Genomic DNA, 51128 nt, shown 5'->3' on the forward strand with positions numbered 1-51128 from the left:
CCAGCAGGGTGAGAGACCCTGGAAATGGCTGGCACCAGTTCCCAGCAGACCATCTTTTGAATCTCCTCTGACCATTGAAACAACAGGATGTCTCCCCCCTCCGAAAGGAGTCGGTTTCCCCGAACGTCTGGAGGTTGCGCAAGCCATGCGGAGTCAAGGGGAAACTTCTGAAATCATGTCGCCGGAACGGGTCAAAAAGGCTTTTAACGAACCTGATGCCCTGGTGATCGATGTTGATTTGTTATCCATCATTTTTAAAGAATATCTGGACACATTGGACTGGGGTCTTTTTCTCTGTGAGTGTAAGAGAATATACCCCAAATATGTCGTTGGGGAATAACTATCACTCGATAGCGCAGTTTTTAATAGTTGACGCAGATGAGAGGTTTGTCTGCTGAAACGCATGGCCCCAGCGTTCTTGGGCATGCTCTTTTTCTTCAAATGTCCGCACAACGGATCGTTTGAATGTCATAACTCTTCACACTGCTTTTGGGGGCAGTGCAAAGAATCATCATAATCAGGTGCGATGTTTAAGAGGACGCCTCCACCACGTCAAAATAAGACGCTCGTACCGGCAGAAGTAAAATTTGTCATTTGTGATCAGACCATTGATGGATACTTTGCCGGATAGTAATAGCGACCAGAGCTGGCGATCCATCACTTCACCATCTGTACATTTTGCCGGGTTTACTGTGCTTAAGTACCTGATCAATGTTCGCAAAGCGCAATTCAGGGCAGGTCTTTGTACTTTGAATATCAGTAGAAACCGCCGCTTTAAGTGGATGCCGATAATAAAATAGAATAGCCACCTATACGACAGTTACATAATACCTGCCATTTTAGATAATACCCAGACAGCAATGATTAAAAGTTTTACAGTAGAGAGGCTCACCCCCTCCGCCATCGAAGAAACCGCAGCCGTGATCTCTGAAGCTTTCCATGGCAGGGAGCCTCTGGCTATGCAGGATGAATCCGACTCCGGTGAGTTCAAGGAGTATCTTATTTATTCCGGTTTGAAAAGTGCGGAACAGGGCCTGGGATTTATTGCCCGGCACACAACCTCTGGCAAAATTGCTGGTGCATTGATTGCCTGTGATCTGGCGGATACCCTGAACTCCAGGGAATACTTTGAAGAATCCAAAACTGACTCCGTTATATCACTGCTTTACCAGTTGAACAAAAAAGTCTTTAACGAGGAAACCATTGAGCGTGGCAAATACTGCAATATAAAATTTATTGCAGCGTCAGACCGTTTCAAAGGTCAGGGGATTGTGAGTGATATTATGAACACAGCCCTGCAAAATGCTTCTGAGAAAGGGTTCGCCTTCGCCCACACCGAGGCAACGGGCAATATCTCCCAGCATATTTTCCAAAAGAAGTTCGGGTTCAGTGAAAGGAGCACTATTGCCTACAGTGAGTTCACCTTTCAGGGAGGCAAACCCTTTTCAGCGATTCAGGAGCATAAGGCTATCAAGCTTCTTATGAAACCTCTGTAGATACAGAAAACCACCCCACACGGGGTGGTTCTCAAGTATTAGAATAAAAACATTGACTTAAACAACCTCAAACCCTCCATTCCCCTCCCACTCAGGAAGTGCGTCGTATACCTTTTTCACGGCATCCGTCACCATCTCCGTCATAGGGAAAGAGAACGCCACAATCGCAGGCTGGATGCCTACAAAAATCACATCCGGCACAAAGGTCTTCAGTTCATCAATCACAAAATTCAATGGTAATGAGTGGGTGGACATAATAAACATTTCCGCAATGGAGTCCGGGTCTATCACGCGGATAGAACCAGCTTCCAGAGCGATCTCTGCCGCATCCACTACCAGTACACGTTCCGGCTGATACTGTCGTACAGTGTGAACGGCATTCTCCGGAGCAGAGCCACCGTCCACGGCCACCCAGCCATCGATGGGGTTTTGCTCGAGCATTTCTGCCAGCAGCGGGCCTGCACCGTCGTCACCCATCATGGTGTTACCCACCGCCAGAATCAGATTGCGGGCTTTTGGTGTGGTGTCAGTGGGTGTAGTGGCAGCAGATGTCATTACAGAATCACTCATTCGCTTTGCGGGGACTTTTGATCATCATGTACATGGTGGGCTCACGGTGAATCGCCGCCATCAGCTCAACCATTTTCTCAGTCATCGCCACTTCTTTTTCCGTCATTGGCTCGCGGTCGAGCTTATCGAAGGCGGAGGCGAGCATTGTGGTGTGCTCTTCCAGAACGGTGACTTCGCCGTACACAAAGAAACGATCCATCTTATAACGGGCATCGCTACCCTCTTCCAGATGGTTGATCCACTGTCGGTACTCCTTCAGCGTACACTGGAGGGCGACTTTCATGCAGTCCACAATACCCACGTGGTGGCCAATGGCGAGGGTGTAATACATCACCTCTTTGGCTTCCTCGGGGATACCGTAGCTCTCGTCGAGAAACTTTTTATACAGGGTGTAGAACAACACCTGATCGGATTGGCTTTCTAAAGTTCCGGCCATTGTCGTTAATCTTCCGCCCTGGCATCGGCAGGCTGACTGCGACCACACAGTTCAGCCAGAGAGACGCGATAAAGGTTGTCGAAAATCTCACGCAAACGTGGATCGTCCTTTTCATCAAGGTAAGCCTTGATATTGGTGTCCACAGTCTCGGTGGTGCTCTCAACCAGAATATTCATAAAGTCGTCAGCAATCAGGCCACCGTGGCGATAACCCGCCAGGCGGCGAGCTTCACGCTCAATAATCACCTTCATTTCCAGAGGAATACCCGTGTGTTTCAGAGTGGCCTTCTCACCCTCCTCTTCCTTCACGCTGGACCCCTTGAGCTTCTGATCCAGAATACCCAGCGCCACAGCCAGACCATAAATCGTCGCGGCAGGGGTAGGAGGGCAACCGGGAATATAGACGTCCACCGGTACGATTTTATCGGTTCCACCCCATACGCAGTACAGGTCGTGGAAGATACCGCCGTCACAGCCACAGGCACCGTAAGAGACAACAATCTTGGGATCAGGAGCCGCTTCGTAAGCACGCAGGGCGGGCATACGCATGGCACGGGTCACGGCGCCGGTGAACAGAAGAATGTCCGCATGGCGGGGAGAAGCCACCACTTTAATACCGAAACGCTCGGCATCAAAAACAGGTGTTGTCGCTGCGAAGATTTCAATTTCACAGCCGTTGCAGCCACCGCAGTCAACCCGGTAAACATAGGCGGAGCGCTGAATATCCTCCAGCAACACTGACTTCAGCTTAATGGTGTTTTCATCCTGGGGAACAGGAACGGTCGCGGTGTGGTCTTTACCAACAATCTCGCGAATGCCTTTCATCTCGCTCATTACACGCGCTCCTCTTGTTTCAGATGCACGTTATTCAGATGCTTGCCGTGGAAGACGTTGTCATAATCCAGCATGCTCTGCTTGCGCAGGCATTCAGGGCAGGTTTCCACTTGTTCATGACGCTTGGCCTGCTGCTCTTCGCTGATGCCGGACTGCACCAGCAGGTCCATCGCATAGTCCACCGCTTTGCGAGGTGCGAACGGTGTTTCACATTCACGACAGTGGGCCAGTGTGAAGGTAGCGTCTTCGTACAGGTCAGCTTTGTTGGTTACCGCCAGTTCAAACTCTTTGGAGAGCTTGATAGCACCAGTGGGGCAAACCTCTTCACAGCGACCACAGAAAATGCAGCGCGCCATAGAAAGTTCCCAGCGGCGGGAGTTCTCGTCCGCCTTGGTTTCCATAATCAGTGCGTTGGCTGGGCAGGCGCGGGTACAGGCGGCACAGGCAATACAGTCTTTGGCGTTGTACTCAGGCTTGCCCCGGAAGTCATCGCTGACGTCCAGAGGGGCAAACGGGTACTTAACAATGCTGTCGCCGGCTTTGGTAATGGATTTGAATAACTTAAACATACGACACTCCCTTACTTAAGCGGCGAGTTCTTACGCTCGATGCTGTAGCGTTCCATTTCTTTATAAGGAACGGTTTTGCTCTTGCCCTTTTTGGTGTCAACGATGGTGACACGGTCGGTACAGGAGTAGCAGGGATCCAGACTGCCGATAATCAACGGCGCGTCAGACACTGTATTGCCACGGAGCATATAACGCAGAGACGGCCAGTTCGCATAAGTGGCCGCACGGGCACGCCAGCGGAACAGCTTCTGGTTATCGCCAGTCATACTCCAGTGCACATTTTCGCCGCGAGGTGCTTCGGTAAAGCCCAAAGCGAACTTGTGAGGCACGTAGTTAAAGCCTTCCACCAGAATGTCACCTTCTGGCAGGTTATCCAGACCGAACTCGACAATGTTCAGGGCATCCAGAACTTCACGGACACGCACCAGCACACGGCCATACACGTCGCCAGTCGTTTCAAACTGGAGATCCATTGGCACAGAATCGTAAGCTTCAAAGGCGCTGGCGTGGGTGACACGCACATCACGCTGGTGACCGGAAGCACGCACCATAGGGCCAACCACACTGAAGTCTCGGGCGACCTTGTGATCCAGAACACCAACACCGGATACGCGGGATTCCATGTTGGGGGTACCCAGCAGCACGTCCACCAGCTCTTTGAACTCCTTGCGCACTTCGCGAACCAGCTTAATGCCTTTCACACGCTGCTCTTTCAGGATGTCACGACGTACACCGCCAATCAGGTTCAGGCCGTAAGTCTTACGGGCACCTGCCAGAATTTCCGCCAGTACCATGGTTTTCTCACGTACGCGGAAGAACTGCATGAAGCCGGTATCAAAACCGGTGAAATGAGACGACAGACCGATGTTCAGCATGTTGGAGTGCAGACGTTCCACTTCCAGCAGAATGGTACGGATCATCCTGGCACGCTCAGGCACAGGAATATCCAGAGCGTTTTCAATGGAGTTGCTGTAGGCGACACTGTGAGTAAAGCCACAGATACCGCACACACGGTCCGCCAGGAAGCCAATTTCCTGATAACCCATACGGGTTTCCGCCAGCTTCTCCATGCCACGGTGTACGTAGAACATACGGTAGTCGGCGTCTACGATGTTTTCACCGTCTACGAACAGGCGGAAGTGACCGGGTTCATCAGAGGTGATATGCAGCGGGCCGAGGGGCACAATGCCGTTTTTGTCGTCACCCAGCTGGTTATCGAACTCGTAGGTTTCGGTATCGGTCGTAGGCGCTGGACGCTGACGGTAATCCATCGCATCTTTCTGCATGGGGTGAATGTCTTCGGGGAAGTCATCCGGCAGAACCAGACGACGCTTGTCTGGCAGTCCGATAGCCCGCAGGCCGAACATATCGAAGGCTTCACGCTCGCCCCACACACCCGCAGGGATGTAAGGGGTGATGGAAGGGAATTCCATTTCCTGTGGGTCGATCAGAATCTTCACCACAACCCAGCTTTTCACAATGCCTTCCATGCTCAGGGCATGGTAGAACGCATAGTTGCCGTTCAGGGTACGTTCGTCGTTACCCCAGGACACGGACAACCAGCCGTTTTCGCCGTAGTACAGGTGCTGCATCACCTCGATCAGGGAGGTTTTCTTAACGGTGATGGTCACCTGGTTCCAGGTGGACCATTCTTCGTCAATGATCGCACCGGGGAATTTTTCGTTTACGCCTGCAACGTAGTTGCTGCCGGCGCGAACATTATTGCTTTCAGTCATATCAGTCATTTCTTAATCTCTGTTCTCGCTCTTAATGAGCCACTGGCTCAGCCTGGATTTCGCTTTGCCAGGGAAGATGCGTATCGTTTAAGACCTGCGCGAGAACGGAGTCTTGCTTGCTGTCCAGAATCACCAGAGCAGCTTTATCAACGCTGTTTTTTGCAAAGTCAGGGATGTATACGCCCATAGCCAGAACGCCCACCAGCAACAGAGCCAGCGGTGCAACGGTCATGGTGCTGATTTCACCCTTGGTGATGCCTTCCGGGGTGTCCCCCAGAACGCACTCGGCAACCACTTTCACCAGACCCGCCAAAACAACGGTCAGCAGAAGCAGCAGAATCACGGTAAACAGAACATGGCCGGAGCTGATGCCTGCAGTGATAATCATGAATTCACTGAGGAACATGCTGAACGGAGGCACACCACTCAGGGCAAGGATGCCAGCGCCCACTATCAGGCCGGTCACAGGTGCGGTGCGGAACAGGCCTTTGACAGTGCCCATATCACGGGAACCGTACTTCAGTACAATGTTGCCGGAGCCACAGAACATCAGAGCTTTCACCATGCTGTGGTTAATCATATGGAACATGGCTGCGATGGCACCGACAGGGCCAAGGCCCACAGCCAGGGTCATCAGACCCATGTTTTCCATGGAGGAGTACGCCAGCTTCCGTTTGATATCACGCTGACTGAAAATAAAGAACGCCGCCACACCTACAGACAGAATGCCGAAAGCCAGCATCAGATATTGTGGGAACTGAGGACCGAGCACCTTCACGGTCAGAATGTAGTAACGCAGGATCACCAGCAGCGCACAGTTCAGCAGACCTGCAGACAGCAGTGCAGACACCGGGCTTGGCGCCTCGGAGTGGGCATCCGGCAGCCACGCGTGCATGGGGAACAGGCCGGTCTTGGTACCAAAGCCGATCAGTGCGAAGACAAAGGCCAGACGCATCAGGGTGGGATCAAGCAAGCCTGCGTTATTGCGGATTTCGGTCCACAGAATCGCGTTAGCAGGGTGAGCCATCACTTCCGTAGCGTTGGCGAAGGTCAGGATGGAACCAAACAGACCAAAGGCCACGCCCACGCTGCAGATAATGATGTACTTCCAGGCGCCTTCCAGAGACGAACGCTTGCAGTAGAAACCCACCAGGAACACGGAGCTGAGAGTGGTCGCTTCAATACCCACCCACATCATGATGACGTTGTTGGACAAGATCGCCAGCGCCATGGTGGACACGAACAAGTTGAACAGACCGTAGTACAGCGCAACCTGACGGCCAGACAGATGGCCATCCCTATGTTCCTTGCCAATGTAGCCGATGGAGTAAAAGCCAGTCACCAGAGCTACAAGACTCAGGACACCTAAAACCAGCGCACCCAGACCATCCAGATAGAGCCACTTCTCAGCGCCAAACAGAGGCTGGCCATTGATAACCCAGAGACCAAGGCTCCAGGTCAGTTTGAGGAAGACAATCAGCCCGATGCGATGCAACAAGCTAACCAATTTACCGCCCCTGCCCTGAGGACACAGAGCGGAAGCAAAAGCAATCAGAGCGACCACAAAGGGGACGCCGATGACTGCAAAGAGATATTGAGTTGTCGACATAGTTGAATTAACCCTTCATCGTCGTCAGCTGTCTGACATCCAGAGTGTTAAGCTTGCTGTAAATCAGACGGGCCAGCACAATCATGATGATCACTGCGAATACCGCATCAGTGGTCACGCCAATTTCCATCAGGCCGGGAGCCTTGTTGGCCAGCAGAGCCAGAGTCAGGGAGGAACCGTTTTCCATCAGGCAGTAGCCAAAGGCCTGCTTGAGAATGTTGCGCTGGGACACGATGCACAGCAGGCCCATAAAGAAGTGGCCGAGGGACACCGCCAGTGCAGGCTTCAGGCCAGCCACCAGAGGCAGCTCAACAGACTTCACCGCTTCAAAGCTGGCAATCACAATCGCCACGGCTGCAACCGCTATCCATACGAACTTGATTTCAGGCTTTTCGGAGACAGGGTCTTCCATCTTGCCGAAGGCCCAATATAACAGGCCGGGCAGCAGCACAACTTTGGTAATAAACGCAGACACCGCCCACTCATTCAGGGAATGAGCGTGGGCCACATCGGCAATCACCAGAAAAATACCCACCAGCACTAACGACTGCAGGGAATAGAGAACCGCAGCCGCTTTCGGCTTGCGCACTCCGATAACCAGCAGCGAGGTTACAACCAGTAATCCCGCGAGGTTATTGATTAAAAGGTCACCATTCATATTTGATTCCTCTCCTTACGCCAGCCAGCCAGCGGCAATCGCACTTGAGAAGAGCGACATGATGATCAGAACAACCAGCACAAACTTCATGGACGCAGGCAGAGGCTGCGCAGTTGCAACAGGCTCGGAAGGCTCACCCAGAACGGTTTTGCCAAACCAGTACATAATCCAGCCAAAGCTGGCTACGGATTCAATCAGGGCAATCACCAGCACCGGCGTCAGCCATGGGTACTGATCGGACATGGCGAAACCGGCCTGCATCAGGGAGAACTTGCTGAAGAAGATGTTGAAAGGAGGCACACCAGTAATAGCCAGCGCTGCCACACAAAAACCCACCGCAAGCAGCGGAGAACCTTTCACAATACCCTGTAGCTGAGGCAGCATGCGGGTACCGGCGGTGTAGCTCAGGGAACCGGCCACCAAGAAGAACAGGCTCTTGGCAAACGCATGGTTAAACAGGTAAGTCACACCACTGTCCAGCGCCAGTCTGGAACCCAGAGCACCGATGGACAGCGCCAGAAACATATAAGCCAGCTGGGCAATAGTGGAGTAAGCCAGCAGACGCTTCATATCCTTCTGGGGCAGGTACATGATAAAGCCGTAGATCATGGTGATGATGGCACCCGCTACACCCACCATGCCGACGATTTCAGGCACATTACCGGCAGACATCAGCGCACGGGCAAAGATGTAAACACCTACTTTCACCATGGATGCCGCGTGCAAATAGGCAGATACAGGGGTCGGCGCGTTCATCGCATCGGGCAGCCACACATGCATAGGCAGCTGGGCAGACTTACCCCAGGCCGCCATCAGCACACCGCACAGCACGATTGTCTTGGTGGTGTCATCCAGTTGCGCCAGCGCTTCGATAGAGAAAGTGCCAGTGGCCTTGAACAGGAACGCCGCCGCCACAAACAGGCCGAGGGACGCGATGTGGGTGACGATCAGCGCCTTCAGGCCCGCCTTAAAGGAAGACTCCTTCTGGTAGTAACCAATCAGGGACCAGGAGCAGGCACCGGTGATCTCGAAGAACAAAAGCTGACCCAGCACAGTAGACGACAGCACCATACCTGCCATCGCGCCGATAAATACCAGCAGGAAAGCGTAGTAACGTGGGTCGCCGGTTTGTGCGTGCTCACGGTTCGCCGGGCTCATATAACCCAGTGAGTAAAAGCTCACCAGGAAGCCGAGGGACACAACCGCCACAGCGATCAGGGTAGAGACTTTATCAACGGTAAAGCCAAACAGTTCGATCTGACCAACAGACAGCAGGTTAAAGTGGGTGCTCTGGGCACCGGCACTGAAGAAGCTGTAAGCGAGCGCCAACGTGCCGAGAGTTGCCAGCAGCGAGAACAGCTGGGCTGTCCACTTGCACTGCTTCGGCACCAGTACCGCCAGCAGGGCTCCGATAAACGGAACCACAAGGGTGAATAAAGCTATAGATTCCATAAAATGCATGTCCTCCTTACAGTCCGGTCAGATAGAAAGCGAATCCGAGGACTGCCACACCAAAACCAGACCAGGTCAGGTGGTGAGTCTTGAGAAAGCGCGTCCGGGCCACACTGTTTTCCACCAGACCGGCGATCAGGAAGACAATAAACAGCTTGATAAACAGCACCACAAAGCCCATCAGAACGTGGGGCAGTGTGAAGTCTGCGGCTTTGCCGAAAGGAATAAACAGCGCCAGAAACAGCTGGGCAACCACCAGTTGCTTTAAGCCCAGACCAATCTTCATCAGCGCGAGGCCCGCACCGGCGTATTCAGTCACCGGGCCTTCCTGCAGTTCCTGCTCAGCTTCGGCGGAGTCAAACGGCAGCTTGCCCATTTCGATAAATACCGCGAAGGCGCAGGCCGCACCGGCCATCAGCGTTGCCATAGGGGCAGACCAGGTTTCTGTCGCCATATGCTTGCTGATAAAGCCAAGGTCCGTAGTACCGGCAATCAGCGCCATAATCACGATGGACAGCATCAGGATGGGTTCCACCAGCACACCCAGAGTCAGCTCACGACTGGCACCGATACCGGCAAACATACTGCCGGAGTCCAGACCAGACAGGGAGAAGAAAAAGCGGAAAATGGCGAACAGGTAGATGTCAGTAATGATGTCGCCGGCAATGGGGAACGGAGACTCATTGGTGACAGCCGGCAGAGCCATACCCACCAGCAACATAGTCACAATCAGGATATAAGGTGTGACAGTAAAAATGGTGCCGGAGTTGATCGGTGAAATTTCCTGCCGACGGAGCAGCTTAAAAATATCACGGTAATCCTGCAGCACACCGGGGCCACGACGGGAATGCATCTTGGCGCGGATGACACGGGAGAAACCCGTAGCCAGCGGCGCCAGTGCAAGCATCAGCAGTGCCTGAACAATGGCGAGTGTCACCATTGAGGCGGTTGGCATTTCAAGTCCCTGCATTACATGCCTCCAAATTCAACGGGAACAAACAGCAGCACCAGCAGGGCGATCACCATGTACAGGCAGTAAATCCTGAAGTCACCGTGCTGCATCACCTTGATCTTGTCCGCCAAACGGATAATCAGGCGGGACACAGGCATAATGATGTAATCATCAAACACAGGCTCGGTTTTGCGGGCAGCGTTGGTGGTTGCAGTAAGAACAGCGTTCATCGCAGGTGCGGGATCAAGGATCTTACGCAGGGTATAAAGAGGGGCGAACATGGAACGCAGCGCCTGGGTGAAACCACCAGCAGACACGGTCATGCGACCTTCGTAACCATAACCACAGGCCCAGGGCAGATCGCGTTTGGTGCGACGTTTCAGGGCAGGGCCACGGAATACGGACACCAGCAGTACAGGCACCAGAATCAGGGCAGAGAGAGCAATGATAATGATGGGCGTGGAGAGAATCGCACGGGTACCGTCTGCAGGAATCAGAGCCGCACCCTGAACCACATTCACTGTGTCCATGGAAATCACGCTGGTAGCGACAGAAGAAATCACCGGCGCAATCCAGGGAGAACCCAGACCGAGAACCACACACAGAATCGCCAGAATCCACGCACCCATCACCATAGGTGCAGGCACTTCCTTCGCGTTGGCAGCATTCTCAGTGCGAGGGGCACCGCAGAAGCTGACACCAAACACCTTCACGAAACACATGCACGCCAGAGCACCGGTAATCGCCAACATAATAATGGCCACAGGGCCACCGACCTGAACCGCCATGGAAGAACCGTGGCTCAGAGACAGCAGAGACTGGTAAATAAACCACTCAGAGACAAAACCGTTCAGAGGAGGCAGCGCGGAGATAGCCATGGTGCCGATCAAAAAGGCCAGCGCCGTGTAAGGCATCACCTTCGCCAGACCGCCCATCTTCTCCATATCCTTGGTGTGGGTACGGAAGATAATGGAGCCAGCACCGAGGAACAGCAGACCTTTGAACACTGCGTGGTTGAGCAGGTGATACAGACCACCCAGCAGACCCAATGCCGCAATCACAGGATGACCAGTAGTCATACCGATCATGCCAACACCTACGCCCATCAGAATGATGCCGACGTTTTCTACGGTGTGGTAAGCCAGCAGACGTTTGATGTCGTGTTCCGCCAGTGCGTAAAGCACACCCAGCACAGACGATACACAGCCGAAAGCGAGAACTACAAAGCCCCACCACAGCACCTGAGCACCCAGAAACACGATGCCGACCTTGATGATACCGAAGACACCAATCTTCACCATCACGCCAGACATCAACGCAGAACCGTTAGAAGGCGCAGCCGGGTGGGCTTTAGGCAGCCAGCCGTGCAGGGCAATCATGCCCGCCTTGGCACCAAAGCCGAAGAACGCCAGCAGGAAGATAACGGAAGATTCCCACACAGGTAGGGCGTGAGCTGTGTCCCGCAGGGTTTCGAAGCTGGCAAAGTTCATGCTGCCGGTTGCGCGATACATCATGTAGAACGCAATCAGAATCAGCACAGAACCGGCGTGGGCAATCAGAAAGTATTGCAGGCCCGCATCAACAGCTTTCTTATCCTGTTCCGCAATAACCAGAAAGTAAGACGCCAGAGACATCATTTCGAAGAAGACAATAAAGTAGAAGGCGTTGTCAGAAACAACCAGAGCCACCATGGACGCGATAAAGGTGTTCATAAAGAACCCCATCGCCCAGGCGCCCTTGCCTTTGTACTCTTCCATATATGAGATGGAGTAAATGGAAGCTGCCACCACCAGCACAGAAATCACCATCACCATAAACGCGGCGAGGGGATCGAGGCGGATCATAAAGTCGGCAAAGTAAAACGGGCTGTAAATCTGTTTTACGACAGTGGTGCCATTGAGCAGAGTAGGCACAGAAGCGAACAGGCCCGCAACACCACCAAGAGCGCCGAGAATACCGGAGAGCTTGATAGCGGTATTTTCAGCTTTATTCAGAGCGAGAGAGGCAAGAGCACCTGCGATATAAAGCAGGATTGAAACGGATAGAGCTGTCATTATTGCTTCGCCTCCATCAGTTTGGTGGTGACGGTAGCAACATCATCCGCTGCATCGTTCTTACGGGCTTTTTTTGCGTGAGACATGGCCTCTTCGTCCACCAGAACGATGGCCTGCGTTGGGCACACATCCACACAGGCGGGGCCTTCTTCACGGGTGCGGCACAGATCACACTTGATAGCGATACTTTTTACACCCGGTTCCCAGGCCAGCAGGTCCTTACCAAACACAGAGGGTGTGGAGGTAGACGGATTGCTGGAACGTACATCCGATGGAATGTAAGTGTCGTAAGAATTGGCGTATTCGAGAGGGCGACTGCCAGAGAAACCGATAGCTCCAAAGGGGCAGACAACCGCACACAGGGTACACCCTACGCAGGCGGTTTCGTCGAGTTCGACGCGACCATCCACAGGGGTAATCGCCTTCACCGGGCAGACCTTGGCACAGGGGGCATCATCACAGTGACGACAGGCAACCGGAGCGGTTGCGTCGCCATGTTTCATAACGGTCAGGCGGGGGTGACTTTGCAGACCCACCTTTTTGTGAGCGACAGAACATGCTGACATGCATGTCCCGCACCCGATACATAGCTGTGAGTCTGCAATAATAAAGCGGTTCATATCACTCCTAGAGGTATTGCAGGTACTGATGCCCCTCTAAGAGCAATATCCAGGCCAAAGACACAATACGAACCACGAAAACTCGCATTGCGCAGAGTTGTGAGTAATCCTCCGTAACCTGATTCAGCCTTTCAGTCTACTGACGAAATATTGAAATAAGAATTACACAACAACGCGTAAACGACACAGAGCAATAAATACGTGTGTGACGAAGTGGTGACGACACTTTGTCGAACAGGTGACGAGCAAGTGTCGCCACCTTTCGCTGACCAGCCTTATTCAATCACCCACACGTTTGCTCTGCGCACACCATCCCTCACGAACCCACTGCCCACGTTCGCTGAAGGCACTTTAAGCTCACTCCTCTTTTGGGAAGGGTGATGAGACAATGCTTCCAAAGCTGACTCATTTCGCTCAAGGCTCATGTCTTGCAGTTTTTCTGATAATAAAGCTGCTGGCGGCCTGCCTGACATCGACCATTCGTCATTGCCACTGCCATTATATTTACCATACTCATTACATGAGTCCCGTGGATCATCGCCTAGGCAGTCATACTCGACCCACCCCCTTCTCTCACCCCGGTAATCTATTTTATCTTTCCTATCATGCTTATAGATAATTTTCGGAAGAGGAGGAGCCAGGCTTACTGGAAAATAAAGTCCAAAATTCCTAAAATCCTCGGACTCCCTTATTATCTGAAAAGCCTCCCGATCTGAACGCACCAAAACCTCAGCCAGGGCGTGTAGCAAAGTTATTTCTTTGGGATAAGTTTTATAGGCTTCATAAGCCGCTTTATACTTTTTGATGACATCATAGAGGCTTTGAATTTCCTTCTGTTCAGGATCATGTACAATTTGCAGCCAGTTCTGGAGCAGCTGTGCATGTAAGCCAGGCTGTCGGCTGAAGATATCCTCCCCTTTATCTAAAGTACCTTCTGCAAGCGCGCCCAGTTCCGCAATGCATGTTTTATACAAGCTATTGTCATCATCGTTATAGGCTTGTACAGCTTCAGAGAACCAGAAAATCGACCTCATCCCTCTCGACAGTTTCTTTACATCCAACTCAACCTGTCGAACCTCATCAAGAAGCAGCCCTGGGGTTGTCTCATCCACCACTAACAAAGCCCTGCCAAAGGCAAACTGGTCCTCCTCAGACCAACCGCCTCTCCTCAGGTACATCATGGTATGCAAATTTAAAATATCTCGAGGTAACACAAAAGACTGCCCCTCCTCTCCCGAATTTTCATGTTTCATAATACCCACAAGGCGGATATTTTTACGCCTCCCTTTCCGCCTCCATACCTTTTTCTCGGGCTGATTGCTCCGCTGCACACCCAATGAACTGACACGCACTGTTTGCATTGTTTGCACTGGCTCATGAACCACTTCTGGAAATCTCGCTTCTCGCTCGGTCGCCGCCAGCATCATTCCCAGTCGAAAATTGCTTGCAGTCGGCTTATAACCCCTCCTCTCTTTGTCGCGATGAGGCCTGCTATAGGGTTTCGCCCTTGCCTTGACTTGCTTTCTCTTTTCAACAACCCCTCGCACACGCCATTCTGGATCTCTCTCCTCTTCCCCTATATACCGGGGCAAGTAACTGGCAGTTGACGGCCTTCCTGGAGAGAACTCCGTCATATCCGTTTTGCTTTTTTCCATTGCTGCAAGCACTCCCTCAGATAAAACACTCATAAAACAAGCACTCAAAAAGACAAGAACCCACCAGCTGAAGTGAGAAACACCCATTTTTATTCACCATCTGAACGACAGTGATTGAGTATAGGCAGTGAAAAATGCACTAAGGGACGACAGAAAGTTGTTTTTTGAACATAAGCCTGCGCTGCAAAAAAAACAGATACAAACAAATGCGAACACCCTACCGGTTGACCACAAGAAGAGATACGGAATATCACAATCACATTTTTCTTGAACCCATGGCATGTTGATGATGATTTTTCACATCTCTTAATAAATGCTGACAAATGCTTTTTCCTGGGTCTCCCTCACCTTTCGCATTTGACCTTCAGCATTCGACAGGATTATAAAGTTTATGGACTCCTATAACGCTCTCTATGAGCAAGGTGTCGCTCGGTTAAAACAACTGCAGCAACTGACACCCCGCATGGGCGAATCCCTCCAGGATAAAATGGAAGCCAAAGGTATTTCTCGCCGGGATTTCATGAAATGGAGTGCCACAGTCACTTCCCTTCTTGCCTTGCCGCTGTCGTTTCAACCTCTTGTTGCACAAGCTGCAGAAGTCTCTGACCGTGTACCACTGATCTGGCTGCATATGGCTGAATGCACCGGCTGCTCTGAATCCCTGATTCGTACCGACAGCCCCAGCCTGGACACTTTGATCTTTGATCATGTGTCTGTGGAGTATCACGAAACCCTGATGGCTGCCTCCGGCATGCAGGCCGAAGAGAACCTTGAAGAGGCTATGGAAACCTTCAAAGGTAACTACCTGCTGTGCGTAGAAGGTGCGGTGCCAACGGCAAATAATGGTGCCTTCCTGAGAATCGGGCCGAAGAGTGAGACCGGTCTTCAGGTAGTTACCAATGCTGCCAGGAACGCAGCAGCCATTGTCTCTGTGGGCACCTGTGCCTCTTTCGGTGGTGTACAGGCCGCAGCGCCGAACCCCACCGGAGCCAAAGGTGTTCATGAGGTGGTTGACCGTACCGTGATTAACCTCGGCGGTTGCCCGCCCAGCGCCAAGAATATTGTCGGCACCCTGATGTACTTCATCATGTTTGGTAAGCTCCCTGCTCTGGACATGTTTAACCGTCCGAAGTGGGCCTATGGCAAGCGTGTACACGACAACTGCGAACGTCGCGGTCACTTTGATGCCGGAGAGTTTGTCGAAACCTTTGGCGATGAGAACGCCAAAGACGGCTTCTGTCTGTACAAGATGGGATGCAAAGGCCCGTACACCTACAACAACTGCCCCACCGAGCGTTTCAACGCTCACACCAGCTGGCCGGTGCTGGCCGGACATGGTTGCATTGGCTGTTCTGAGCCTGATTTCTGGGACGAGATGGCTGACTTTGAAAAGCCTTTAGGCCGCCAGATTGTTAAAGGTCTGGATGCCTCCACTGATACTGTAGGTGCCGTGATTCTCGGAGCCTCTGTTCTGGGTATTGGTGCACACGCCGTTACCTCTATTTTTGCGAAATCCGAGGAAGCCTGATCATGGGTAAACGTCTCGTTATTGATCCGATTACCCGGATCGAAGGTCACCTGCGTATTGAGGTGGAAGTGGATGACAACAATGTCATTCAGAAAGCATGGTCGTCATCTACCCTGTGGCGCGGTATTGAAGTCATTCTGAAAGGTCGCAGCCCGTATGATGTGGGCCTGATCGCCCAGCGTATCTGTGGCGTGTGCACATACTCCCACTACCGTTGCAGCACTGAAGCGGTGGAAAACGCCCTCGGCATTCAGATTCCTTACAACGCCAGACTGCTACGCTCCCTGATGCACAGCGCCCTGATTGTGCATGACCATATTGTACACTTCTACCATCTGCATGGCCTGGACTGGGTGGATGTTGTATCCGCTCTCAGTGCTGATCCAGCCAAGGCTGCAAAGGTTGCTCTGAAGTACACCGACAAACCCATCGCAGCCGGTGAAGGTGACTTGCGTGCGGTGCAGGAACGCGCCAAAGGGTTGGTCGATTCTGGTCGCCTTGGCCCGTTTGCCAATGCTTACTGGGGCAACAAGACATACAGGTTCACGCCAGAACAGAACCTGATTGCACTGTCCCATTACCTGAAGGCACTGGAAGTTCAACGAACGGCTGCAGAAATGCTGGCCATCTTTGGTGGTAAATCTCCTCACCCCCAATCCATCGTCGTCGGTGGTGTGACATCTGTGCGCGACATGCTGAGCCCGGCCCGCTTACAGGAGTGGAAACAGAAGCACGATGAAGTGAAAGACTTTATCGTGCGCGCTTATCAGGCCGATATCCTGATGGCTGCTGAAGCCTTCGGGCAAGAACCCAGTGTACTGGGCGGTGTGAACGTGAAGAGCTTCATGAGCACTGCCGAGTTCGATATCGGTGATGGCAACGTGCTGTTCAAGGGCGGTGTGATTATGAACGGAGACTTCAGCAAGGTGGAGGATATTGACCCTTCCCAGATTGCTGAAGATGTGACCCACGCATGGTACAAGGCTGATGGCCCACAGCATCCTTTCGATGGCACTACTATTCCCAAACAGACAGATATGGTTGAGCGTGACACCCTCAACGGCAAGTTGCCAACCCTGGATCAGGATGGCAAATACAGCTGGGTGAAGTCTCCCCGTTATAAGGGCGAGCCTGTAGAAGTAGGCCCACTGTCGTCCATTCTGGTGAACTACGTCCACGGCAACAAGCGCGTTGTTGATGCCGTTGATGGTTTCCTCAAGCGCAGCGGCCTGCCATTTGAAGCGCTGCTGACCACCCTTGGACGCACCGCTGGTCGCTTACTGCAAACCATTCTGGTGAGTGAATTTGAAGAGGAGACCTTTCAGGCGCTGCTGACCAACCTGAAGTCTGACGAAACCACCTATGTAAAGCCAGAATTTGATGAGACCAAAGAATTCAAGGGGCATGCCATGGTTGAGGCCCCCCGTGGCACATTGAGTCACTGGATTCGTATTAAGGATGGCAAGGTTCAGAACTATCAGGCCGTTGTTCCCACCACCTGGAACGCTGGCCCCGTAGATGCAAACGGTAAGGTTGGCCCTTACGAAGCCTCTCTGGTTGGCCTGAAACTGGAAGAACCCACCAAACCTTTGGAAGTGATTCGCATCATCCACTCTTTTGACCCCTGCATGGCCTGCTCTGTGCACGTGATGGATTACAAAAAGAAGAGTCTGGGTGAGTTCCGTATCGATCCTTACGGCTTTGCATAAGGAGACGACAGTGGCTCAACATTCAACGGTTGAAAAAGAGCTGGTCACCTATGAACGGGAAATGATATTCCCGATCAGTGTGCGCATTCTGCATTGGCTCAGGGCCTTGGCTATCGTAGCTCTGGCATTAACCGGCGCCTACATCGCCTGGCCGATGTTTGAACGCCCTGATGATACCAACACGCTGGTGCAGGGTTGGGTTCGGTACCTGCACCTGCTGACTGGTTTTGTGTTTATTGGCGTAACACTGGTGCGCGGCTACCTGTTCCTGTTCACCAAAGAGACCCGGGAACGGGCCTCTTTCAGGGATGTGTTCAGCCTTAAAAGCTGGATTATCCAGATAAAGTCTTATTTCTGGAGAGGACATCTGGATAAAGCGGGCATTTATGGCCCACTGCAGCTGACGGTCTACTTTGGTATTACTGTGCTGGCCATTCTGGCGTCTATCAGTGGTCTGGTATTATATGCCTATGTATACCACCACGGTTTAGGCGGTGCTCTTCGTCCAATGGCCGATATGGTTGTCCACTTTATGGGGGGGCTGGCTCGCGTACGCTACTGGCACCATGTGTTTGCCTGGGCGTTTGTTATTTTTATTCCTATCCACATCTATATGGTTGTATGGACGGGCATTCGCTTCAAACACAATTCTGTGGAAGTGATCATTACCGGTTACGACTACCATAAACAGCCAGTAAAGAAAGGCTGATTTCCGATTCTATGAAAACCCTTCTCTTAGGGATTGGTAACGTTCTGTTCGCCGACGAAGGTGTCGGCGTTCATTTCGTTAACTATATCCAGGAAAACTATTCCATTATCCCGCCCGCTCAGCAAACACTTGATATGCTTGACGGTGGTACACTGGCTCAGGGTCTCACCCCCATCATCTGCAATTACGATCAGTTGATTGTGGTTGACACAGTGAATGCCGGTGATGCCTCACCAGGCGAGGTGTACTTCTTCGATTTTGACAATGCGCCACCAGAGATTGACTGGCAGGGCAGCGCCCATGAAGTGGAGATGCTACAAACCCTGACCATGATGGAGATGGTGGGCGATCGCCCGAAAACGTGGATTCTCGGTGTGGTTCCTACGGTTCTTGAACCCATGACACTGGGCTTAACCGAACAGATTCTCGCAGCCATTCCTTTAATGGAAACAGCTCTGATTAAACAACTGGAAAGCCTTGGCTTTAGCTGTGAGCGAGTCAATAACATATCCATCGAATCCCTGATTCCTGATTCTTACAAACGTGGCGTGACGGCACAATGAAAACCATCCGCTTTACCTTTTCCTGCACACAGCCAGTACCGTTTTATGCCCGTTTGTGCAATCACTACCTTAAACAGTATAACGACACGCTGGCTCTAAAAGTTGCTGAAAAAGACGATAGCTACATTCTGGAAGCAAACGGCGAGCAGCATGAGCTGGAAGCTCTGGCAGACTCCGTATCCAAAGACTTTATACTCTCCTGCTGGCTTACAGATGCCCGGGTGCAAGACATTACAGAAAGTACAGAACGGCTGGGAGCTGATACACCTCTCAAAGCTGAGAGTGTCGGCACTCCCTTCTGCCATCAGTGCCTTGACAGCTTCAGCAACCCTGAATCTGCACAGTTCGGAAATATTGCTGTTGCCTGCTCCTGCTGTCACGGTGAAATCAATACCGAAGCTTTAACGCTTGCCGATATTCAGCACTTTGTCACGACTCTGAACAGTGAAGGGCAAATATCATTGTCTTCTTCACTCACTCTTAGCCTGACCCCCTTTGAGGGAGAGGTAAGGCAACATTTACTGATCTGTTCACCAGAGAAAACCCAGGAACGCTTTCAGGTTTCCCCGGTGCAACTGCAAGCTCTATCCAGTCTTGAGAAACCTCTTCTGAGTGTGAGTGATGAGGGCACTCTCTATGAAATTGCTTTTGCCAATACACGACTATTGACGGTTCTTTGCAAGCTGCTCAGTGACGCTGGTATCGATCAGGTGTATATGCAGGGCGGTACTCACCCCCGCATGCTGCGTTTGAAAGGCCAATGGATTGCACAGGCGCAACAGGCTGGTTCTCTGGCATCAGATATTAACGATCAGACAGCAGGCTCATTTGCTCTATTAGGCAGCACACTGAATCTCTCTGACAACCGCAATACTGCTGTGATCTACCTCAGCCAGCAATTCAACAGCCAGATTGTGGCACTGGATAGTGATAAGCGCCCTTCTCTGTTTTTTGAGATGCCAACATTACCTGACAGTGGCCGTGATGTGATTGAGCAGCTGCAAAACTCCTCGCAGAAAACTATTTTGGCGAAATTCCAGCAGGCTTTCCCTGAAGAGTATGCTCGACTGATGACGCTGGAGTTTGCTGCCCCCACCGGCAACCTGGAAACTCTTTGGGCCTACTCTGCAGCCCTTATCGGATTGGCGGACCAAAGTCTTCGTTCCCGCAACAAAACATTTCTGGCTGATCGGCTGCAGGCTACGGCTCTGTCCAATAGGGGACAAAACGCTCCCCGCATCGATTATGAAACACAGAAAATTGATAGCCACTGGTCGTATGATTGGAAGCAGACACTTGGCTCCCTGTTAAGCTTTCGTTTGGCAGGCGCTCCTGTGGAGAAGCTGGCTTACGGTTTAATGGATTCTCTGGCGGATGCTATCAGTACATGGATAGAACACCTGGATAAACAGGTGGGGACTCCGACTGTAGCTCTGGCGGGCAGCGCATTTACGAATGAGTTATTGGGACAGCGCGTATGTTTGCGTCTGGAGAAAAACTTTACCCTCCATGTTAACCCACAGCAGGCTATCGATGGCCCCCTTCTGGAAGCCGGTGTCACCGCTTTAGAAGAGCATTTTTCTCAAAAATAAGGTTTAAAGGATGTGTTTATCCATTCCTTCCGAAGTGGTGGAGATTCACCCTGAGGACAACACTCTGACGGTTATGACCATGGGTGTACAGCGGCGTATCAGCCGTCACTTAATACTTGATGAGCTAAAAGCAGGCGATTACGTACTGGTGCATGCCGGTTTTGCCATGGGCACCATTGATGTGGAAAGCGCCAGGGCCAGTCTGGAGCTTTATCAGGACATTATTGCTTCGATTGAGGCAGAAGAGGCTAATCAGGTAACCGCGTAAATGTACAGAAACCGACATCCTCAGGTGTCGGTTTCTTTAGCGTTGTTATTCAAGCTGGTGTCTCCAGCGCCGACAGTTTTTATCTGAGAACTTAGCCTGAAGATCTTCCCTTGCCCGATACCACTTATCCATATCTTTGGCTTTGCCGCCTTTTCGGCGAAGCTCGTCGTATTTTTTTATCTTATCCTTCCACTTTTGGCATTGTTTAATTTGTTTCTCGGCCTTGGTTGCAGCATAAGTGTGTGAACTCACAAAGGTCAGTGCTGCAATAGTGACAAGCATCGTTAGTATTTTCATCCATGTTCACCTGTCTATTTTCTAAGCTGCTCTCTCCAGCATAGCGTTTCTGTTCAGTGGTCATACGTCTTAGAACTGCCTCGCCAGACTATTGAATCCCTGGGATCTCCCTCCGGTAAATTTTTCTATAAGTGGAGCCTTTCCAGTGGGAAAAGACTTTCTCTGACTCTGTAAGTGCGTTAGTATGTTGGGAAACCTGTATGGAGTTTGCCAATGCCTCGCACAGCACTGCCCTGGGACCTGCCTAATCCGTTCATCTCGCGAATGTCCTGTGGCATGGAGCATCTGGATCGGCTCGGCCACGTCAACAACGTTCAGTATATCCACTGGCTGGAAGATGTCGGCTGGCAGCATATCACCCAGCTGGGCGCCCCCTGGGAAGCGTGGAAGAAACACGGAGCGGGTATGGCTGTGACCGAAACGCATATTCAGTATCTGGCCGCAGCCAAAGCCAACGACCTGATTTATATTGGCACCTGGCTCACCGGCGGCGACCGCCTGCGTATGACTCGTCACTTTCAGATCATCCGGGTGGCGGATAAGCGCACTCTGCTTCGGGCTGATATGGAATACGTTTGCATAGACCTGAACACAGGCAAACCCCGCCGCAAGCCCCCCTTTTTAGAGCAGGCCCATCAGGCAGGAATCTCAGCCTCAGGGCATTGTGCTTAACAGTTCTCCTTTCTTCGATTTGTCACAGGTGCTTTCAGGGTGTGTGGCGGTTATGATGGCCGCCACCCTCTTCTCTATACACTCTTTACGCTGACAGGTAACCAAGCCAGTGGAAGCATTCTCCCCTGACATTCTTCTAATGATGTTTTTTGTAGCCACTGTGGCTGGCTGTATTGATGCTATGGCAGGTGGTGGTGGTCTGATAACAATTCCGGTCATGCTCTCTATTGGCGTACCTCCCGTCAGCGCCCTGGCCACTAATAAGCTGCAATCTTCTGCAGGCAGTTTCAGTGCCAGTTTTTATTTTGTCCGGGCAGGGATGGTTAACCTTCGGGAAATGGTGATTCCCATGGCCTTCACATTCTTTGGCAGTATGTGTGGCACCTTGCTTGTACAGCATATTGATGCAGGCTTTCTGGTGACAGCTGTGCCGGTGATGCTGGTTTTGATCGCCACTTATTTTCTATTTTCAAAAAATCTCGAAGGTGGTGAACAGAAGATCTCCTTAAAAACCTTTGCTATGACTTGCGGTCTGTGTATTGGTTTTTACGATGGTTTCTTTGGCCCCGGCACTGGTTCATTCTTTGCCATGGCCTTTGTCTCCCTGCTGGGCATGTCACTAGCGAAGGCCACCGCTCACACGAAAGTCTTGAACTGCACGTCTAACCTCGCAGCGCTAGCCTTCTTTATCCTGGGTGGCCATATTTTGTGGACCCTGGGTTTTGCCATGATGGGAGGGCAGTTTATTGGTGCACGTATTGGCTCACGCATGGTTCTTACTAAAGGGCAGAGATTAATTCGCCCCGTTATTGTGATGGTTTGTTTAATAATGTCTATTCGCCTGATCATTCAACAAATGTCGTAAATATTGCGAAATCAGAACAGCACAACTACCTACAAAAAATGTACAACTATTGACATTTGTAAAATAGCGAATTCTATCGGCAGTGAGACCTTTCAAAGAAAAAAAACATGATGGCAATACATCTCCCTATTAAAAATACTCTTCGAACCCCTGCAAGAATGTCTTCTCACGCATGACAACCTTATAAAAACACTGCAAAAATCAGTAAAAACACCTGCTTTTTTGAACGAAAGCATGCTCTGGGACAGCATTTTTAACGATAGTTTTTGGTATAAACCTTCCTGCATTATTCACTGACCAAATTGTATTCGACAGAGAGTTTTTTTCTGTTCGTGAAACCTGACTCTCAGCAGACCTCACGCACTCTTTACAGTGGCAAGCATTTGCGTCTTATCGCTTAGCAATATAAACGGAGCCTTTATGTGGAATAGACTGAATAAGTCAATGATGTTCTGCCAAATGATGTTTGGCTTATCTTTCTATGGTGTCATGGTTACCCTGACACGTTTCTTCCTGGAAAAACTGCACTACAGCGAAGCCGACACCATGATGGTTGTGGGCGCATTCTCTTCCATCGGCCCCCTGTTCGCTATTGCCGGTGGTTTTATCTCCGATAAGTTCCTGGGCGCCAAGCGCTCCCTGACTCTGGCCTATATAAGCTTCGCAAGCGGTTACGCTCTGCTGGTTCTGGGTGCCTCCGCAGTCAACGTGCCAATGTCTCTGCTGGGTATCGCTCTGGCATCCTATGCCCGTGGCCTGATGTCTCCTTCTTACCCAACGCTGTACAGAAGAACCTTCAAGTCTCAGGAAGACTTTGAAAACTGTTACCCCATTAACTACTCCGTAAACAACGTGGGCGCACTGCTGGGTCAGTACCTGTACCCCATGTTTGTACTGGTTATCGGTTTTAACGGTGGTTTTGCGCTGTCTGGCGTTATGGCGGGCCTGGCTGCTGCTGCGCTGTTCATCTTCCACAAGCCTATGGTTGAAATCGGTGAAGAGATCGACAAGAAACCAGTGAGCGCTAAGAACATAGGTATTTTCCTGGTTCTGTCTGTAGCGATGCTGGGCATGGTGTTCTTCATGTTCTCTGACATGGAAACCGGTCAGTACGTTGTATACGCCATCGGTGCTGCAGCCGTTCTGTACTTTATCACCCTGATGATGAAATCCAGTAAAGCGGAATCCCTGCGCATGGGCACCATCCTGATCATGACCGTGCTGACCACTGCATTCTTCGTATACTATGGTCAGATGATGACCTCCATGACGCTGGTATCTATTAACACCATGCGTGGCGACCTGTTCGGCTTCATCCCTCTGGCTCCTGAAGCGTCCATGGCTCTGAACCCACTGTGGTGCATCGTAGCAGGCCCGGCCCTGACAACCTTGTTCACCATGCTGGAGAAGCGCGGTATCAACCTGTCTACCGCAACCAAAATTGCCGGTTCCTTCGTTCTGACGGCTGCAGCTTTCGGCATCCTGACCATGGCTGTACGCGGCATAGGCACAGACGTTGTCATCCGTCCTCAAGTGTTCTTCTGGATCCACGCCTTCCTGGCCTTCGGTGAAGTTATCGTAGGTTCTCTGGTTGTTGCCTTCATCCTGTCTGTAACACCTAAGCACATCGAAGGTTTCTCTGTATCTCTGTTCTCCGTCGCTATGGCACTGTCTGGTATCATCGGTGCTGTTATTTCTGGCTCCATCGCGGTAGAAAAGGGTCAGGAAATCACTCAACAGTTCGTTCAGACTGTATACGGTGATTATTTCTTCGTGCTGTCTGCTGCTGCGGTTGTCATGGTAGGTGTGGCTCTGGCCTCCTCCGCTATCATCCGCAAGATGCTGGCTAAAGCTGACGCCCTGGACAAGACCGAAGGTCTGGTTGCAGAAACCGCTTAATCCTTAAGCAAGCTCAGCATTAAAAAGCCCCGGGCAGCATAAGCTGTTCGGGGCTTTTTAATGGGCACTGTCAAATACTATTCTTTGAGTCTCTCAATCAGCAGACACTCCCGTTCCCGAAGGGTGCCTAAGCAGAATCGCTTGCGGTTGGAAAGAGTATCCAGCCATTGTCGCCGAATACGAAGATTGGGCTGCTGCTCTTTGGCATCGGGCAAATATTCCACCTGCCCGGTTACAATACTGCGCTGCTTTCTTCGGCAGGGGTCAAAGCAGTAAAACCACTCACCATCCATGGACAGAGCCAGTACGTAGTGCCAAAGATTTTTTCCGGTATGCAAACGCACCAGTGCTGTGCCCTTGCGACTAAGACAGTCAGACAGCGGGCTCTTATCAATCACTGAAAAATGATCCCGCTCCAGATAGCTTGTAGTCAGGGAGAAGGCATCATCTCGATACTTTTGCAGCCAGTTGCCCAGCAATGCAACAGCCAGACCTGTTGTACCATGACCCAGCTCGCCCTGATTAGTCACAGTATCCAGGCAGTAAAGGTAGATTTTCTGAATCACCAGCGGAGGAATATCGTCTCTGTCGAACAGATATGCCAGTGCATTAATAAAAGAGATGGGGACACAATCGTAGGCGGATACCTGATAACTAAAAGGCGTATGCACAGCCATCAGATCCCTCCCTGGATCGTATCAAAATAGACTTAATCTATTGATACTAAGCTATGTCCAGAAGATTGGCGAACCCAGGGCATGGCCGCCATGCAGGATCAGGCAGCAGGAACAATACCCTTTTCTTTCAGGAAAGCATCCAGCTCGGTGTAACCACCAATGTACTCCTGACCGTGGAAAATTTGTGGCAGAGTTTCTACTTTCTTACCAACAGTCTTTTCCAGATCAGCCTGGCTGATGCCTGCTTCGTGTTTGTTTTCGCACACTTCCTTGGCACGGGTGCAGAAACCACAACCAGAACGACCAAAAATGGTAATCCTTTTCATTGGTAAACCCTGATGATAGAAATGAACCCAACCAGTTTGTACCACACTTTAAAATCCCGCCATTGATCCATGTCAGAAATCAGGATTAATACCATTAATGATGCTTCTGCTATGAACGACACCTTCCCCCTGATAGCCCTGTCTGGTTCTGCAGAAGAGCGGGGCGCCGCCCATGGTCATCAACTGGCTGACAGCATTGCCAGCACTATCGCTTTTTATGCCGGACTGCTGAAAATGAGCGAAACCGATGTGCAGGAAACCGGCCGCTATTTTCAAGATCAGATTGCCCGGTTCCATCCGGAATATTGCGATGAAATCAATGCCCTTGCCGACGCTGCTCACCAGCCGCCAGAGTGGATTTATGTGCTGAATGCCCGCTCTGAGCTTATCAGCCAGCAAATGGAGTGCAGTTCAATTACCTTTCGGGATAGCGGACTGATTGGGCAGAACTGGGATTTCAGCAAGCCTTTACTGGATCTGGTCGCTTTACTGCATATCACGATTAACAGCGAACTGCAGATTCTCACCGTGACAGAGCCGGGTATTATCGGAAAAATTGGCCTGAACAGCTGTGGCCTCGGTTTATGTATGAATCTGCTGCGCCTCAAGCGCCGCTGCGAAGGCGTTCCTCTCCATATTGTGATGCGCGCCCTTCTGGAGGCCAGTACACTGGATCAGGCTCAGAGTATCGCCCGCTCAGCCCCCGGATCACGCCTTGGCTGTCTGGTAATGGCCAACCAGACTGGCAAGGAATTCACCATTGAGTATGCGGGGAAAAACCACTGGCTGCTTTCTCCGCCGGGCCGTATCAGCCTGCATACCAATCATTATCTTGGCAGGCGCATGACCCCGGAGGGGGGGGCTTTTGCCGGCACCCATGAACGTCTGAAAACGCTGGCGGAGCTGACAACAATCCTGCGCCAGCAAAATGTGAATACCATGCAGAGGCTACTCTCCGACCGTTCACACTCTACATGGCCTGTGCTACAGAACTGGCATACATCCCTGATTCCCGGATACGGCGATACCGGCACCATTGCCACTGTGATTATGGAGCTTCCCCAGCGAATACTTCATATTCGAAAAGGGAACGCCCCCGACGGGGCATTCCTGAGCTACCCTGTTCAACGCCCTGAGCAGCCAACCTGAGTTTTCTGTATACACCATCGGTTAGCCTGAGGGCACTTGGATCCTTTTAGGTCTGGCGTACTCATAAACTGATATGACATCAAAAAAACAGGTCTACGATTTTATCATCATCGGAACAGGTGCATCCGGAAGCGTACTGGCGCATTACCTCAGCAGTGCAGGAGCGGATGTCTGCCTGCTTGAGGCTGGCAAGCATTACCAGGCCCACGAGTTCCCATCTGATGAACTCCATGCCAATACCCAGCTTATGTGGAATGGCGGTATGGACCCCAGCAAAGATGCCCGCACGGTTTTCCTGCGGGCCAGGGTAGCCGGTGGCGGAACCATCATTAATAACTGCCTGCTGGATCGGTTTGATGATATCGCTCTCGATGATTTCCGCACGAAGTCCGGTGCTGCGTTCTATAACCGAGCCACAATGGACACCCACTACAGTGAAGTCGAAAGCCACCTGAATCTGGAATATATTTCAGAATCTGACTGGAATGGCAACGCCAGACTGTATGCCGAAGGCTTCGATAAGCTGGGCTTACAGAGAGCCCCACTGCGCCGAGGCCAAAACAACTGCAACAATGCCAACAATGACTGTGTCGTATGCTTAGGCGGCTGCCCCCGTGAATCCAAGCAGAGTATGGCAGTCTCCTTTCTACCATCCGCCCTTGCCAGGGGGGCACAGCTGAAAGAACAGTTCCATGTTCAACAGATCATCCACGGCCCACAGCAGGTTGCCGTTTACGGCTCCCATAAAGGCCACCAGCAGGTGCTTTATAGCCGCAAGTGCATTCTTGCGGCAGGGAGCCTTGGCTCCACAGAGCTACTGTTAAAGTCTGGTTTTGGTGTAGAGCTTCCCGCACTTGGACAAGGCTTCCACTGCCACCCGCAGTTTATGACTATTGCCTTAATGGATGAGATCGTGGACGCCCATAAAGGAGCATTTCAGGCTCTGAAATCCGATGACATACGCTTCCGCAAACAGGGCTTCAAACTGGAGAACGTGTTTGCAGGCCCTGCCGCTATCGCCATGCTGAAAACCGGCTTTGGCCTCGAGCATCAGGATTTTATGGCAGAGTATCGGAAAATGGCCTGCATTGAGGTAGCGATAAGGGATGAGATTCCAGGCACGATACAACTCAACAACCAGGGTCGTTTGGTGCTGGATAAGCCCTTATCCGATATCGACCACCAGCGAGCCGAGGCGGGCAAACAGCAGATTCGGGATATCTTTGCAGCGGTGAGAGCCAGAAGCATTATGGAATCGCCGCTGTGTATCGCTCTTCACCTTATGGGAGGCTGTAATATCGGGCAAAAGGCGGCTGACTCTGTTGTGAATGATGGCTTTGAGGTGCATGGTTTCAAAAACCTGGTTATAGCCGATGGCTCCATTTACCCCATGGCACCGGGTATTAACCCATCCCTGACTATCATGGCCCAAAGCCATAGGGCGAGCCAGGTGCTGCTTGCAGAGTGCGGGTACACTGATACCTCGAATCAGCCCGAATACTCTCTCCACAAGGTGGTGAGTCTGTGAACGCAACATCCCGCTACCTGAACCAGCGCCAGCTTTGCACAATCAATCGCATAGGTAACCTCTTCGTTCCTGCAGGAAATAACTTTCCTTCTTTCTCGGAGTCTGGCTGTCTGTACAATATTGATGATGTTTTAGCGCTAACTCCTGAATGGGATCGCCAATCCCTCAAACGTGTTCTTTCCATACTGAGCATCTGCCCGAATGCTGCTCTGAGCTGGCTCCTCAAGACATTGCAGTCTGCTGACTCCATGCCCACCTGGAGCGATGTATTGACTTCACAGCTTCGCCTTTTGCTCTTTGGCCTGAGAGGCATGATCTTTACCCTTTACTATTCCGGTCAGGGGAATCCTTATCAACCAAACCGTGTTTACGAGGCGATGGATTACCACGTGTCCTGCACACCCGACAACCCCGTTAATAAAGAAGAACAGGGAGTCTGACCCGTGAGTGAAAATATTGTTGTAAAATCGGCTGTCACCGGACAGCCCATTTACCGGTTACAGGAAGCCGGTCAGGATGGGGTACACCGCTTTTTTGATAAAGCTCGCACTATGGCCGAAGAGCTGCGACAAGTGCCCCTCCAGCAACGGCAACACGCTGTTGAGCAGGTAATGGATTACATTCGGGATAATAAGGAATATATAGTCGACCGTATTTGTGAAGAAACCGGTAAAACCCGCACTGATGCACTTGTCTCAGAAGTGCTTGGCGTGTTGGATAATCTAAAATGGAACATTCATAACGCCCCCAGGATACTGAAAGATGAAAAAGTATCTACGCCCATCACTCTGCTGGGTACAAAATCTCGCATCTACCACGAGCCTTATGGCGTTATTCTGAAAATTGCTCCGTGGAACTATCCCTTCCATATAGCTATGACATTTTCCCTCGGTGCCTTTCTGGCTGGTAATGCTGTCATTCTCAAACCCTCCGAACTCACACCTTTGCAGGGATTACTGGAAGAGGTATTCAGTGCCTCACCACTGATCAAGCGTGCTGTGCAGCTTGCCTACGGTACGGGTATCACTGCTCAACAACTGATCACTGCAAGGCCCGACAAAATTTTCTTTACTGGCTCTTCCCGCACAGGCAAACGCATTCTCAAGCAGGTATCTGATCTGTTGATTCCAGCTGAGATGGAGTTAGGCGGCAAAGACCAGATGATCGTCTTTGAGGACGTCAACCTGAAGCGCACTGTGGCCGGCGCACTCTGGGGCGCATTGACTAATGCCGGACAGTCCTGCACCTCAGTAGAGCGGCTCTACATTCATGACTCGATTTATGATGAGTTCGTTAAACAACTCGTTATGGAGACCGAAAAACTGGTGGTGAATACCGGCGACCGGGGAGACTCTGACATTGGCGCCATCACAACAGATTTCCAGTTGGATATTATTGAGCAGCATGTGGAAGATGCCCGCAGCAAAGGGGCGAAGATTCTCACCGGTGGTCACCGTCTGGGGGATAATTTTTATCTGCCTACAGTGATTACAGATATTACACCCGATATGACATTGCACACCGAAGAAACCTTTGGGCCGTTGATTCCCGTTTACCGCTTCAGCAGTGAGAACGAGGTGATTCGGGAAACGAATCGTTTCTGTTACGGATTAACCGCCAGCATCTGGAGTAAAGACCTGAAGCGAGCGGAACGAGTGGCAAGAGCATTGGAGGCGGGGGCTGTCAGTATCAATAATGTTATGCTCACAGAAGGGAATCCGGCTTTGCCTTTTGGGGGGGTGAAAGAGAGCGGCTTTGGCCGAGCCAAAGGGGCAGAGGGTCTGCTTGGATTTACCCGCTCAAAATCGATTTTGATTGATAAACAGAGCAATACTATCGAGCCGAACTGGTACCCCTGCACCATGAAGAAATACCGGAAATTTAGCCAGCTGATTGAGGTGTTGTTTACCAAAAATCCAGCCAGGCTGTTAAAGCTGGCGTTAACCGGTATGAAGCTCGAGTCAGAGGCTAAAAAAGCCAGAGGCTGAGCTGGGGTAATGGTGCTCCACTGAGGCCTCTGCAACAAATCCGTATTTGTACATTTCCTGCTGATCAGCATTCCGTTGCAACAGAATATTTTTGCATTCTGCTGCACGGGGCTTCATAAAACCATCCGCCAGATACGTTTTATAAAAGGCTTTTTCTGGAGGAAGGGGGCCACAATAATTTTCCTGCCGGGTAAGGTCTTCATATTTGTCGTAAGCCTCTTTAAAGCCTTTCAACAATCTGTTTTCCGGGCTCCTGCACAAATACCGACAGGATGATACGCACCACCACAGGGTTCCCACAACAGAGAGAGTCACAAGCCCCAATCCCCCTCCTGCAGCCATACCTGCACTGGATGCAGCGGCTCCCGCCATCACATTAGGCAGCATCGTTTGCAGCGATAATCCATTCGTCAGCAGGCTCATGGAAATAACAGCACCACCTGCGAGAACAGCCGCCCCTCCTATCCCTGAAATAAACAGTGCACGAGTATTGCACGCCCTCTGAATACGATTAATAAGAGTGTGACAACAGACAAGAGCACAGGACCGACAACGACTTTTGCGGGTCATTGGATTCCCCTCCCGTGAATAGCCCAGTTCACACTGAGCCGGAGTCACGTCCACCGATTTATCAAGAAAGTGCACATACTCGCTATTATGTTTGTCAAACTCTGGTGACACGGCTCCCATATATTGCATTTCCTGACAAGAGCTTGTCGGGGTTATTGCTGCTACACAACTCGGCGTTTCCATCATTATTTTCCTCTCGTTCTTTATTGAAGTTTGGCTTTCGCTGTAACCGTCCAGCTAAGTTCGCTCTGCAACACGGCTTGCCCCCAATAATCCCTTATCCCCGGCGAAATGATGATTTTGTATTGGTGGCCCGGCGTCAGTGGCATGTCCGGGACAAAGCTGATCAGGTAGCCATTACGACGCCGGATGAGAAGAGACACTAAACCTCCCGTTGTCAGATCAATGGCATCGTACTCCCCGATAAAACTTTCGTTATCTATTGGGCGATCGGAAAGAAAGTGGAACTCACTCCAGGGGTCATCCTCGTCAACTGCGATCTCCCCCCCATCGCTCGGGAATATTGTGGGCTCTGCGGGCCTGTTGATTTGATGCAGACGATCCCAATAGAAGTTCCACAGTTTTGCTAAAGCCGCAGAGGTAAACTCCACCCCACCGGGTGCAGTTTCATAATTATTTCGTAGCCACGGATACAGTTCACTGTCCTGAAGGTCTGACCAGTAGTTGGTTATCACCCTTTTCAGCACGGCTCCCGCCAGAATGTTCTGCTCCCCTACAGCCAGGTGCTGATATGTCACATCGGTGTTCCCCATACCCTGGAAAACCTTATACAGGTCATCAAGGGGAGAAACACCGATCGGTATCAGATCAACCAGATACATATGATCATGCAACAGATATTTATCGATAAGGGTGTCCCGGCCGGTGAGAAAGGTATTGCTCTGGATAGCTGTATCTTTGTACTTTCTCGAGCGTCTGTCCATCAAGGTGTCGTAGGACTCATCTTCAAAACCATGGGCAATCATGCCCATCATATGGGCAATAAGAGGCTCGCAGAGCTCTGAGTCGAGCTGCCCCTGACACAGCTCTTGCACATACTGAAAATAAGCCACATGAAAATCGGGCCAGTGGGAAATCTCCGAGTAGTAGAAACCATTAACATACCCTCCATCGGGTAAGGCAGCACCCGCTCTCAGGTCATGGGGCCTGTCCTTCAGCAGTTTTTTCAGGTTTTCATCGCTTACCTGATCAACGGCCTTACTGGTCGTAAAAATATGAAACGTATAACCGGCGGCCTCTCCTGTGATGGGCAGCCCCCCTGCCACTGTACAAACCACCCATACCAGCAATAGCCGAAAGAGGCTTTGGGTGAAACCTTTTTTGTAGAAACCGCTCAACAAGACACCTCCTCCCTCTGTTTTTGTTACGTGAGGGCGTATAGAGCGCCTACAGAAAGAACAAGTTCACTACTTCTGACCAGGTTGTCACCATTTCTCTTTGGAAAGCGCCGGTGATACCTTTGTTTTTCCAAGGAAACAATGGCATTATCCAGCCCAATCTATTCATTATGCTGGTCACGGAATCTGCTATGCCTCTGCAGAAAAGCCTGAAAAAACTAATCACCTGCGCTTGCCTTCTTGCTGTTTCAGCGTTCAGTTACGCAAACAGCTGGCAGGAGACGCTGCAGGAAGCAAGAGGTCAGACCGTTTACATGAATGCCTGGGGAGGCAGTGAGTCTGTCAACGATTACCTGTTCTGGGCTTCCCACCAGTTAAAAGACCGTTACGGCATCATTTTGCGCCATGTGAAAGTGGATAATATTTCCACAGTCGTCAGCCGTATTCTGGCAGAGAAAACCGCTGGCCGTGATACCAATGGCTCCGTTGATCTTGTCTGGATCAACGGTGAAAACTTCCGTGCCATGAAAAGCAATAACCTGCTGTTTGGGCCTTTTGCCAACGATCTGCCCAACTGGCGCTTTATTGACCCTCAAGACAAACCCACCACCGTGATGGACTTCGGGGAACCCACCGATGGTCTGGAAGCCCCATGGGGTATGGCACAACTGGTATTTATTAACGACACAGAAACCGTTCCGAACCCACCCGACAGTGTGCAGGAGCTTCTGGCCTTTAGCCAAAAGAACCCCGGGCTGTTCACCTATCCTGCGCCCCCTGACTTTATTGGCACGACCTTTCTGAAACAGGCTTTGTCTGAGCTGACCCCGCATCCGGAGCGTCTGCTGCAACCGGTCAGCGAAGAGGACTTCGATCAGGTCACCCAGCCCCTGTGGAACTATCTGGACAAACTGCACCCGAACCTGTGGCGCAGTGGCCGTACCTTTCCCACCAGCGCCACAACGATGATTCCGCTGTTGGACGACGGTGAACTGGCCATCTCCCTGACTTTCAACCCGAATGAAGTGTCAGCAGCCATCAATAAAGGGCAGCTGCCGGATACTATGCGCACCTACGTGCACAGCAACGGCACTATTGGTAACACTCACTTCCTGGCTATCCCCTATAACAGCTCGGCAAAGGCTGCCGCTGAAGTTGTGATTAACTTTCTGATGTCGCCAGAAGCCCAGCTGCACAAAGCCGACCCAAAAGTCTGGGGGGATCCAACCGTTCTCAGCACAGGAAAGCTCGATACCGCTCAAGCCAAGGCGTTCCAAAACCAAAAGCTGGGTATAGCCACGCTGCACCCGGAAGAGCTGGGCACACCCCGCCCGGAACCAGACCCCTCATGGGTCGATGCTCTGGAGAAGGCATGGCTGCAGCGTTACCGCTAAGGCTTGGATGTCGTATTGAATGAGCGCTGTCAGTAATCATAATCAGAGTAAGCCAGGTTACACGCTGGCTTACTCCATCGCCCTGATTTTTCCCGCCATTACCATTGCCGGTTTTGCAGGGGTTTCGCTGCCCGCTTTCGGCTGGTTTCCTGCTCTGGGATTTGAATCTTTCTCCCTGACCCCCTGGCAAACCCTGATGACTACACCTGGCCTGTGGGAGATGGTGCTAACCACTCTGTTTGTCGGTTTAACAGCCACAGCCCTCAGCCTGCTGTTAACCTGTATTTTTGCCATCAGCTGCTGGCAAACACGCATTTGGAGCATCACCTCAAAGGCCCTTGCACCTTTGCTGGCAATTCCCCACTCAGCACTGGCCATTGGCGTATTGTTCCTGCTGGCTCCCAGTGGTTTGTTCAGCCGCCTGCTGGCGGGCCCGCTGGATTGGGCCCGGCCCCCTGATGTGTTATCCGTGAATGATCCACTGGGGCTGAGTCTGATTGTCACTCTGGTATTGAAAGAAGCGCCCTTCCTGTGCCTTATGCTGATGTCTGCGGTGAGTCAGACCCCGGTACGACGCCTGGTTCTTGCAGGGCGTTCACTGGGATATACCACCGCCCAAAGCTGGTTGAAACTGGCATGGCCGCAAATCTACCCAAAGATACGACTGCCGGTGTTTATTGTGCTGGCATTCTCCCTCTCGGTTGTGGATGTCTCACTGATTATCGGCCCGAACCTGCCACCTTTGCTGCCGGTGCAGGTGTTGTTCTGGCAACAGGATCCTGAAGCTTCCCTGTATCTGTTGGCTGCTGCCGGTTCTCTGCTATTACTAGGTATTGTTCTTACCGGTGCCGGAATGTGGCTGGGAGCAGAAGCCGCGTTAAAGAGATACCTGCGAACCTGGATGACAGCTGGCTACCGTGGTCATCGAAACCCGGTCCTTGTCCATGCAGGCCGCAGCACCTGGATTGTTATGCTATTTATGGCCCTGGCCACTCTGGTTGTTGTGAGCCTGTGGACAGTTGCGTGGCGCTGGCGCTTTCCAAATATCCTGCCATCGGTCTGGTCACTGAAGTCCTGGCTTGATGATTTCCCAAGACTAATAGATCCGTTAATGACTACGCTGGTGATAGCCTTTGCCAGCGCTGTCATTGGCATTGTTCTAAGTGTGATGTGCCTGGAGTTCCGCCCTACCCACAAACCCTGGAAAATGCGGTTAATGACAGCATTTTTCTACCTGCCGCTGCTACTGCCGCAGATGACCTTTCTTTTGGGTATTCAGGCATTTCTGGTGTCCTTCCACTGGGATGGCACATTAACGGCTGTGATTGCCTGCCATCTTTTGTTTGTCTTCCCCTATTGTTATCTGAGCCTGGCCGGTTCATGGGAACAGTATGACCAGCGTTACAGCCATGTGGGCAAGCTTTTGTGCGGCTGCCCCTGGAAAACCTTCTGGCAGGTGAAAATCCCCATACTGCTTACCCCGCTGATGACTACTCTGGCGCTGGGTATTGCTGTCAGTACAGCCCTTTACCTGCCCACTTTGATGGCCGGAGCTGGCCGCTTTGAAACCTTGACGACAGAAGCTGTGGCCCTTGCCACAGGCGGCAACCGGCGTCTTCTAGCCCTCTATGCACTGATGCAGATGCTTATCCCCATGTTGTTCTTTGCCCTGGCACTGCTGACACCTAAGTGGTCACAGTTGAAACACCGTAAAGACAGCTCCGTCCCGGCCAGTGGAAGGACACCACTTTATGAGCCTTGAACTCAATAACATAACGCTGGCTGTTCCCGGCCGTACCTTGCTCCACCAGTTTTCCCTGACAGTGCCACCCGGTGAGACGGTCTCCCTGATGGGTCCCAGCGGCTGTGGAAAATCGATCCTGCTCTCTTATATCAGTGGTGCCCATCACCCGCATGTGACCGGTGCAGGCCGCGTACTGATTAACGGGGAGGATGTAACAGACAAACCCATGGAAAAACGCAGAGTTGGCCTCCAGTTTCAGGATGATCTGCTATTCCCCCACATGACGGTGAATGGCAATCTGGCCTTTGCCCTGCACCCGGGCCTCAGTGCCAAAGAGCGCCAGTGGCGTATCGACGATGCCCTGAGTGCAGCCGACTTATCGGGCTATGGCAACATGCGTCCGGAAAACCTCTCCGGCGGGCAGCGTGCCCGAATCAGCCTGATGCGCACTCTGCTGGCAGAGCCCGCTGCACTACTGCTGGATGAACCTTTCTCTCGTCTGGATGCCCACCTGCGCCAGCAGATTCGTACCTTCGTATTCGATACTGTACGGGAAAAACATATTCCGGCTCTGCTGGTCACCCACGATGAACAGGACTGTAATGGTCGTGTGATCGAGCTGGTTAAAGAGGGTGTGGCACATGATTGATCGCTGGACACACGCCTGGGTGCAAGCTCCGCTCAACCTTCTGGCAAAATCACTGGTGGGAAAGGTGACCCCTGATCAGCTGACACTGGCGGGTTTTCTGATCGGCCTGCTGTCGGTACCATTGCTTGCAATGGAATGGTACATACCGGCGCTGATTGCCATTATGAGTAACCGGGTTCTGGATGGCCTTGATGGTACGCTGGCGCGCTATACCCAGCCGACTGATGCCGGTGGTTTTCTGGATATTTGTCTGGATTTTATCTTCTATGCGGCAGTGATTCTTGGCTTTGCACTGGCGAATCCAGCACAGAACGCACTGGCAGCGGCATTTCTGCTTTTCTGTTTTATGGGCACGGGCAGCAGCTTTCTGGCTTTTGCCATTATGGCGGAAAAACACCAGATTGAACGTATTCAGTTTGACAGCAAGTCTCTCTATTACCTTGGGGGCATCGCAGAAGGGACAGAAACTCTGCTGTTTTACGTAGCTATTTGCCTTTGGCCCCAACAATTCTCTACCCTTGCCTTCATTTTCGGCGCCTTGTGCCTGATAACCACTTTGACCCGCGTATACGGTGGCTATCGGACGCTGTCTCGTTTGCCCGGGCAGTCTGAGTCCCCATCTTGAGAGTGAGTATTTCAATGACGGAAAGCACGAATGCCGTTCAGCTGGCCCTGCAACAGTTTCACAACAACTATCTGAATCAGTACAAACAAATCCATGGTTGTTTACCTGTCTGCGAAAAGGATGAACAGTGGCTCTCCCCCTGTGAGCAGGCGCACCCTGACTCTGAGCTGACCTACTGGCAGCCAGTCACAGGCTCCCCGTCTCTGGACTTTAAAGGTCTGGAAAGTGCAATGGGCTTGTCTATCCACCCTGATGTGAGCACCTACTTTACCGCCTTTTTCAGTGGCCATATTCCGGCCCGCTGCACAGACGGTGATCTGGAGCTTCTGCAAATCTGGAACCGTGATGACTTTGACCGCCTTCAGGAAAACCTGATCGGGCATCTGATGATGAAGAAGAAAAAACGACAGGAGCCGACCATTTTCTTTGCCGTCACCGACAATGATGAAATTATTCTTTCTGTTGTGAATGCCACTGGTGAAGTCTGGGCTGAGCGGGTTGGGCAGAACCCTCACCGCAAACTGGCGAACAGTCTGCCGGAGTTTCTGAACACCCTTGAGGTTCCACCGGTGTAAACAGACAGTCAGACAGAGCTATCCTGTCGTTTGGCCTGATAGCTCTGTCGGAGTTTTGTTCTTCAGCGCTAATGCTCCCACCAGGCCAATACAGCCCACCAGAGTCAGATAGTAACCCGGTGTTGCTACATCCCCTGTCAGTTCCACCACAGCCATGATGCAGGGAGGTGCCATGCCGCCAAACACAGTCATCCCAACGTTGTAGGTTATCCCTATGCCGGAATAGCGTACGGGGGCCGGAAACAACGTAGCCAGAAAGACAGGAATCACCCCTGTATAAAAAGCCCCCATCAACGCAGCAGGCAAAGCAATCACCCATGCGCTATGACTTCCTTCCATCCAGAACGCAAAAAGCGGCATAACAACCGCTATCAACAGGCAAGCCATTAACACAGGCAGCTTTCGGCCTTCTATGCGGTCACACAGCCATCCACCAAGCAGACACAACGGGCTGACCACAGCAGAATACAGAGCCATAGCAAAACTGATATCTTCTGGTGAATACCCCAGCACACGGGTGTAGTAGCTTGGCCCGAATAGCAGAAGCACTGTAGCCACAGCTCCCGTCATCCCCATAACCAGAATACCCGTCACCAATGCACGTCGGTGGTTGCGTAGCAACGCTATAGCAGGAGTCCCATGATGCTGTTTTGCAGCCACCAAAGCCAGAAAAGCCGGAGATTCCTGAAACCGCCTTCGAATATAAAAGCTGATAAATCCAAGGCTGCCCCCAAGAACAAACGCCAGTCGCCACCCCCACTCTGCCACTGTGTTGTGCCCCAGCCAGCTCAGCAGAAAAGCGTGTACGCAAGACGCACCGGCCACACCCAGCATCAGAGCCATAAACAAAGTGCCACCCGCCAGCCCCGGCCGCGCCTGCGTCTCCCGTAAGTAAGTGATGGCTCCGGGAATTTCTCCTCCCAGAGAAAACCCCTGAATCAGCCTCAAGCCGATCAGGAGAGCCGGTGCCAGAACACCCAGCTCTGAGTATCCTGGCAAAAGCGCCATGCACAGAGTACTGCCAGCCATTAACAGCACACTCCAGGCAAAAGTGACCTTACGTCCGTAACGATCACCAATATGACCGAAGACAATGCCCCCCAAAGGCCGTACAAGGTAACCTGCAGAAAATGAGGAGAACACCAACAGCAGGGACATCATCTCATGCTGGGTCGGGAAAAAGTGGTCGGCAATATAGCCTGCCATCATGGCGTAGATGATAAAGTCATAGAGTTCAAGAAAGCCCCCAAGGGAGACAACTCCGATCACTTTCAGGGAACCAACCTGCGCTGGCCTGACTTGCCCGGGCGCTCTTTCACCGCTGTCGTTGCACACTCGCGTAAACTCTTCTTTTTGAAAGCCAGCAAAACATAGCACCGGTTTGTGCCATCGCATCAGTAATCTCACCTATATTGCCCAATTTGTGCACGCTCTCAGGTTATAATGACCCATTCAGATATTTATTCGGTCTTTTCACATAATGAAAGTCTGCAGTGTTGATATTCAGGGCAGCGAAGCTCTGTTCTGCCTCCTCTCTCTGGAAAACGGTTTGATGAACGCACACGAGTGTCGCCAAACCCGCATCCCCCTGAAAAAGGCAGACGAAAGAACCAGCGACACCGAACAGCTGCGTCGCTTCCAGTCCATCTTTGCCAAGGTGCTGGAAGATTATCAGATCAGTCACGTTGTAATTCGTGAGCGCCCCAAGAAGGGCAAGTTCGCCGGTGGTGCTGACGGTTTTAAAATTGAAGCAGCAATTCAGCTAATCACAGATGTGCGCGTAGAACTGATGCTTAACAGCGCGATTAAAGAACAGCTGAAGAAAACTCCTCTGCTGATTGATGTACGGGACGCTGGCCTGAAGAAGTTCCAGGAGGCCGCCTTTCAGACAGGGTTTGCCTGGTTGAACAAGCCTTAAACACAACAGGCGCCTTTTGTTTATACGACACAAGGCGCTTATAACTTTAAAGAATATATAAATACCTATTGATTACTTCTGATTCTGAATCTGTTCACGTATTGTTCATCCGCGTTGCCGGAAAGTTTGTTTGTCAGCTGTACCTCTAACACCTACCCTGATATATCCCCTTCGGTGGCATCTGTCTTCCTTCTTAAAAATGATCTGAGGCGTAAAGTCTATGTTTCGTCGTCTATCTTCGGCGGCTTTGGCTGTTGCCATGTCCGTCTTTCTGGTTGCCTGTGGCAGTCAGGACAAAGCTGACTCTGACACTGCTCAACCACTGAGAGTGGGCATGTCTGGAAGTTACTTCCCCTTTGGTTATACAGAAAATGGGGAGCTTCAGGGATTTGAAGTGGATGTGACCACTGAAATCGCCAAGCGTATGAATCGCCCTGTGGAATATGTAACCGGTCCATTCTCCAGCCTGTTTGGCATGCTGGAAAGCAACCGCGTCGACACTATCGCGAACCAGATCACCGTGACTGATGCACGTCGGGAGAAGTATAACTTCGCCGACTCTTACGTGTTTGACGGTGCGCAAATTACTGTGCGTGATGACAATGATGACATCCATGGTGTGGGTGATCTTCACGGAAAAACAGTGGCTGTAAACCTCGGTTCCAACTTTGAAGAACTGATCAAAGCTCATGATACCAACGGTGATATCGACGTTCGCACCTACAACACAGGTATCGAACAGGAAGTTGTACTGGGTCGTGCCGATGCTTTTATTATGGATCGTCTGTCAGCAGCCGAGCTGATGAAAAAGTCTGGCCTGCCTCTCAAGCCAGCGGGTGAGCCTATCGAAATCATCGAGAATTCCTTGCCCTTCCTGAAGAACGAACAGTCCGAAGCTCTTCGTCTGAAGGTTAATAAGGCACTGAAAGGCATGCGTGCTGATGGAACGCTCAAGGCTATCTCCGAGAAATGGTTTAAAACCGACATTACCAAAAAGAGTTAAACCCAAAGCATAATTCTGCCGGAATGCACATACTGTATTCCGGCGATATTGTTAAAGAATAAAGCTGGATACTATGACCGAGTTTGATTTCTCATTTGCCATGGGCCTGCTGCCCCAACTGCTGGATGCCCTGCCAACTACCCTGGGTATGACTCTTCTGGCCACAGTGCTGGCACTGGGGCTCGGTTTATGTCTGGCGTTATCCCAGATTTTTGACGTGAAGGGCTTGAGTCGTTTCACGGATTTTTATATTTCATTCTTCAGGGGCACACCTCTGCTGGTACAGCTGTTTTTGTTCTATTACGGCCTGCCCCAGATATTTCCGGCCATGACTTCCATCTCTGCTTTTGAGGCGGTCACTCTCGCTCTGGCCCTGCACTTTGCCTCCTATATGGCAGAAATCATCCGTGCTGCCATTCTGGGTATTGATCGTAGCCAGATGGAAGCCTGCCTCAGTGTAGGAATGGATCGCCTGACCGCCATGCGCCGAATTATTCTTCCCCAGGCGTCCCGCATTGCCCTGCCAGGTTTAATGAACAGCTTTATCGATTTGCTGAAAAGCACCTCTCTGGCCTTCACTCTGGGTGTAACAGAGATTATGTCCCGCGCTCAGCTGGAAGCAGCCTCCAGCTTTAATTTTCTGGAAAGCTATTTAGTGCTGGCGTTAGTGTACTGGATGCTGGTTATCATCATGACCTGGGTACAAAAACTCACCGAACGTCGTCTTGGAGAGGCTTACTAATGGCGCTGGCTACTATCACCAATCTGCACAAATCCTTCGGTGAAAATACTGTTCTTGATGGCATTGATCTCCAGATAGAGAAGGGTGAGATTGTTGTTATTCTGGGGCCTTCAGGCAGTGGTAAGTCTACACTCCTGCGTTGCCTCAATTTTCTGGAAACCCCAGAGCTGGGCGTTATTGATATCGCTGGCCAAAGTGTAGATGCAGCCACCAGCCATACAAAAGATATTCTTGCTTTGCGTCGTCACACGGCCTTTGTGTTTCAGAACTACGCCCTGTTCAAGAACAAAACGGCTCTTGGCAATATCACTGAAGCTCTGACCGTTGTAAAAGGTATGGCGGCACCGGTAGCGGAAGGGATAGCCATGGATATTCTGAAAAGTGTGGGGCTGGCAGATCGTCGTGATGCCTGGCCTTCAGAGCTATCCGGTGGCCAGCAACAGCGTATTGGTATTGGCCGGGCCATGGCACTGGATGCCGACCTGATGTTGTTTGATGAGCCTACATCTGCCCTTGATCCTGAAAAGGTGTACGAAGTGCTCGACCTGATGAAGCAGCTGGCTCGGCAAAAGCGCACTATGATCATCGTCACTCACGAGATCCCCTTCGCCCGGGAAGTGGCCGATCGCATCATTTTTATGGATGGCGGCAAAATTATCGAGCAAGGCATGCCTGAACAGGTACTGGACGCGCCACAGGATTCCCGTACTCAAACGTTCCTCCGCCAGGTGCTTTCCTAAGCATCTGGCCTCGAAAGCCCCTCCCGGACATAACGGGACAAGCTCCACTTGACTGTTTTGCCACCATCACAAGCGACTCCAGCCACTCTAAAAAAGTTCCAAATAGGGTTTCATGAATGTAGTATTCCTACCAGTAAAAGAGGCGCTTCATGTTCCTGTGGTCCCTGCTGTTTGTAACAGTGCTTATTACGCTGGCCTATAAGCGTACCAGCCTTACCCATGCGGCCTTTTCTATGGCGGGTTTGACTCTTATAGCCTGGATATTCGCACCTGCCAGCATCACAACGCTGTCTTTCATTGCTGCTGCCATCTTTGGCGCCTTATCTCAAACGGCACTTCGTGCAAGCACTGTTACCAGCCCGATTTTCAAAGTTTATAAAAAGCTGCTCCCTGAAATGTCAGACACCGAGAAAACCGCTCTGGAAGCTGGGACTGTGTGGTGGGATGGTGAGATTTTTTCCGGGAAGCCTGACTGGAGCATACTCAAGCAGCACCCAAATACGGCACTTTCTCAGTATGAACAGGATTTTCTCGACAATCAGGGCAACACTCTGGCCTCCATGATTGACGAGTGGAGAATTAACAACGATGGCGATATGGCTCCTGAAATATGGAACTATATGAAAAACGAACGTTTCTTCGCCATGATCATTCCCAAACGATATGGTGGCCTTGGTTTTTCCGCACAGGCACAGTCTGCGGTTTTGCAAAAGCTTTCCTGCCTGTCGAGTGCTGCCTTCTCCACAGTGGGTGTACCCAACTCTCTCGGCCCCGGTGAACTGCTTTTGAAGTACGGCACGGACGATCAGAAAAACTATTATCTGCCCCGTCTGGCAGATGGGAGGGATATTCCCTGTTTTGCGTTGACAGGCCCCCGCGCAGGCTCCGATGCCACCTCACTTCCCGACACAGGTGTTGTCTGTAAAGGTGAGTATGAAGGCAAGGACATGTTGGGTATTCGTATGAATTTCTCTAAGCGCTACATTACTCTGGCGCCTGTAGCCACGGTGGTGGGAATGGCGTTCCGCATGTTTGACCCCGATGGTCTGCTGGGTGATCAGAGCGATATCGGTATCACCGTCGCTCTGCTGCCTCGGGGCCTGAAAGGTATGGAGATTGGCCGGCGTCACAAGCCTCTGGGTTCGCCCTTTCTGAATGGGCCGATTCGTGGTGAGGATGTATTTATTCCGCTGGACTTTATTATTGGCGGGCCAGACATGCGCGGAAAAGGTTGGAAAATGCTGGTCGAATGCCTCTCTGTTGGTCGCTGTATTACCCTGCCTTCCTGTAGTGCGGGCGGTGGGAAATACGGTATCGCTGCTGCAGGTGCCTACTCACGAATCCGCCGTCAATTCGGTGTACCTATCGCCAGGTTAGAAGGTGTTCAGGATGCAATTGCCCGTATCGCAGGCAATACCTATATTGCAGCTGCAGGCGCACGTGTTACTGCAATTGCCATAGATCAGGGGGAAAAGCCCTCTGTACCTTCCGCCATTCTCAAGTACAACCTTACGGAAATGGCGCGACAGACCGCTTTAGACAGCATGGACATTCACGGCGGCAAGGCCCTTATCACTGGCCCCAATAACTATGTGGCTTCCGGTTATGCATCGGTTCCTGTTGCAATTACCGTGGAAGGGGCAAACATTCTTACTCGCTCCATGATCACCTTTGGTCAGGGTGCCATTCGCTGCCACCCGTATGTGCTGCCTGAGATGCACGCAGTCCAGAACAACGACCTGGAGGCTTTCGATAAAGCCTTGTTTGGGCACTTTGGGTTTATTTTCTCCAATGCCGCGCGCTCTGTTGTGTTGGGGGTGACAGATGCCCGCTTCACCTCAGTATCGGACAATAGTCCGGCTCGGCACTATTACCAGCAGATTAATCGCTATGCGTCGTCTTTCGCCCTGACAGTAGATATATGCATGTTCTCTTTGGGTGGCAAACTCAAGTTCCGTGAACTGATTTCTGCTCGGCTGGCCGACATGCTCTCAAAAGCCTATCTGGCCTCCTGTGTTTTGAAACACTGGGACGATCAGGGAAAGCACAACGCAGACTTTCCCTTGGTAGAATATGCCTGCCAAAAGCTGTTTTTTGAATTTGAAGAAGCCTTGGATGGTGTATTGAACAACCTGCCTACTCGCCCCCTGGCCTGGTTACTCCGTAGCCTGACGCTGCCTCTGGGGCGTCGTGCCCAAAAGCCAGGGGACAAGCTCATTAACCATATTGTTGGGCTGACAACAGCCAAAACGGAAACCCGTGAACGCCTGATTCAAGGCATTTACAGAGGTGAGATGATGAGCAATGGTCAGCGAAACCCTCTGGCTGTTTATGATTCACTCCTCGACCGTGCTGATCGGGCTGACCCCATTTATAAGAAAATCGGGCAGGCTCTCAAGGCTGGAAAATATAACGAAGCCGAACTCACCATTGAAGGCCGGATCGCTGAAGGTGTTGCCATGGGCATTCTGACTCAAGAAGAAGGTGACTTTATGCTGGCTTTTGAAAGGGACGTGCTGGATATGGTGAATGTCGATGATTTCCCGCTAGAACACTTTGGGCCGGTGGCGGAAAACCGCAACAAATAGCATCATCGAAATAAACCACTAAAAACTCTCCGTATTGTGAATACATAACACGCACAATACGGAGGCTTTAGTTCAGGTTAAACCAGGTCGATTCTTCTGGCATCACAGGTGGTCTGATCAAACAGAGTAAGCAGTGTCGCAACTCTGTCAGCCTGCCCAGGGAGGGCCCCATCAAGAGCCTCTTCCAGTTTTCGACGCTGCTCAATAACGTAGTGTTCTCGTTTTGTTTGCTGTGCCCCTGCCACAGTCATATCAATCATCACCTTGTTGATATGTGCAGAAAATTCAGACACGACTTGTTTCTCATTTCCACCAGCCTCTGTCAGATATTTCAGTAAGTTACCGGTCTCGCCTAAAGATAACCGTTTACTCGGCATAAGCGGTGCCGATCTGGAGGTTGGCCGATCAGGAATCGAGCTAAGGGGAACCTGTTCTGTTACTGCCAAAAGCTCCTTTTTTCTATCCGGATGCTTCTCGGACACGACTCCCCTTTCACGCCTTAACAGCCTTAGCGTGTTAAACATCGACCGGTTATCTTCACTGGCCCTGCGCCGTCTAGTTAATCCTCTGCCACCTTGGTCTGTTTCTTCAGCCAAATGGGGCATCGACCCTCCTCCCAGATCTCGCTTTAGAGGGCGAGCATCAGAGACGGGCAGTTGCTCAGGGCAGCTCTCATCCCATTTAGGCGGCACAGCCGGATACTTAGCGTAATAGAGTCTTGCATACTCAACAACAGAGTCAGCCTCTTTCTCTGAGACCTTGGCCCCTGCACAGTAGTCCCTTATCTGACCTTCCCACTCAAAATCGTCAACGTCAGCAATAATCACTGCACGTAATTGGTCCATAATCTGGAGCATTTTTGTTTTTTGGGGGAGCCCCAACGCTGTGCTCAGACAACGCTGAGCATTCTTTGTTACCGGAATATTGCACAGCAGTTTCTTTCGCTTTCTCATGCGCATTGTTCGGCTATATCTTACAAGTGCGCGAGAATCAATGAGCGCCTCTTCTGGTGCTGGATGAGATTCCCGATCAGACAACTTTTCATCATCGGTCGGTACAATATCGACATTCAGAAGATCATCCCGAGACTTGAATTTCTCGAACATGGCAGGATTCATCTCAACACTATGGGTTCTGCCCTGACCAATATTGGTAATAACCCAACCGTCTTTCTGGGTGTGAATCAAACGGCTGTCGCCTTCTTCCAAGGCCAGATCCATACCATCTTGATCGCTACGGTACTCGCAAAGATACTCAGGCAGTCTACGACAGATGCCAAACCCAAAGCGTACAACAGAACCACAGCTCTGCACTGCCTTTTTTATAGCATCTATCTTCTTATGCTCCTCATCGTACGCTTTGATACTATCCAGAACCGCCAAAACAGAACGCTGTTCTTCAGGATCTGAAATATAACGCCCTATGGATTCAGGCTCCTTCTTGATCAAGGTCGCAATATGCAAGTTCTGAGCATTGGCTGCACTCATAAACTTGTCATCTACTTTTCTGGCTTGATCTGTTTTTTCCGGATCTTCCGCCCTGGCTTTATCAATATCCTTAATCGCCTGGACTTTATCCGCTGTAGCTTTTACCAAACGCTTTTTATTGGCAGAGAGGTAATCCCGTTGTTTTTTGGTTAATGTCCGATGAATATCAATGCCTAATTCAACATGTGTCAAGGTCACGTCTTCACCGTCACAAACTGCATGCATGCGAATAGAAAAAAAACTGTCTCCTTGATACTTTTCCGGTTCATTATCCGAGCCTTTAAAGTGGTCAAAGTGTAAACGGCTGAATAACTCGACCCTGCCATCACCCCAGTCATTGATTTCAAGATGCCCTTTACTGGTTTGCGCCGCTCCTGAACGATGCTTCTCTGTTGGACGCACAGCAATATCACAACGGGGGAAGAGGTGATCTGTCGCACTCATGTAGAGTTCATTCAGTGCGCCCTGAGTCACTCCACCAGTGACCAGCTGAACCAAGCGGTCAGATTTGCCCAGAACATGGGTCAGGACTGCAACCAAGTGTTGCCCTGTCGCATCTGTTTCAAGATAATTTTTCCTGACATCCTGAACAGCCTGTTTCATTTCCGGGGTGGGCTCACTCTCCCCCTTTTTACCTCGCACTGAAGCAGGGAATCCATCCCCTTGCCGGTCTCTAAGAAGAACTTTGGCTTTGTCCTGAACAGTTTTCTGGTAGTCCTGCAAAAAGGCTGCGCTTGAGAAAACAGGCAGCAATGGTAGCTCCGGAGCGACACAACGCTGAATCACACAGTCAAACCGATAGGCATCGCTACACAGGGAATTTTCATCGTTATTCAGTTCACTGGTCAGAGCCTTCTGGGCTTTACTCGACAGTTTGTCCCAGTTCTCTCGACCGCTCAAAGCAAACGCCTTGCCTTCCTGCATACGAATAAACAAGCTATTGGCCAGCTCTTTATAGCACTCCTGGGGAATCGCAATTGGCTCACCATCGACCGTCAGGGTCGCTTTGAAAGGAATATAGTAATCTCCGTCCTGCTTATCCCACGGACAGTGAGGCATGACAAAGTCAGGCATAAAGTCACAACTGGGTGTAGTCAGTTCATCGGAGGAAATACCATATGGTGCAACCAGATAGCGGAACATGGCACTCAAAGACTGCATTTTCTTACCCATATCCTCCTCACTCAGACATAGAGTTTGGGAGGCTCGTGCTTGAACAGCTTCTTTTGTCCATAGGTTCTTGGATACGGAGGGAAAGTGATGAAGTGCAGGAAAGTGCTCACTCACAGCTGCACGTATAATCGCCTGCTTTCTAGCGATATCCTCTTTGTTGATCTTGTGCGTCTTCGGATTGCGTTTGACCTTATGCTGTTTCGACAATTCAAGGAGCTGCTTCAATAATTTTTCATCGTCCGTCAGTCTTGAAGTGGACGAGCCCGACGCTGCAGAGGAGAATAGACTTCTTCGCTCTGGTCTGCCCTTTGTGTCCAAAGCAGATAAGATTCTCTTACGGGTTTCGTGCATATCTGCATCAACAAGAAACTTGATTAGCAGGCCACACTGACATAGATAGTTTTCTGATGTAACCGTTTTGCCCAGAGCTTTTACCTTCTCTTCCAGTGTCCTTCTATCAATAGCAAGTTCATCTTGTAACGATGCTATGGAGCCGAAGGACGAGGGAGTACCAGAGCCTGCCAGTGAGAAAGGAGGCTGTAATAAGCCACTACTATCCTCTGCTGATTGAGTTGATAATTCCTCGCTGGAAGTGTATTGACGAAGTCTCGTAGAGTGATACGCCTCACCAGGCTGGGAAAGCATCCTTTGCACCGGTACAGTTTTAGGAGTAGACCAGTCGGAGAACCTTCTTTCGCGCCTTCTAAGGGGGGATGCATGCACTTGCTCATCCGACAGACGAACTTCAGGGCCGGCAATATAGAAGCGTCCGACCTGTCCAGGAATGCTCTTACTTTCACTGTCAAGACTTTCCCGGCTATCACTGCGTCCGGTACTTTCCATACTGCTGTATCGTTTACTAGATTCCATATCACACTCGTCCGTTGATTTCATAAGAATTACGTGTGACCGTTTTTTAAGGCGAGTTACTCGGGGAGGATAGCCATATTGTCTGGATTAATAACCCTCTGCTGAGGCATCCTGACAATATAAAACCGCCAGAGAGCATACTCTGGCGGTTTTGGAAAGGTGATGACAGATTTGCGAGGGAATCAGGCTGCCGCTGTTTCCTTCGTTTTTTTCTTGGAAGACTGCTCCTGTTGTGCGGATTCCAGCCCCTCAATTTTCTCTTTCAAGGAAGCCACTTCCTTATTCAGCTCATCCAGCTCCACTTTGCGGCTGCGGGCCAGACGGGCAGATTCTGTAAGCTGTTTTTTCAGCTCTTTCACTTCTTTCTGAGCGTTGGCTGCCTGCTTAATTTTCTTTTCCGGCTCCATGTGGCGGAGCTTTTTCAATTCGCCCTGATCAGCCTTACCCAGCTTGATCTGCTCCTGCAGCTTTTTCTCAAGGGTGTCAATTTTACGCAGGGCTTTGGTTTTATCAGATTCCAGTGATTCGGCCAGAACCTGAACCTCTTCGAGTTGCCCCTGCAGGCGGCTGGTTTCGGTATAGCTCTTATTGGCGAGAGCTTTTTGGTCAGAACTTTGCGCTGACAGTGTCGAAATCTGCTGTTGAGCCCGCTTCAGGCTTCTTTCCAGGTCTTCAATACGCTGCTGGTAAACCTTGCGTATTTTTTCTTCACAGGTCTGAAAAAATTCAACGCGGTATTCAATGATGGCTTTCAGGTCAGCTTCGAGCTCTTGTTCTCTGCTAAGCACGTCGAAAAAGTACTCCCGATTGTTACAGTGTAAGAATTTTAAGGGGGTGAATGGAGAATGTATCAATAAGTACCCGGACCATAGATATGAGACCTCACCCTGACAGTTATTATGTTATCAGAAGACAGTCTATCAACAAGGAAGAATGAGTGAATACCGTACTAATGAAGCAATTATTCACATTTTTTACATTTACACCTCAGTTTGAAACAACCATCTCCAGCCATTTGTGTGTACCGGCCCATGATTTTTCAAAACCAGATTACGTGCCTGAACCTCTGTATGGGAAAGCTCTTTGAGTTTTTCATTGGAGCGCTGACAGACTTGTGTTACTCGCTCTGTTCGTCTTGCTACAAAAGCAGTAATACCCTGGGTAACGGAAGAACTGCGCTCCAGCTCTTCGCGTAAAACCGCCACATCCTCCAATCCTTGAGCCACACCCTGCTGTAAAACAGGCCCACATCCATGGGCAGCATCGCCCAGACACAATACTCTTTCGAAGCCTGAACGATTCCAAACGGGTTCAGGCATAACACTCATACGGCCGCAAATAAGCGGGGATTGAGAATCCAGGTTTTCTATTACTGTTTTTACAGGCCGACTGTAATCGGAAAAAGTGTCCTGTAACAGGGACAGGTTCACAGAGGCGTCTCTGGCTCTTTGAAAGGAGTCAGTTATATGCCCGTAACAGTAGCACCGTCCATTTTTCAATGGATAGATAAGAAACGCAGAATTCTGACCTAAATAGAGGTGGGGGTCAGTGACCTTTGGCATCGGATTGTCTGTAAGAAATCGCCAGCAGAACAACCCCATATCCTCTGGTTCCACATCCGCTATCCAGCGTACTCTTGAAGGAGAGAATATCCCCTCACATATCAATAATATGGATGCGCGGAATATCTGCCCATTCTCCAGAACAGTGCTGACACCTTCGTCTAGCGGTTCAAGGTGCTGGATAGCCTGCCCCATAATGATATGGCTGCTATCAATACCTTCACGCATTGTCTGATGGAGGCTATGGTGAGACAGGGCAAGATAGGGATGAGCGTCTGGGTGTAACCCTTGAAATGATTCCTGACACAACAACCGGCCTATATCGTCGTAATAGGCGATGGCATGGCCTTCCTGTGCATAGAGGCTCACTGCCTCCAGTAACCCTAAGGTTTTCAATTGCTTTGTTGCATTGGCCGGGAGGGCAATACCGGCCCCACAGCATTCCCACTGCCTTCTGCGTTCAATAATGGTTGTCTGCCACCCGGCTTGTTGGAAGGCTCGAGCAGCAGCTAATCCGGTAATTCCAGCCCCAGAGATAATGACGGAGCGCTTCTCACCTTTATGCACGTTTGTTGGCTCTTTCTTCTTATTCAATTGTTGGATCAGAACGTCGCTAATTGGTTCAAACAAAAGCCTCTGCTAAAAGGGCCAGCATGAAAATCAAAGCTGGCCCTGTTTTCATCAATGACTGACATCCCCTTCGACACGACGATTCATCTGTCGGCCCTCTTTGGTTTTGTTATCGGCTGCCGGGTGATCAGTACCGTAGCCTTGGATAGTAATGCGAGTAGGAGACACCCCAAGATCAATCAAAAAGTCACGGGTAGAATTTGCACGCATCTCCGAGAGTTTCTGGTTAAATTCTTTAGGCCCGGTGCTGTCGGTATAGCCTTTTAAATGGATAAGGGCATGAGGGTGATCTTTCAGGAAAGCAGCTTCTTGCTCTAACGTCTCTTTTGCATACTCAGACAGGTCGGCGGAAGAGGATTCGAACAGAACAGGACCAAGCACGACCTTACGTATGATTGGACACCCTTCGCTATCCACATAGGCGCCTGGAGGAGTATTGGCACACTTATCAAAGACATCAGGTACACCATCGCCGTCAGAGTCTTTCGGGCAGCCTTTGGCTTTCACATCCCAGCCAGGAATATGAATAGGGCACTCTGTCTCGGATGGTGACTTATCACCGGTCACAGCACAAATCACACCGCCAATAACGGCTCCACCTAGCAGTCCCCATCCAGCAGCCTCTCTACTCTCCGTTGCACCTCCGACGCCCCCCACAGCACCTCCAGCCAAAGCACATTTCCACCAGTCATTCACAGTCCTTTGATAACCTGCACAGCCACTGAGTAGTAGACTGACAACAACAGTCACAAGAAATGTTTGCCTGATCACAATAACGACTCCACAGGGCTATGCCCTAACGAAAACCAAGAAAGTGATCGGGCAAGTGTAGGAGGAAAATAGAAATGAGAAAGAAAGGCACACAAAAAAGAAGCAATAAAAAAGGGTCAGCCCGAAGTTTGACCCTTTGTATTTTCTATAAAAAAGATTGGTCGGGGTAGAGAGATTCGAACTCCCGACATCCTGCTCCCAAAGCAGGCGCGCTACCAGACTGCGCTATACCCCGAATTAACTTTTTACGAAAAGCTAGAAAAATGGAGCTCTTAACCAGATTTGAACTGGTGACCTCATCCTTACCAAGGATGCGCTC

Annotated in this window: 47 protein-coding genes and 1 tRNA gene; 25 read left to right on the forward strand and 23 right to left on the reverse strand. The window is 51.0% G+C overall.

All coding sequences use genetic code 11. The features are described from left to right. Both E1189_RS24000 and E1189_RS16325 read left to right on the forward strand, forming a co-directional pair. The coding region (locus E1189_RS24000; RefSeq protein WP_196221482.1) for a hypothetical protein at window positions 1-340 on the forward strand (340 nt) is incomplete at its 5' end. 520 nt (window positions 341-860) lie between these two features. Beyond that, window positions 861-1496: a GNAT family N-acetyltransferase gene (locus E1189_RS16325; RefSeq protein WP_155161540.1), complete on the forward strand. Its 636-nt coding sequence runs from the start codon at window positions 861-863 to the stop codon at window positions 1494-1496. A gap of 57 nt (window positions 1497-1553) precedes the next feature. Here the strand turns inward: E1189_RS16325 and hycI are convergent, their stop codons facing one another. The 12 genes from hycI to E1189_RS16385 all read right to left on the reverse strand — a co-directional run bounded on the left by hycI (window position 1554) and on the right by E1189_RS16385 (window position 14727). Next, a complete protein-coding gene (hycI, locus tag E1189_RS16330) occupies window positions 1554-2066 on the reverse strand; it encodes a hydrogenase maturation peptidase HycI (RefSeq protein WP_230460465.1) in 513 nt (170 codons plus the stop codon). Continuing rightward, window positions 2059-2502, reverse strand: a complete 444-nt coding sequence (locus E1189_RS16335) for a formate hydrogenlyase maturation HycH family protein (protein WP_155161542.1) — start codon at window positions 2500-2502, stop codon at window positions 2059-2061. The genes hycI and E1189_RS16335 overlap by 8 nt, the downstream gene beginning before the upstream one ends. Window positions 2503-2507: 5 nt before the next feature. Next, on the reverse strand, window positions 2508-3335 hold the full coding sequence (locus E1189_RS16340) for an NADH-quinone oxidoreductase subunit B family protein (RefSeq protein ID WP_196221483.1): 828 nt from the start codon (window positions 3333-3335) through the stop codon (window positions 2508-2510). Then, window positions 3335-3904: a hydrogenase 4 subunit H gene (gene hyfH, locus E1189_RS16345; protein ID WP_155161544.1), complete on the reverse strand. Its 570-nt coding sequence runs from the start codon at window positions 3902-3904 to the stop codon at window positions 3335-3337. The genes E1189_RS16340 and hyfH overlap by 1 nt, the downstream gene beginning before the upstream one ends. Window positions 3905-3915: 11 nt before the next feature. After that, window positions 3916-5649 carry a hydrogenase large subunit gene (locus E1189_RS16350; protein WP_329602086.1) on the reverse strand — a complete coding sequence of 578 codons (1734 nt, stop codon included), beginning with the start codon at window positions 5647-5649 and terminating at the stop codon, window positions 3916-3918. Window positions 5650-5671: 22 nt separating this feature from the next. After that, the gene (locus E1189_RS16355) at window positions 5672-7249 is read right to left on the reverse strand and encodes a hydrogenase 4 subunit F (RefSeq protein ID WP_155161546.1); all 1578 of its coding nucleotides are present in this window, start codon (window positions 7247-7249) and stop codon (window positions 5672-5674) included. A gap of 7 nt (window positions 7250-7256) precedes the next feature. Then, on the reverse strand, window positions 7257-7907 hold the full coding sequence (gene hyfE / locus E1189_RS16360; protein WP_155161548.1) for a hydrogenase 4 membrane subunit: 651 nt from the start codon (window positions 7905-7907) through the stop codon (window positions 7257-7259). A gap of 15 nt (window positions 7908-7922) precedes the next feature. Beyond that, window positions 7923-9359 (reverse strand): hydrogenase 4 subunit D, encoded by a 1437-nt coding sequence (locus E1189_RS16365; RefSeq protein WP_155161551.1) that lies wholly within the window; start codon window positions 9357-9359, stop codon window positions 7923-7925. A 16-nt stretch (window positions 9360-9375) separates the two neighbouring features. Then, complete coding sequence (locus tag E1189_RS16370) at window positions 9376-10329, reverse strand: respiratory chain complex I subunit 1 family protein (protein ID WP_155161553.1); 954 nt, start codon at window positions 10327-10329, stop codon at window positions 9376-9378. Next, complete coding sequence (hyfB, locus tag E1189_RS16375; protein ID WP_155161555.1) at window positions 10329-12365, reverse strand: hydrogenase 4 subunit B; 2037 nt, start codon at window positions 12363-12365, stop codon at window positions 10329-10331. The genes E1189_RS16370 and hyfB overlap by 1 nt, the downstream gene beginning before the upstream one ends. Continuing rightward, window positions 12365-12931, reverse strand: a complete 567-nt coding sequence (locus tag E1189_RS16380; RefSeq protein ID WP_230460466.1) for a 4Fe-4S dicluster domain-containing protein — start codon at window positions 12929-12931, stop codon at window positions 12365-12367. The genes hyfB and E1189_RS16380 overlap by 1 nt, the downstream gene beginning before the upstream one ends. Window positions 12932-13260: 329 nt before the next feature. Beyond that, window positions 13261-14727, reverse strand: coding sequence for a hypothetical protein (locus E1189_RS16385; protein ID WP_155161560.1), 1467 nt, complete (start codon window positions 14725-14727; stop codon window positions 13261-13263). 304 nt (window positions 14728-15031) lie between these two features. Here E1189_RS16385 and E1189_RS16390 point away from each other — a divergent pair, with 304 nt between their 5' ends. From E1189_RS16390 to E1189_RS16415, 6 genes are read left to right on the forward strand one after another with little or no spacing between them, the layout of a single operon-like run. Then, complete coding sequence (locus E1189_RS16390) at window positions 15032-16168, forward strand: hydrogenase small subunit (protein ID WP_155161562.1); 1137 nt, start codon at window positions 15032-15034, stop codon at window positions 16166-16168. A 2-nt stretch (window positions 16169-16170) separates the two neighbouring features. After that, window positions 16171-17877: a nickel-dependent hydrogenase large subunit gene (locus E1189_RS16395; protein WP_155161564.1), complete on the forward strand. Its 1707-nt coding sequence runs from the start codon at window positions 16171-16173 to the stop codon at window positions 17875-17877. 10 nt (window positions 17878-17887) lie between these two features. After that, on the forward strand, window positions 17888-18586 hold the full coding sequence (gene cybH, locus E1189_RS16400) for a Ni/Fe-hydrogenase, b-type cytochrome subunit (RefSeq protein ID WP_329602087.1): 699 nt from the start codon (window positions 17888-17890) through the stop codon (window positions 18584-18586). A gap of 11 nt (window positions 18587-18597) precedes the next feature. Continuing rightward, entirely contained in the window at window positions 18598-19149 is a 552-nt protein-coding gene (locus E1189_RS16405) for a HyaD/HybD family hydrogenase maturation endopeptidase (protein ID WP_155161566.1), read from the forward strand. Further along, on the forward strand, window positions 19146-20741 hold the full coding sequence (locus E1189_RS16410) for a Kae1-like domain-containing protein (protein ID WP_155161568.1): 1596 nt from the start codon (window positions 19146-19148) through the stop codon (window positions 20739-20741). Before E1189_RS16405 ends, E1189_RS16410 begins: the two co-directional genes overlap by 4 nt. 10 nt (window positions 20742-20751) lie before the next feature. Further along, complete coding sequence (locus E1189_RS16415; RefSeq protein WP_155161570.1) at window positions 20752-21009, forward strand: HypC/HybG/HupF family hydrogenase formation chaperone; 258 nt, start codon at window positions 20752-20754, stop codon at window positions 21007-21009. Window positions 21010-21054: 45 nt separating this feature from the next. Here the strand turns inward: E1189_RS16415 and E1189_RS16420 are convergent, their stop codons facing one another. Next, window positions 21055-21306: a hypothetical protein gene (locus tag E1189_RS16420; RefSeq protein ID WP_155161572.1), complete on the reverse strand. Its 252-nt coding sequence runs from the start codon at window positions 21304-21306 to the stop codon at window positions 21055-21057. 213 nt (window positions 21307-21519) lie between these two features. On the opposite strand from E1189_RS16420, the gene E1189_RS16425 reads away from it, so the two are divergent. The 3 genes from E1189_RS16425 (at window position 21520) to E1189_RS16435 (ending at window position 24742) form a co-directional block, all read left to right on the forward strand. Continuing rightward, the gene (locus E1189_RS16425) at window positions 21520-21978 is read left to right on the forward strand and encodes an acyl-CoA thioesterase (RefSeq protein ID WP_155161574.1); all 459 of its coding nucleotides are present in this window, start codon (window positions 21520-21522) and stop codon (window positions 21976-21978) included. 109 nt (window positions 21979-22087) lie between these two features. Next, on the forward strand, window positions 22088-22843 hold the full coding sequence (locus E1189_RS16430) for a TSUP family transporter (RefSeq protein ID WP_329602088.1): 756 nt from the start codon (window positions 22088-22090) through the stop codon (window positions 22841-22843). A gap of 447 nt (window positions 22844-23290) precedes the next feature. Continuing rightward, window positions 23291-24742: a peptide MFS transporter gene (locus E1189_RS16435; RefSeq protein WP_329602091.1), complete on the forward strand. Its 1452-nt coding sequence runs from the start codon at window positions 23291-23293 to the stop codon at window positions 24740-24742. A 77-nt stretch (window positions 24743-24819) separates the two neighbouring features. Here E1189_RS16435 and E1189_RS16440 read toward each other — a convergent pair whose 3' ends face one another. Further along, window positions 24820-25419, reverse strand: a complete 600-nt coding sequence (locus E1189_RS16440) for a hypothetical protein (RefSeq protein ID WP_155161578.1) — start codon at window positions 25417-25419, stop codon at window positions 24820-24822. A 98-nt stretch (window positions 25420-25517) separates the two neighbouring features. Then, entirely contained in the window at window positions 25518-25745 is a 228-nt protein-coding gene (locus tag E1189_RS16445) for a thioredoxin domain-containing protein (protein WP_155161581.1), read from the reverse strand. A 69-nt stretch (window positions 25746-25814) separates the two neighbouring features. Here E1189_RS16445 and E1189_RS16450 point away from each other — a divergent pair, with 69 nt between their 5' ends. The 4 genes from E1189_RS16450 (at window position 25815) to E1189_RS16465 (ending at window position 30410) form a co-directional block, all read left to right on the forward strand. Beyond that, on the forward strand, window positions 25815-26894 hold the full coding sequence (locus tag E1189_RS16450) for a C45 family autoproteolytic acyltransferase/hydrolase (RefSeq protein WP_155161583.1): 1080 nt from the start codon (window positions 25815-25817) through the stop codon (window positions 26892-26894). 73 nt (window positions 26895-26967) lie between these two features. Then, entirely contained in the window at window positions 26968-28422 is a 1455-nt protein-coding gene (locus E1189_RS16455) for a GMC family oxidoreductase N-terminal domain-containing protein (protein WP_155161585.1), read from the forward strand. Continuing rightward, complete coding sequence (locus E1189_RS16460) at window positions 28419-28862, forward strand: hypothetical protein (protein WP_155161587.1); 444 nt, start codon at window positions 28419-28421, stop codon at window positions 28860-28862. Before E1189_RS16455 ends, E1189_RS16460 begins: the two co-directional genes overlap by 4 nt. A 3-nt stretch (window positions 28863-28865) precedes the next feature. Next, window positions 28866-30410 (forward strand): aldehyde dehydrogenase family protein, encoded by a 1545-nt coding sequence (locus tag E1189_RS16465; RefSeq protein ID WP_329602089.1) that lies wholly within the window; start codon window positions 28866-28868, stop codon window positions 30408-30410. Here E1189_RS16465 and E1189_RS16470 read toward each other — a convergent pair. Further along, window positions 30384-31100 carry a hypothetical protein gene (locus E1189_RS16470; protein WP_155161589.1) on the reverse strand — a complete coding sequence of 239 codons (717 nt, stop codon included), beginning with the start codon at window positions 31098-31100 and terminating at the stop codon, window positions 30384-30386. The two genes, E1189_RS16465 and E1189_RS16470, sit on opposite strands and share 27 nt — an antisense overlap. 83 nt (window positions 31101-31183) lie before the next feature. Beyond that, window positions 31184-32338: a hypothetical protein gene (locus tag E1189_RS16475; RefSeq protein ID WP_155161591.1), complete on the reverse strand. Its 1155-nt coding sequence runs from the start codon at window positions 32336-32338 to the stop codon at window positions 31184-31186. 122 nt (window positions 32339-32460) lie between these two features. On the opposite strand from E1189_RS16475, the gene E1189_RS16480 reads away from it, so the two are divergent. From E1189_RS16480 to syd, 5 genes are read left to right on the forward strand one after another with little or no spacing between them, the layout of a single operon-like run. Further along, window positions 32461-33732, forward strand: coding sequence for an ABC transporter substrate-binding protein (locus E1189_RS16480; protein WP_230460468.1), 1272 nt, complete (start codon window positions 32461-32463; stop codon window positions 33730-33732). 19 nt (window positions 33733-33751) lie between these two features. Next, window positions 33752-35494, forward strand: a complete 1743-nt coding sequence (locus E1189_RS16485) for an ABC transporter permease (protein WP_155161593.1) — start codon at window positions 33752-33754, stop codon at window positions 35492-35494. Continuing rightward, a complete protein-coding gene (locus E1189_RS16490) occupies window positions 35484-36125 on the forward strand; it encodes an ATP-binding cassette domain-containing protein (protein WP_155161595.1) in 642 nt (213 codons plus the stop codon). Before E1189_RS16485 ends, E1189_RS16490 begins: the two co-directional genes overlap by 11 nt. Continuing rightward, the gene (locus E1189_RS16495) at window positions 36118-36750 is read left to right on the forward strand and encodes a CDP-alcohol phosphatidyltransferase family protein (protein ID WP_155161596.1); all 633 of its coding nucleotides are present in this window, start codon (window positions 36118-36120) and stop codon (window positions 36748-36750) included. The genes E1189_RS16490 and E1189_RS16495 overlap by 8 nt, the downstream gene beginning before the upstream one ends. 14 nt (window positions 36751-36764) lie before the next feature. Beyond that, the gene (gene syd, locus E1189_RS16500) at window positions 36765-37325 is read left to right on the forward strand and encodes a SecY-interacting protein (protein ID WP_155161599.1); all 561 of its coding nucleotides are present in this window, start codon (window positions 36765-36767) and stop codon (window positions 37323-37325) included. An 18-nt stretch (window positions 37326-37343) separates the two neighbouring features. On the opposite strand, the gene E1189_RS16505 is transcribed toward syd, so the two are convergent. After that, window positions 37344-38720 (reverse strand): MFS transporter, encoded by a 1377-nt coding sequence (locus tag E1189_RS16505; protein ID WP_155161600.1) that lies wholly within the window; start codon window positions 38718-38720, stop codon window positions 37344-37346. Between the two features lie 85 nt (window positions 38721-38805). On the opposite strand from E1189_RS16505, the gene E1189_RS16510 reads away from it, so the two are divergent. The 5 genes from E1189_RS16510 (at window position 38806) to E1189_RS16530 (ending at window position 44316) form a co-directional block, all read left to right on the forward strand. Further along, window positions 38806-39243 carry a DUF3010 family protein gene (locus E1189_RS16510; RefSeq protein WP_155161602.1) on the forward strand — a complete coding sequence of 146 codons (438 nt, stop codon included), beginning with the start codon at window positions 38806-38808 and terminating at the stop codon, window positions 39241-39243. A 220-nt stretch (window positions 39244-39463) separates the two neighbouring features. Continuing rightward, window positions 39464-40246 (forward strand): amino acid ABC transporter substrate-binding protein, encoded by a 783-nt coding sequence (locus tag E1189_RS16515; RefSeq protein ID WP_155161604.1) that lies wholly within the window; start codon window positions 39464-39466, stop codon window positions 40244-40246. Between the two features lie 73 nt (window positions 40247-40319). After that, on the forward strand, window positions 40320-40988 hold the full coding sequence (locus tag E1189_RS16520) for an amino acid ABC transporter permease (RefSeq protein WP_155161606.1): 669 nt from the start codon (window positions 40320-40322) through the stop codon (window positions 40986-40988). Beyond that, entirely contained in the window at window positions 40988-41728 is a 741-nt protein-coding gene (locus E1189_RS16525) for an amino acid ABC transporter ATP-binding protein (protein WP_155161609.1), read from the forward strand. The genes E1189_RS16520 and E1189_RS16525 overlap by 1 nt, the downstream gene beginning before the upstream one ends. Before the next feature lie 149 nt (window positions 41729-41877). Continuing rightward, entirely contained in the window at window positions 41878-44316 is a 2439-nt protein-coding gene (locus E1189_RS16530; protein WP_155161611.1) for an acyl-CoA dehydrogenase, read from the forward strand. A gap of 77 nt (window positions 44317-44393) precedes the next feature. Here E1189_RS16530 and E1189_RS16535 read toward each other — a convergent pair whose 3' ends face one another. From E1189_RS16535 to E1189_RS16555, 5 genes are all read right to left on the reverse strand, one after another. After that, window positions 44394-47846, reverse strand: coding sequence for a hypothetical protein (locus E1189_RS16535; protein ID WP_155161613.1), 3453 nt, complete (start codon window positions 47844-47846; stop codon window positions 44394-44396). 182 nt (window positions 47847-48028) lie between these two features. Next, window positions 48029-48634: a hypothetical protein gene (locus E1189_RS16540; RefSeq protein ID WP_155161615.1), complete on the reverse strand. Its 606-nt coding sequence runs from the start codon at window positions 48632-48634 to the stop codon at window positions 48029-48031. A 192-nt stretch (window positions 48635-48826) separates the two neighbouring features. Further along, entirely contained in the window at window positions 48827-50038 is a 1212-nt protein-coding gene (locus E1189_RS16545) for an FAD-dependent monooxygenase (protein WP_155161617.1), read from the reverse strand. A gap of 51 nt (window positions 50039-50089) precedes the next feature. Beyond that, a complete protein-coding gene (locus E1189_RS16550; protein ID WP_329602090.1) occupies window positions 50090-50809 on the reverse strand; it encodes an OmpA family protein in 720 nt (239 codons plus the stop codon). 158 nt (window positions 50810-50967) lie between these two features. Then, window positions 50968-51044, reverse strand: a tRNA-Pro gene (locus tag E1189_RS16555). Between the last annotated feature and the right edge of the window lie 84 nt (window positions 51045-51128).

This window comes from Parendozoicomonas verongulae, assembly GCF_009711465.1.
GTDB classification, from domain to species: domain Bacteria; phylum Pseudomonadota; class Gammaproteobacteria; order Pseudomonadales; family Endozoicomonadaceae; genus Sansalvadorimonas; species Sansalvadorimonas verongulae.

Bases quoted from the DNA above. Each gene is read 5' to 3' on its own strand.
- E1189_RS16325 (WP_155161540.1), top strand. From the start codon at position 861: ATGATTAAAAGTTTTACAGTAGAGAGGCTCACCCCCTCCGCCATCGAA.
- hycI (WP_230460465.1), bottom strand. From the start codon at position 2,066: ATGAGTGATTCTGTAATGACATCTGCTGCCACTACACCCACTGACACC.
- E1189_RS16335 (WP_155161542.1), bottom strand. From the start codon at position 2,502: ATGGCCGGAACTTTAGAAAGCCAATCCGATCAGGTGTTGTTCTACACC.
- E1189_RS16340 (WP_196221483.1), bottom strand. From the start codon at position 3,335: ATGAGCGAGATGAAAGGCATTCGCGAGATTGTTGGTAAAGACCACACC.
- hyfH (WP_155161544.1), bottom strand. From the start codon at position 3,904: ATGTTTAAGTTATTCAAATCCATTACCAAAGCCGGCGACAGCATTGTT.
- E1189_RS16350 (WP_329602086.1), bottom strand. From the start codon at position 5,649: ATGACTGATATGACTGAAAGCAATAATGTTCGCGCCGGCAGCAACTAC.
- E1189_RS16355 (WP_155161546.1), bottom strand. From the start codon at position 7,249: ATGTCGACAACTCAATATCTCTTTGCAGTCATCGGCGTCCCCTTTGTG.
- hyfE (WP_155161548.1), bottom strand. From the start codon at position 7,907: ATGAATGGTGACCTTTTAATCAATAACCTCGCGGGATTACTGGTTGTA.
- E1189_RS16365 (WP_155161551.1), bottom strand. From the start codon at position 9,359: ATGGAATCTATAGCTTTATTCACCCTTGTGGTTCCGTTTATCGGAGCC.
- E1189_RS16370 (WP_155161553.1), bottom strand. From the start codon at position 10,329: ATGCAGGGACTTGAAATGCCAACCGCCTCAATGGTGACACTCGCCATT.
- hyfB (WP_155161555.1), bottom strand. From the start codon at position 12,365: ATGACAGCTCTATCCGTTTCAATCCTGCTTTATATCGCAGGTGCTCTT.
- E1189_RS16380 (WP_230460466.1), bottom strand. From the start codon at position 12,931: ATGTCAGCATGTTCTGTCGCTCACAAAAAGGTGGGTCTGCAAAGTCAC.
- E1189_RS16385 (WP_155161560.1), bottom strand. From the start codon at position 14,727: ATGGGTGTTTCTCACTTCAGCTGGTGGGTTCTTGTCTTTTTGAGTGCT.
- E1189_RS16390 (WP_155161562.1), top strand. From the start codon at position 15,032: ATGGACTCCTATAACGCTCTCTATGAGCAAGGTGTCGCTCGGTTAAAA.
- E1189_RS16395 (WP_155161564.1), top strand. From the start codon at position 16,171: ATGGGTAAACGTCTCGTTATTGATCCGATTACCCGGATCGAAGGTCAC.
- E1189_RS16405 (WP_155161566.1), top strand. From the start codon at position 18,598: ATGAAAACCCTTCTCTTAGGGATTGGTAACGTTCTGTTCGCCGACGAA.
- E1189_RS16410 (WP_155161568.1), top strand. From the start codon at position 19,146: ATGAAAACCATCCGCTTTACCTTTTCCTGCACACAGCCAGTACCGTTT.
- E1189_RS16415 (WP_155161570.1), top strand. From the start codon at position 20,752: ATGTGTTTATCCATTCCTTCCGAAGTGGTGGAGATTCACCCTGAGGAC.
- E1189_RS16420 (WP_155161572.1), bottom strand. From the start codon at position 21,306: ATGAAAATACTAACGATGCTTGTCACTATTGCAGCACTGACCTTTGTG.
- E1189_RS16425 (WP_155161574.1), top strand. From the start codon at position 21,520: ATGCCTCGCACAGCACTGCCCTGGGACCTGCCTAATCCGTTCATCTCG.
- E1189_RS16435 (WP_329602091.1), top strand. From the start codon at position 23,291: ATGTTCTGCCAAATGATGTTTGGCTTATCTTTCTATGGTGTCATGGTT.
- E1189_RS16440 (WP_155161578.1), bottom strand. From the start codon at position 25,419: ATGGCTGTGCATACGCCTTTTAGTTATCAGGTATCCGCCTACGATTGT.
- E1189_RS16445 (WP_155161581.1), bottom strand. From the start codon at position 25,745: ATGAAAAGGATTACCATTTTTGGTCGTTCTGGTTGTGGTTTCTGCACC.
- E1189_RS16450 (WP_155161583.1), top strand. From the start codon at position 25,815: ATGTCAGAAATCAGGATTAATACCATTAATGATGCTTCTGCTATGAAC.
- E1189_RS16455 (WP_155161585.1), top strand. From the start codon at position 26,968: ATGACATCAAAAAAACAGGTCTACGATTTTATCATCATCGGAACAGGT.
- E1189_RS16470 (WP_155161589.1), bottom strand. From the start codon at position 31,100: ATGGGAGCCGTGTCACCAGAGTTTGACAAACATAATAGCGAGTATGTG.
- E1189_RS16485 (WP_155161593.1), top strand. From the start codon at position 33,752: ATGAGCGCTGTCAGTAATCATAATCAGAGTAAGCCAGGTTACACGCTG.
- E1189_RS16490 (WP_155161595.1), top strand. From the start codon at position 35,484: ATGAGCCTTGAACTCAATAACATAACGCTGGCTGTTCCCGGCCGTACC.
- E1189_RS16495 (WP_155161596.1), top strand. From the start codon at position 36,118: ATGATTGATCGCTGGACACACGCCTGGGTGCAAGCTCCGCTCAACCTT.
- syd (WP_155161599.1), top strand. From the start codon at position 36,765: ATGACGGAAAGCACGAATGCCGTTCAGCTGGCCCTGCAACAGTTTCAC.
- E1189_RS16505 (WP_155161600.1), bottom strand. From the start codon at position 38,720: ATGCGATGGCACAAACCGGTGCTATGTTTTGCTGGCTTTCAAAAAGAA.
- E1189_RS16510 (WP_155161602.1), top strand. From the start codon at position 38,806: ATGAAAGTCTGCAGTGTTGATATTCAGGGCAGCGAAGCTCTGTTCTGC.
- E1189_RS16515 (WP_155161604.1), top strand. From the start codon at position 39,464: ATGTTTCGTCGTCTATCTTCGGCGGCTTTGGCTGTTGCCATGTCCGTC.
- E1189_RS16520 (WP_155161606.1), top strand. From the start codon at position 40,320: ATGACCGAGTTTGATTTCTCATTTGCCATGGGCCTGCTGCCCCAACTG.
- E1189_RS16525 (WP_155161609.1), top strand. From the start codon at position 40,988: ATGGCGCTGGCTACTATCACCAATCTGCACAAATCCTTCGGTGAAAAT.
- E1189_RS16530 (WP_155161611.1), top strand. From the start codon at position 41,878: ATGTTCCTGTGGTCCCTGCTGTTTGTAACAGTGCTTATTACGCTGGCC.
- E1189_RS16535 (WP_155161613.1), bottom strand. From the start codon at position 47,846: ATGGAATCTAGTAAACGATACAGCAGTATGGAAAGTACCGGACGCAGT.